This is a genomic window from Rossellomorea sp. H136 (assembly GCF_056838065.1).
Map to the genome: position 1 here is coordinate 3,244,278 of NZ_CM166371.1, position 57,671 is coordinate 3,301,948.

Consider the following 57,671-nt stretch of genomic DNA (forward strand, 5'->3'; position numbering starts at 1 on the left):
ACTTATCATTTCTACTATCTCTCCAACCTATTAAGCTAGCGATAGCTATAAGAATATTAATCATTTCTAAAGATTCAAAATTAATGAAGTGCTCTTTTGAATCTTTAACTCCTGTAATATAATCTGAATGGATAGTTCTATTTTCATTAGCAAGTATTCTATTATCATTTATAAGAGAAAAAAAGATACCATATTTAATTTTTAGATTCTTATCAAGATTAAAATCCAATAGGTTTTTATTAATTTTTTCGATATATAAAGGTGAAACATCCACTAGTAGAGAAACATTAACATTTTTAGCAATTCCATTACCAACGTTGATCAAAGTAAATTCTGGAGAATTTTTCTCCACTAAAACATTCTTTCGAATATCCCTATCTATCCTATATTTAAAATTGGTCCTCTTAACTATGAACTTGGGTTCTGTCTGTAAATCTCTATCCTCTAATAATAAATTAAATTGCTTTTCACTATGTTCAATAGCCTTTTTGGTATATCTTATATTAACAATCGCAATTATTGTCGCAATAACTGTTGCACTTGAAACAATTATAGAGAAAAATTCTTTAATACTAACCAATAAGCTTGCCATAAAAAAAACAAAATACATGAAATATTCCACCTTAAAACTCTTCCCCCTCATTCCACCTAATACGTTTCACTTTCCCCTGATGCGTAACAATATTCGTTTCCCCGTGAGGAGGCAACTCAGCAACCTTCGCCTTCCCATCACAAACCACAACAGCAAAACTTCCTTCTTTATCCATTATATCAATTTCCAGTTTCAAAGTACTAGGGTTAATTTCTATATCTGATAACCTCACCAGAACCCCTCCTATGGTAAAATTAAGTTGGCTGGCCGGGAGAAATCCTGGCTTTTTTATTCTTCTCTAAAATTAATAATTTCGTCTACACCAGAATTCGAAAACGGCATAGGATAATACGGGAAATGTCTTAACCTCTTTTCTAGGAATCGAGCTGGTCACTCGGTTCCTTATTTCATTTCTTTTTCCAAATATAAATTATTCCTAGATGAATACTTAATATTGATTTATTGAGAGTACATACAAAAATGTATTAACCGGTTATTATTCACAGGAATGCTCAAAATTCCGCCTAACTCCCTTCGTGGTATCATGTACCTAGTTTTTTAGCAGAGGAGTTATTAAATGATTTTTAACATTGGTGATAAAGTCTTGTATCAAAGTGAAGAGTACTATGTGTACTGGATATATAATAGTGAATACATAGAGTTATCTAAGGATAATCGTTATCATTGTGAACTAGCTCACGTCTCTGAACTCACACTAGTTAAACCTAAAAAATACCTAGCAAAGTATTGATGTCAGAATTAATAAATTGGTACTGTACCTTTAGTAACTTAAAAATTGGTTTTTTATATGTTAAAATTATCCAAAACATGACAAGTTCTTTCCTTTTTAAAGAAAGGAGGCAGAGAATGTGTCAAAGAATCACGAATTAATAAATATATTAAAGACCTTACAAACATATGCAGAATGTGATATTACTCAGTCTTTTTCTGAAAACGACTCCGAGGTATTATTAGTTTACTATTGTAAGGAAACTGAATCATTTATCATCATCCAAAATGAAAAGATCGAAGCTTATGATGACATAAATTCTGCATTATCAGTATTAGAAAATTTATTACAAACACATTAGAAGCATCACTAATTTTAGTGGTGTTTTTAATTTTCACTCTTCCATTTTTCAGTAAATTACGGTAAAATATCCTAGTTGGTGATTTTGGTAGTCGTAAGAAAGGTGATTTTTTGAACTCATTAATTGTCTTATCAGAAGAAAAGCTCCAGGACATACTGATAGATTCAAAAAGAATCGGTGCTTCCATAGATTTCATAAGAATGGTTGAAGATGCACTCCAACTTAAAAATGATTTAAAAGAAATGAATACATATCTCAACTAATCATTACTTAGAAATCTTAGAACTTCTAAATCTATTATCAGGAGAAACGATGCACATAGTCGTTTCTCCTGATTTTTTTATTGCTCAATGGGTACCACCATAATCTCAATCCGAGGAGTCTCGCTATACCACTTACTGGCCAATAACTCCACCACCTGGCTATCATCCTTCCAGAGGATCTGGTTACAAGCGTCTTTGATTCCTTTCACGTAGTTGTCTACATCAGGTTTCGTCACTGGTCTCAATTCACCACTCTCAGCTGCAACTAACTTCTTTTTGCTGAAGTTCTTTAACGTTGGCTTGTAAACCCTGATAAACAACTGAAGTGGACCTTCAAGCAGTTTCTTAGGGCGGTGCTCGGCAGCAACCAGCTTTACATATTTCTTGAAGTCTTTAGATTTTTTCGGATCATAAGCCCTGGCTATTCCTCCTTGGGAGCTAAACCTTGGTCTCCCCTGAGCTACGGGGGTTCCATAGACCGTAAATTGAATCATCTTCATTGATCAAAACCACCCATTTTCAGAACTCTCAACATTCCTGTTTCTAAATTTAGCAATGGCTAATTCTTGCCTGAGATCATAATAATTCAGGTCATAAATGCTAGTCCCACTCTTCGTTTCAGTTACACCTAAGGTAAGGAGCTCACCAATCATCCCTTGTGACTTCGTTTCCTGAGTAATCTTAATAGAATCAAATAATACACCCATTTCATTACCCCCTTTTAAATGCTAAAAGCTCTGCTTCAAGCTTTGCCTTTTCTTTCTCAAAGTCATAATCACTAGGCTCGCTACATTGATCCTGTGTAGAATTCCTTTTCTCTTCAAACCAATCTGGTAATCTCTCAGTACGAATGGGTCTGACTTTTCCGGAAGACCTCACAGGTGTTCGCTTTGTCCTCTGCTCCTTAAATTGCTGTTGCTCAGCTCGAGACTGCTCAAGAGTTCTAATCCCCTTCTGAAACCAGTTCTTAAGAATGGCTTCAACGTATCCCCACTTTTTCGTTCCTTGCTCTACAGCAATCTTCATGGCCTCCAGTACCAATTCCTCACAGAGATCATCACACCAAGACACAATCTTTTGCGGTATATAACCTCCCAAGATCCCAAAACCCTCTTGCTCGTAAAACTGAAACGGATTGAGCGATGCAGGTGCATCATCTACTACATCTTCTTTTAGTTTCGTTTTGTTTTGTTTATGTTTAGGTATGGTCAACTGTTGGTCATCGGATTGGTATCCATATTGGTATACGGATTGGGTATCGGATTGGTATAGCGATTGGTCAACTGAGTTGACCAATGACTTTACCTTATAGATGGGAGCCTTCCCTTTCTTTCCTTTTTCGTACTCAATCAATTCGTTTTCGATAAGCTTTATTCGAGCATTAACCAACCCTTGTTTAGAAAGGCCCGTTAATTTCTCTACTGTGGAGTTGGGCGCATTGAATCGTTCTTTCCAGCCAGCCATATTGTTTATAGCCATCAGAGTGTGCCATAACGCAATTGCGCTGGTATTAAGATCGTTCAGTAGCAACCAATCCTTAAAAGCTTTGAGTTCTTTTAGATAATTCAAGTCATCACCTCTATGCTTGTCTTACGTATGAAATAGCTGCTGAAATAGATTCCCTATCTTCTTGGTTCGTTGCGTCTGACAAAGCATTTTCAAGCCATGTGAGCGTATTATTTTTTGTAACATCCGTTTGATAAGGTCTGAAGACAATACCTCCATGATCCAGAAACATTTCTAATGGTGTTCCACTATTCAACCCCTGTGTTCTTCTAATCTCCTTTGGAATAACCACTCTACCTAATTCATCAATCTTTCTCACGATTCCAGTTGCCTTCATAATTCCTCTTCCTTCCTTTCACAAATCGCTTTCCCCTCTTTAATACCTTTTACGTGATAATGGGGATATCGCTTCATATAGTCCAATACGAGACATTTCAACTCTTCCTTACTCTGAGCCTTCTCCCAAATCCATCTTGGAAGAAGGACTCTGTAAGGTACTTCATGGTTAATCAAACTTCATGTCCATCGTGTCTTGTGCAGATTCTTTTTGGCTTTTCTTTGATTTAGATTCTTTTGCTGGTTCTTCCGTTTGTTCTTCCTGAACCTCATATTCGATTGTGTTGTCATCCTCTTCGGGTGTGATATCTTTCAATTCACGATCCTCATTATCTTCAATAACAGCCTTTTGCATTTCAACTGAGAGAATGCCCCATTTAGATAAGAGACTCTTCAGTACCGTTTTCATGGCCATTGCATCCCAATCATTCTTCCAACCGAAATCGGATTTACTGAATTTCTTCCGATGCTTCTCTACTTGCTCTCGGGTCCAGTAGACAGTTTTTCTAAATCCATTCAGTAGTTCAAAGTAAGCTGCATATCCAATGACGGCTTCTGATTCTCTTTGATCAAAATCGATATCGATTCCCTCTGTTAGGGGATTCCATTTAATCAATTCCCCTTCATGGATTGGTGTAACGTTTATATACCGGTACTGTCCGGTTCTAAGGGCTAATTGAATATAACCTTTATATCCAAGTTGAAATTGTGCCTTGCCCCCATATGGGACAATCCAGGAATACCCTAAATTCTTATCTACTGGAAGATCTAAAGTGGCTGCAATCATTGCTGAAGAGATAACTGACATTGGTTCAGCTTTCTGTAGCATCTTTTCATTGTTGTAAAGGCTAAGGATAGAGGCGGTAAACTGTGTTGCTCGTTTACCTAATACCTCTTCAAAGCGCTTAATCACACTAGGACTAGCTAGTAACCCTTTCATAGTGGAGCCTTGTGTAGAAGGAGCTTGTCCATTCTTGTTAGCTAATTGAGTTTTAAGAGATTGATTGGTGGCCATTATTTAGCCTCCTTGATATCAAATCGTCTGTAAGCACTCTTTTTGGTTACTTCTTTATATATATTCGGAAACTTCTCTTTTAATAGCTTTGAATCTACTCTATTTGACTCTATCGGCTTCCAGGCGACTTCGTAATTCGAGCAGAAGCCTAATTCCGCTTCTTTTAATTCATGCTGCAGGTCATGCTGAATGTGTTTTTTCTGTTTTTCTAACTCGCTAATGGTTTTCTTCAAATCGAAGTACTCAATGATACGATCTTTATTGGTACTCTGTAGCTCGATATACTTTCCTTTTTCAGCTTTGGCATACTTTTCTTTTAAGTACTTTTCAGCAGCACTAGATCCGTCCAGGGCTGGGGGATTTCCACCCATTACGTGGTACTCCCAGAAATGCTTTTCTGCTTCAAAAATAATACTGATTAATTCTTCGTCTCGGTCCACTTCTTTACATATAAATTTGTTACCGCCTATCAAGACCGCGATGTATGCCTTGGGGTATCCAAGTACTCCTAAGTAATGTTGTACCTGTACCAAATACGATTCAGGTATTTCTTCGCTCTCCCAATCTTTCGCAAGGAACTGATTAGCTGTTTTACATTCAAGTAACGCTGTTTCCCCAACAACTTTACGATCAATATTAGCGATAATGTACTCATGATCAGGGTGTTGAAGGATGGCATTTCTCTTTCTTACCTTCTTCCCCATACGCACTTCAAATTCTTTTGCGACCATATCCTCAAAGAGATTTCCAAAGTAGGCAGCTTCACTGGATGATTCTTCAATAAGTACCTGACCTGTTTTCTCAAGCCATAATTCAAAAGGTGTTTTATATTTATTTAATCCAAGGATGATGGAAGCGTCTGATCCTCCAATTCCTTTTCTTCTCATTTCTAACCATTCATTACGATCCATATCATTTGTAGTTGCTAATATCGCTGGCATAAATTCCCCTCCGATTGATTTATTTTTAAAAGTACTATAGAATGAATGAAACATTTTCTTTGAGGGTTGACCCCTCTTTCCAACGAGACCTGTGTGCCAGCACAGGTCTTTATTCTGCTATTGAGAAATGAAACTTACATTTCTCAATCAAGTAATCCTCTAAGTTTTCTTCCAAGATGACTTCACCATTATCAGGATCCGTTATTATTGAATCTCCAACCAAAATCTCGTTCCCAAAATAATCAATTCCGTTGTGTTCTGGCTGAGATACCATATTGGTGTAGCCATATTTCTCTAACCTTGTGATATCCGGATGTTCAAGCATTTGTTTCACCTCCTAAAATTGGTAATGCATGAAATTTGCTTTCACATTCATTCACGTTATATAATTCTTTTTGCGCATAAAATAGTGAGATGCAGTAAGCTTTGGTGCCAGCCTTAGCTTGCTGCTTTTTTTGTTTTGTTCCTAAGTAAAAGTGTTTTTTCAAATGAAGAAAGCTTTAACCATTCGCCTGCTTTGATTTTCAAGTCCTTCACTCCTTCCTAGCTTCGATTCATCATGACGTTCACGAATGTTTGAGTAATATGATGTAATTCATCCTGCTTTACTTTCTTCTCTGCCAATCTATCAAGCTCTTTAATCGAATTAAGTAAATCAACCGCTGATAACATGGCATCTTTATATTTTCCTTCTTCCCTTCTTTCTTCAATTGACTGAATTGAATTCCATGAGCCCCTTTGATGTTGAACTGCCTTACGTAGATCTTCTTTCTTAAATGTTTGAGTGATCACTTTTGTAACCTCCGTGCTTTTAGGGTTAATCTCCATTGTTTAAAAATCTGTATCATGGAGAATTGATATTCTTTTGATATTAGAGCGACAAGGTTGATCATACTGGCTGCAGCATCTAATACTTCAAAGGCAACCTTTTTCATTTCTTCTCGCTCTGTATCACTTTGAGATCTGACCGGCTTATACCAACATGCTTTTTCAAGATGTTCTAAAGCTTCAAGTGACTCTTTTTTGACCAGGAGCATCATGGATGTTGGATGATGTTCAATGAATTCTCCGTTTAGATATGGTATTGATACATCTCCAGCTGACTCATTCCATCTAACGAAGTAATATTCTTCATCGTCGATTGCTTCAGCTGTTATTGCTCTTAAATCCTTAGGGAAACGCTGTCTCCCTGTTTCGTACTTTGCAATGCTTTCTCTTGAAATAGGAAGCTTTAGTGATAGTTGATGTTGCGTTATTCCCTGACGTCTTCGTGCACTAGCAAGCTCCTCCCCTTCCATAACTCTCATAAGGGTTGCTCCTTCCTTTACCTATATATGGATTTCATTGTTCAGACTTAGTTCATAAAATGAAGTTAACTTGCTTTTTCAGATTTTTGTTTACGTTCCTCGATGATTCTTGGGACAGATGTTTTTAAGAAGTAGCTTAGGATTTTTTTGATTGTTTCATCCGATGGTTGATTCATTTAGATAACCTCCTTGAACTTTATTACCGAATTGGTAATTTTATTTTCAAAATAAAGCTCTTCTAGCGGTACATTTAGAACCTTCGCAATAATTGCTATTTCTTCAGCACTTATTTTTCTTTTTCCGTTTTCTTTATAGTAATAAGCATTGTATCCTTCGTAGCCTAGAGCCCTTGACATATCATCAATAGTAAATTTTTGCTTAATTCTTAGAGTTTTTATCTTTTCAAGATTTAAAAGTTTCCTTTGTACTTTCATTTACTCACCTCCTCACAAAAATTACCGAATCGGTAACTTTAACTATATATTAAATTACCTTTTTGGTAATGTCAATAAAATAATTACCATTTTGTCAATTTTATTTCTTACCGCTTTGGTAAATGATAATCTAAATATATAAATATAACGGTAAAGGGATGAAGCTAATGTCTTCATTAGGAAGTAATATAAAAAAATTAAGAGAACGAGAAAATATTTCACAAAAAGACTTTGCCCAAAAAATAGGAGTTTCCAATGTTGTTCTGTCTCGTTATGAAAAGGATGAAAGAAAACCAGATTACGACATGATAAAGAAGATTGCTGATTACTTTGAGGTTTCCATCGATTTCTTACTTGGCAGAGAGGAAAAGGGGAATCCAAAAGTAGATACCCTTGAAGAAGTGAACAAACTCGTTAAAGAGTACGGCATAGAGCAATTTGGTTTCTTTGATATTGATAAGTGGAAGGATCTTTCACCGGAGGATATTGAGGAGATTAAGAAGCATTTTGAGTATGTGGTGTTCCAGGCTAAGCAGAGGAATAAAGAAGACTAAAACAAAAAGCTCAGAGAATTTTCTCCGAGCTTTTTTGAATTCTATTAAAGCCCCCTGTAATGGGAGAAGGTTTAATGGAAGAAGGTTTGTTATGTCACCTTTAATATATGATTGGTAGACTGAAGGTTGAAATGGACGTAATTTACTCAATCTATAGACAAGTGTAAGAAGTATGCTGCTGAACAGAAAGAATTGAGAATGGAAAATAGAGAATTGATGACTTAACTGTTTAAGAAAATCTAATCAAACAATTTATAGAAAAATCTTACAGTTTACTGTAAGATTATATTATAAAATTTTTTGGAGATGAAATCATGTATGAAACGATATTAGAGCTCTTGGATGCAGGTGGAGAAACAAGAAATATTGAATTTAAAAAGAGTTATGATTGGGGAGATCCTCAACAAAAAGCCAAGATAGTAAAATGTATTCTTGCTATGAGCAACACTAAAGATGGCGGTTATCTGGTATTGGGTGTTGACGATGACAAACAAGGATTAGAAAAACTTTGTGGAATGGATTTAGAGCATTATCAAAAAATAAATTTTGACCATATAGTGGTCGAAGTTAATAAGTTTGCTGATCCTCCTATTTCATTTCAGATGTATATGATTGAAGAGAATGTAAAGAGTTTTGTCTTATTTCGTATACCAGAATTTGAAGAATTGCCTATACTTTGTAAAAAAAGTGGTGAACAAGGATTAAAAGAAGGAGCAGTGTACTCTCGATCTAAGTCAAAGCCAGAATCTGCAATTATTAGATCTCAGTCTGAGATGAGAGAATTGATTGATATGGCTATAAATAAAGGAATCAAAGAATTCTATACTAGAGTCAGAGATTCTGGATTGCAAATAGCAGATGATAATTCTTCAGATAAGTATGCAGTTGAATTAGATGAAATTGAGAACCAACATATATTTGACTCCATCAAACGAGGGGGATACTGGAGAATCGTTGTCAAACCAACACATTACAAAGAAAACAGAATAGAATCTTTATCAAAGTGTAAAGAGAGATTGTACCATAGTAAGTTAAGTCTAAGAGGATGGGATTTCCCACATTTCCGAGATTTAGAGAGTGGAAATGGATTCATACAGTCATCTGAAGATTTTGCTCAATTCAAAGAGTTATTTAGATTCTTTAAGAGTGGTCAATTTATTTATTATAAAGCAATGTATGAAGAGCATATTGATGCCTCTTATAAGCAAAAAGTAAATGGAAAAGGGTTAGAAATATTAAGCACACTTCTATTATTCACTGAGATATTTGAGTTTGCTTCACGACTCTTCCAGCAGGAGGACATGGGAGATAAGGTAACTGTTCTTATTGAAGGCTTTGATCTTAAAGGACGTAAATTATTCTTTTATGAACCAACTAGGACACTTTTCCGAGATTATGTTTCCAACATCGAAGACGAGGCTAAAATAGAGGTAGAAGTAGACATTGAGAGGCTAATTTCAGAAAGTGGGATCTTGGCAATCAAAGCCTCAAACGAGCTATTTGAAAGGTTTGGTTGGGATACTGATGCCGTACAAGGACTTTTCAAAGAACAGCAGCAAAAACTTTTAACAGGAAGAATTTGACCGATTTCAGGTCGAATTCTTGGTTAATATGATAAAGAATGCGCATTGCATATTCATCAATCCTACTCCATTAACCTAATACCAATTATTTCAATAAATTCTGCTTTGCACAAGTGGATTAATACTACACTATTTGTAATACAGGAAATGGCATTTTCTAAAGTGAAAACAAAAACCCCCACTCTAACGGGGGTTTTCTACTTAATGAATAGTCAAAATAACATCCATCTCTCCGATATTTAAAATGCTCGCAGACAATTTAAGAGCAACCTTGTGACCATTGGTTGTGACTTTCCCCTCCACTACCGTTGGTGGGGTAATATCAATTTCAACATTTTCACTATAAATGATTCTACTTATGTTCCCCGAGATCATGTTTCCAAACTCTCCTTGGAAGGACGTGAGCATATCCCCCTCTACACTGACTCCATACATTTTTTCAGCTATGCTGCTGCTTGTATGCTTCTTTGTCATCAGATACATGGTACCTTTTATGTCTCCTGTAATTCCAATTACAACACCTAATTCGGTTTTAATATCCTTATCTCTGAAGAGAGTTGGTTTTTCCATTTGTACTTCAAATGGAACTACTGACTTAATTGCTGTTGTGGTTGAATTTAGTAGATGCGTTACTAGTTGACTGGACATACCAACACTCCTTAGTTTTACTCATTTATATATCGGCTGGCTTATCCAAGGATTTTACTATTCTATACATAATATTTTTATAATGCTCTAGAGGCTTACTCCCCTACCATACCGTCGTTATCATTATCGCGCATATAGGGATATAACCAATGATCACTCATTATTGGCATACTAAAACCTGCTGCTTCTGCTTCTTTAATCGTCACCAGGCCATTACCGTTTGTATCAATACTTGAAATATCACCGCTTGGGGTTGAACTTGTTGAAGTTGAATCGGAAGGCTCACTGTCTGTTAAACCAAGTGATTCATTTACTTCATCAGGGTTCACATTTTCAAAGGTATCAACGATCTCGTTACCCTTTAAAGTATAGGTATACTGATAACTTGAAGGAATCTGCGTTTCCGTATCTGGATATGTAATGATTGCTTCAAAATTAGTGACCCCACCTGCTTTACGGATCACATCTTCCATATAAGCTTGATCACCATGTCGGTTGAGCGTACTATCTTGGGGTGTAATATTATAAGCATTCGATACCCCTCCAAGAGAATCAGCAATGATATGTCCTTCATCTAAAACGTCACTTTCGACACCTGGAACCTTTGCCTCATCAGAGTAATATCTACCAGACGATAATACAGGTTCGTTACTATCATCTTGTATAATGATTTCGTCAGCAATGACACGTACTAGTTGACTGTATTCATTAGTGAAAGCCCAATATTCACGGTCCCCAAAACCGATGTCAACGACGACGTTAGGTTCACGGTATCCAGACAGATCACCACCATCAACTTCAATAAGGTTGTAACCTGGGAACTGTTCATTTGTTGATTGGGTTGATGTTTCCTCTTCTACTTTCTCATCATCAACCGCAGTGTCATTTTCCTCTTTCTCACTACTTTCGTTTGTAGGTGCTGCGGTTACCTCTTGGGAATCTGTTTTTTCCTCTGTAGTGGATACATCTTCTACGCTCGTACAGCCAACTATAAAGGTGGATGTTAAAAGTATTATTAAATAGTTTATTTTCTTTTGCATTTTAGTACTCTCCTAACTAAATTCCGCACTAGTAACTGGCTTAAATATTTCCAAAACATACTCTGCTGGGTCAATCTGGGTTAGTAGTTGAGTCGGCAGACAAACACTACCTGGTAATATTTCACGTTCTCTTAGCCTCGATTTGGGCGTTGAAATGTTTAACTGGCAGCTCCAAAATAATACTTGGTCACTAATATAGTCTGGGCACAGAAACCTTTATGTTAGAAATGTTTATTGGCAAGTGTATAATGAATAAATAAAACCCCCTATTTTAGGAAGTTTTATTAGTAACAGATTTAACTGTTGCGGAGGCTATTTCTTCTTAGACAATAATTTATTTTCTTCTACCAAGGTCTTTCCTTTCCTAAACCCCTCAAAATCCTTTGGATATTTCCCCATACCTGTAGTAAGAATAACTTGGCATTTTTCTAACTCACGATCACTTTTTCCATATGTTATCTTACCAATAATTTTCTTTAAGTGACTTTCGTCAATTCCTAGGTTTTCTGGTGTATCTATCAGTAAAAACCTTGGAAATGGTATTTCATCATCCTTTATAGACAACCTAAGTAAAGTAAGATAATACATAAATCTCATTGCTACATCTGCACTCGCTTGTGTGTATTCTCCCTCATTTATTATAGGCATGTAGTTTTCCTTGTTTGTCTTTGCACTATTTATGTTTTCGATAATATTTTGCATTAAATAATTATATTCTTCATTAAATTTTTTAACTTGCTCGTTTATCTGATCTTTAGCTTCTTTTTCTTTTAAATCTAATTTAGCCTTAATTTTCTTGTATTCATTAGCTTGTGTTTCTTTGTCTTTTTCTAACTTTTCAAAAGTACTCACTACTGCTTCTTTTTGAGAAATTTTCAATAACTGTTGGTTTAAATCAAAAAGTTTATCATTTACAGCATTTAGTTGAGTAGTATTTCTATTTTTTTGTAAATCTTGTTTTCCATCTTGTATTCTAGAATTTACTCGATTGATTTCTATATTTAGAGCTTCTATTTCAGCGTTACACCTTGATAATTGCTCCCGGCAAGATGCTACTGCTATATCTAAAGTTGAGATTGATTTTTGTCTTGATTTCAAAATATCAATATACTCTTCAGAAGAATAAAAGAATCTCTCATATTCACTTTCTTCTACTTCATTTCCACATATGCAGTAATTTTCTTTGCGATCGACCTTACTTAAACAATATGGACATGTATCCGGGGAAAACAAATTCAATTCATCATGAGTTACAATTATTTTCTTTAATTGTGTAACCTCTAAAATCGTACTTTCTTTCAAGGTATGTATATCTCGTATCTCATTATAAAGTTTTTTTCGTTCTTGGCTAATCTCACTTAAATTAAATTCTAAATCTACCAATTCTTTTTTCAGATCTATAAGGGAGTGATTAATTGGCTGATTTATTTCTTCTCTTCTTAAAGCATCTTTATAATTTGTTAATTTTTTTATTTGATAATTTAATTCTTTCTGTTTTTCACTAATGTTAACATTTTCTAAGCTGCTAACATCCACCCCTACCTCCTTAGCCATCTCTATATAATTTTCTAATTTCACTTGTGATTTTAAGCGTTTTTTCTCTTGAGCTTTTAAATTACCTAATAGGTCATAGTACTCTGAGAATTTATATCCCAATAACATTTCAAAGATAACTTTTCTCATAAATTCTGAATCTGATATAAAATTATTTTCTTTTCGTGGAGATTTGTAAATTTTTTCTGGACTTGTTTTTTGATCATAGTGGACCAATCGAAAAATATCAGAAAAGTTGATTTTCCCTTTTTTCGTTCCTTGATAAATCTCGACAATTGGTAACCCTAGCTTTTCTAAAATCCAATCTGAAAAAATTTTATTTTCGTTTCTGTATATAGGATATTCTTCAATATTACCTGCATTATCTTCCACAAAAATATTTGTTGTATGAAAATATCTTTTTAACTTAAAAATCTCTTCATCAATTTTTATTATTAGAACCACATAGTTGTTTGTGTCTCTAACAATCTCATTATGAATTTTATGTTTCTTTTTATCAAATTCTTCCACATATATACCAAATGCATAACAAATCAAATTTGAAAAAGTTGTTTTTCCAGTACCATTTGTACCTTCAATAATATTGACTCCGTTGTTAAATTCCGGAGATTTATAGTAATAATTATCACCGTTATACATTACTTTCTTGATAATTAGACGTCCCAAACTATAATTCCCCTTTCACTAAATATTCTCGAAAGGAATGTACCAGTTTTCATTGTTCTTATCCTAGAATATTTACCTTTAATTTCTTTTATGTTTTTAATTTCCAGTTCAAATAACTCTAAATTTAGAAATGTTGAAGAAATATTTTCTTTTTCCAACCAAACATCAATACTATTTCTTTTACTATTTCTCTCTAAATGAATACACCCATTATTTTCTAGTGCAAATAATATTGATCTTAACAATTTATTTTTCAATACGGAACTTATATACAGAGTTTGTAATACATCATATTCTTCCTCATTCAAACTTGTGTTCTTCAAAGCAATATTTAACTTATTATTGTCAGTAATAATTTCAATTAAGTAGATTAGCTTTTTATAATCCCAAAAACTTTTCTCTTTGCTTGTACAATCTAACTGATTTAAAAGCAACAGAATATTATATGTTAAGAAATAATAATCTTCATCCTTATTAAACATTATTCTTTTCTTAATTTTATTTTTATTTATATCCATCATAAAAACCTTCTTCATCGAATGATAAAAAACAACTATCAAAAAGTTCCAATACTGTATTGTAAATGGTATCTTTGTTGGTTAATGTGTATTTAAAATCTACTGCTTTTTCTAACAAATGCTTTGATGAGGAATCTTTTAGAACATTTAAACAATCATCAACTTCTTTCTCTGTAAAAACATGTTTATCTTGCTCGTTGTTATTTTGAATAAACTCGAATATTTTATCCTGACTTGCTTCAAATATTCTGTATCTATATGTATCCCTTTCTTCTGCACTTAACTTTGATAATTCTTTTTTTACCGTTGCTACCTTTCTTGCTAAAATACCAATCTTCATTTTGCTGAATTCTGGTGAAACATCTAACACTTTATCCTTAATGTTCCTCTTATCAACTGGATCCTCCATCTCTTCCCACATGGTATAAACGTGGTCTTGTTGTTTGGCTATACCCAAAGAAAATTCTAAGAAAATGTTTTTCACTTCTGAACCACTTACTTTTCTCTCTAGCAAATCAGTAAGGTGTTCCTTCTTTTCAAAAAGATTTTCTAGGTGAGATAAGATGTAAGGTTCTTTCCCATCAATATTAATACTTTCATAGAACTTACGACTTTCAATTTGATATAATAATTTTTTCTCTAAACTTTTTTCATCCTCTCCTCCAAAAGTCCAACTAATTCTTTCTAAAAAATCGATCCACACATCATCTTCAAATTTTTCGATGGTTTTTAAATGACCTTTCTCCTTTTTACCACTATATTGTTTAGTATATTCTGATATTATTTTCGTTTTGACACAATGTATTACATTTCCATAATCATATTTTTTATCCATTAGAAGCTTCAAGATTTCTACATCAGGAACTTTAATACCTATTGTAGTAAGTGCACTGGTTTGCTTTTCTTTAGTATAATTCACTGTAGTATAAAAACAAAAAAACAAATTATCTGTTAATTTATGTTCAATCCAACAATCCATAAATATTATTAAACTATTAGTTACTTCATTTGACATAAATGAAAATTTCTTTTTCGGGTCATAGTTCTTGTCCCCTTCAGTTGTAATACTACTTCCAGTCTTAGAGACAGTTTTAATGTAAACATCATCAAGGTATTCAGTTGAAGCATAAACAGAGATAATCTCTCTTTTATCCATATTTTCCAATACATCTAATAACTGCTTAATTGCCCGGAGTCTTTGTAATCTATATCCTTTACCCTTATCTCCGGCTTCTCTATTAATAACAGTACTCATAATTAGCACCAACCTAATTTTTTATTTCCTTTAAGTATATTTTCATAGAATATAGCTATAATAGCATAAAATTACTATAAACCTAAATATCCCCTGTAAAAATATAGGTAAAATTGTAGAAAAATCATAAAAAACCTCCCTCAAGAATGAGAGAGGTTCTATATTATTTAATGACCATACCAAACCTTATTATTCTGAATCTGAGTATTATGAGCTGGATGCCAATAATCTACTGAATAAGAATAATCATAGTTCATTAAAATAATTGGAAACTTATCTTTTTTCCTCATCATGTTTTATTGGTATTATATCAGTCCAATTAATCTCTAAAGCATAAATAATAGGCTCTAGCTTCATGAGAGTGGCATTTGCTTCACCTTTCTCAATCAATGATAAATAGTTAACCGTTAGTCCGGAGGAACTACTCAATTCCTCTAATGTTTTACCCTTACCTTTTCTATACTGTCGTATTTTTCCCCCGACAAATTCTGTGATATTCAATATCTCACAACCTTGTTTAGTAATTTGATAAATCAACTATGTTTTCGGGTTAAACCTTTATACCCAGACTCTTATACTTACTATTCCATAATTCGCTAATGTTCTCCTCTACAGTTACGTAAAAAAATTAAATTTAATAATTCTTCGGAGGTTTTAATTACTTTTCCCCGTAATCGAAGGACCAGTGTCTGATACAAAGCATGCTATAAAAGATTCTAAAATGACGAAGTGCGGTATCCCTTATCCTGAATTTTATGAAGGTGATAAAAAGGCAATGAAGTCAATTTATTTTAGAGAGGTTAAGGATATTTCTTGTCAGAAGTGTAAAGAAAAAATAGATCCACTTTTGGATTATTAATTTTTTCAGGACTAATAATCTAATTCATCCACCCCTACCCCATTGGAAGGGGTTTTAATTTGCCACAAATGAAATGTACATTTTTGCAACATTTCCGAGTTTAGTATAGTGGAACTACTTGTATATAGGACAATTTTAATGCTAATTATTAGATCTAGAATTGATGTTTCATTGTAATAATTCCTCATAGTCTAGTCTTCCTGATGTACCTTGGATATTCATATTGCAGGTGGGAAATCAATTAATAAAACCAGTGCAGTTTCAAGTTCATAGAGAATCTCTCTAATTTCTATATTGAGAAAAACCATTACATTAGACCCATAATCAATCTATATATTTCTATAAAAATCATGAAAATTTTCATTAATTTCTAATATATCTCTTAATATTCTCAAATTACATACTCATTCTTGTGTTTATGCCATTTTACACATTCCTATAAGAATATTTTTTTCGTATAAATAACTATTTTGTAGCATCTCTATTAAATTAGTAAAAAAATGAATAATTACAGCAACTAACCATTTTTTCTATATTTTTCTTATTATGTTAAAAATTAATTAACCAATGAGAAAGGAAGTGAATAAAAATTGAAGTTATTAAAATTATTTTTATCTGTTGCAATGATCTTTAGTATTGTAGCACCTAACTTCAGTAAAACTGCATCAGCAGAACAAGCAAAAACCTTCAAAACAGTTGAGACATTTGAGGTGAAAGAATTATCTCATGAAGTGAATGATGAAGGACTATATGAAGAAATTGGTAGTAAGAAAGTCAATTCAATTACAGAAGTAACAGAAGGAAAAAATTTTATAAAAACAAAAATAACAGCTGTGGAAGATTTCTATAATTTAGATGGAGAATTTGAGAAATCTGTATTTAAAATTGAAGAATTCAATAATAATTACACTACAGGAAAAGCTAAACACAAAGTTAAAGTTAAAGAATACGACACTCCTCAAACAATTGAGAATCTTACAAAGACAGGAATAGTCCAGAAAGCAAATACTAAAACTTTGCATGGTGTAGAGAAAGAAAATGTTAACAATAAAATCAATAAGATAACTAAAGACAATAAAAAATTTAAAACTACAGAGAAAGAAGTAGAAGGTATTACTTCTGAAAAAATGAATGAGCTTAGAAAAATCAGTAAAGAATTACAAGAAAAAGAAGTAATTAAAATGAATAACGGATCTATTACCGTTGATAAAGAGGCATTAGGGGAAGTTGTTAAAGAGAATAATGACTCTGGTGAAAAATCGTTCTCAATCGCTTCAGTTGAAAGAGCCGGTGCTTTCGATAACTATTATAATCATGACATCTCTACAGGTAAATTCACAGCGCAAGCACTAAGTAGTGCAGCCCATCAATATATAAAAATTACTGGGACGACTTATAATAATAGTAAAAATGCGAATACAATGGTACAGTTCAAATCAAATATTGACACCTATGAAAGATACGTAATTGAGAGAATGGAATATGCTACATGGACTGAAGTAGCTGGTTGGTTCGGAGTACTTATGGGGCTTGTTTCAATGGTCGCAGGATATGGTACAGGACCAGCCGGTTGGGTTGGAATTGCACTTTACTATGGAGGAGCACTTTCTACCTTTGCAGGATTAACTTCATCTATCTATGCAACTTATTCAAGACTATCACTTAGTCGATATGCTGCACAATACTGTCAAAATGCTAGAGATCTCTTATATTACACTAATTGGAGTAATATCAATATGTCCGTTGTGTACGGGTTCTAACTATACAGATTAAAATATAAAGGCCTCCATTCCGGTGGCCTTTATATTTTTCCTTCTCTTATCCAAGCAAAAATTTTATAACTTCCAAATAAAGCAACCACAAGTACTAATACTGAAATAATTATCCATATGCCTAGGTTGTTTAACTCTTTTAGTCCTGAATAATTATTAATGATGAAATAAGTTAAAAAGATAAATGCTAAGTATAAAAAAATATTTGGTAAAATCCACGCTACCCTTAACATACTTTTCCCCCCCTCTTACCTCATTTATCCAATTACCTTATTATAACATTTTTTCAAATTACCCTCTTGATTAAATTTGATTGTTTTTAATTCCAGGTATAATTATCTATATAATTTTCCCCTTATGGACATTTTCCAGTTGAATGAGCGAACGTATGTTTGTATAATGTTACCGAGGTGAACAAAATGTACCAATTTGCATACAGGACCACCGGATTAGAAGATTGGGTTTCAAATTTCTATCTTAAGTTAGGAGTTACCCATCCCAACCTAATAAGTGAAGAAGGAATATCAAGATTCCTTGGTATATACGTTAAAAAGAAGCCTATACCTAGTTGTTTCCATGTAATTGGAAGGTACCAAGACATTGTAATCGATAGTAGAGAACCCATTGAAAAACACAGAGAAATCTTTTTTCATGAATTATGCCATATCCTTAGGCATTCAGGAGTCCAAACAATCATGCCTTCTTCTTTTAGAGAACTCCAAGAATGGGATGCACATCATTTCACCCAATATGCAGCTATCCCCTATCACATGATTAAGTATATCCCCCTCAATGATCTAGACGTGATAAAACAAATGTCTGAAATGTTCCTGGTTACTCCCGAACTTTGTGAAGAACGATTGGAACAGATTATTCGAAGAAATCATATTCAGAGGAACTTATACTAAATTACCAATATCTATATTTTTTTGTTCAAAACATTTGAGTATCTTAGTTTTAAAGGAAGTGATTGAATGAAAGCAGCCGTATATGTCCGTGTTAGTACAACTGAACAAGCAGCAGAAGGTTATTCAATCCGAGCACAGACAGACCGTTTAAAAGCATACTGTGTGTCCCAGGGATGGGATATATTCGAAATCTATATTGATGATGGCTATAGCGCAAAAGACACGAACCGGCCTAATCTGGAAAGAATGATGAAACATATTGAGCAAAACTTAATCGATTGTGTCTTAGTTTATCGCTTGGATCGTTTGACTAGATCCGTACGAGACCTATATAACATTTTGGAAACGTTTGATAAATTTGATTGCAAATTCAAATCAGCCACCGAAGTATATGATACGACCACTGCAATGGGTAGAATGTTCATAACCATAGTAGCTGCATTAGCTCAATGGGAAAGAGAAAATACTGGGGAACGCATTCGCATGGGGATGGAACAAAAAGCACGAGAGGGAAACTGGGTAATTAATCAAGCTCCCTATGGATACGAATTAGATAAAGAAAACAAGACGCTTAAAATTAATGAAGAGGAAGCACTCATTGTAAAAAGAATATTTAATTATTACCTTGATGGTCTTGGCATAAATAAAATTGCAATTGAATTAAACCACTTAAATGTAAAATCAAAAAAAGATTTAGGTTGGAATGATTTTAAAGTCCAGTACATCCTTTCTAACCCTCTTTATATAGGAACAATGAGGTACAACTATAGGGTAAATAAAGAAAACTACTTTGAAGTGGATAATTCTCATCCACCAATCGTCTCAAGAGAAACTTTTGGAAATGTACAAAAAATTAGAAAAAGTAGAAGTGTAATTCACCCAAAAGCTGCTACAAGTAAATTTATCTTTTCAGGAACTGCGAGATGTGCACGATGCGGGAGTCCTCTTGCTGGCAAATACGGATATTCTAAAAGAGGAGATAAAGTGTATAAGCCTAGAGCCTATTATTGTTCTAGTAGCAGGTTGGGGCAATGCGATCAGAGAAATATGTCAGAGCGTTATTTAGAAACTCAATTTATTAAGTACTTGGATACATTTAATATTAATCCAGACATCGTTGAAGACATTACTCAAATGGATGAAATTGATGTATCTAAAGATAGACTAGATTTACTAAATAAAGAACTAAAGGAAATAGAGAAGCGTAGGAAAAAGTGGCAGTACGCCTGGGTAAATGAATTAATAAATGATGAAGATTTCTCTGTTCGCATGGAAGAAGAAAATAGTAAAGAAGAGGATGTAAATAAGCAGCTCTCATCTCTTCAGCCTTCCGGGGAAAAAATGAACACGGCAGATCTTTCTGATATTCTCTTGGACATAAAATCCAACTGGAACCAACTTGATGCTTTGGAGAAAAAGATGTTGCTTCAGATGTTCACTAAAAAGGTAGTTGTTGATCGAGTTAGTGATCAGTTAAAACCTGATTGTTTGGAGATTAAAGAGGTTGAGTTTTATTAAATAATAATGCTCAAAACACCTAGAAAATGTCTAGGTGTTTTGTTAGTTTCTTCTTCCATTAAAGCGCCCTATAATTGAACAAAGTAAACTACAAGGATTATTTTAAAAACAAACGATTTTCTTCTATGTTATCAAACGTGAAACGCTAAAAATACAAGAAGCTGTAGAAAAACTTACACCTGTTTTAAAATGATAAACAAATAAAATGGACAATTAAAGTCCCTTTTAGATACCTATGTTATCTTTTTATCAATTGATTTCGATCCTCAACCTGTGGTGGTTTTTCCATCCAACCATTTTTGATCATAATTATTCCACCTTGTTTTGCAAAATCAAAAATATCTTTTGTAAGGAGCGCCATTTTCGCGGGTAAATCAGTTCGTAAACTAAAAGCACCGCCAAGTGCATTACTTCCAAGTCCAAATGTGGTTAACAAACTGGTATTATACATCATCAATTTATCAGAGAATGGAGCGACAGTCGAATTAGTCGCTTTTCCGGCATGAGTAGCCGGTGGTTCAATGTAATCTTGTCGTAAAAATTCACCTAGTGATGTTTCGACTTTCTTAGATAGTTCCATTCCTTTAACAAAATGATTTCGCACCTGTTGATCATGTGCTACTTGTGCAAATCCGATCATTAATTGCATCCCCGTTAGGTTTGTCTCAATCGCATTATGTATAAGAGAAATCTCAATTGTGTTTAAGGATCTTTCATTACTGAACCAATTTAATCCTGTCATATAATTTTTTTCACGTACAAACTCCACTTCTTTTGGCATCGATACATAAGGGGAACGAGAAAGAACTCCTGCTTCTAAAAGAACATTGGTCGCTTGGTCATATGCCTCTTGTGCTTCAGTTGTTAATCGTCTAAAAAATTGTCTTATATCTTGACGGTAAGACATAGTCGAATAGAGCGCGTAAAGAGCAGTTCCTAATTTAGACATCATGTGTAAATACATGACATCATACATATAATCGAATAACTTGGGAGCCCCTTTATTCACGTCGTTTTCAGTAAACCCAGCTGGAATAACTGCACCTTCCTGTTGAAAAATAGATATCACAAACTCTACACTTTCAGCAGCACGTTCATAATAAGACTGCAGAATTTTCCGTGTTTCCTCTTGTTCAACGTGTTCAAGAAAGTATTCTAGAAATCTCATGATCATTGTTTTATCTTGATAAGTCATCCACAAGTTTGCTAATTCTGAAGATGTAATTGGTACTCGATTTGAACTACTCATCCAAAAGCCTCCTAATCCTATTCTTTTATTAACATTACCTAATAGATAAAATTTTATAAATCAATATGTGTTTTTTAGTAAATTAGAAAATCACAAACCTAACGGGTTCTTACAATAGTGGTATGTCTAAGCTATTTGTGTTGGGAACACCGTCTATTTTGGGTAGTAACTGAAAACAAAATAAGGGACCATTGTAATATTATGGATTATTTCCTTTTCATCTAACTTTCTTACTCCATAATCTGGCCTTTTTAATTGAAGACTCTATGAAACCCATTTACACAATATGTATTATATAATTGCATTGTTCTATTATAATGACTGGGTGACCTGTTAAAGCAGCCCTCACCGCTATTTCCGCTGTTTCCCGGTCCCGTATCTCCCCCACCATGATAATATCCGGATCATGCCTCAATATCGCTTTTAAACCAGCGGAATACGTAATTCCCGCTTTTTCATTCACTTGAATTTGCACCATTTCTTCATGCAGCTTCTCTACGGGATCTTCAAGAGTGATCACATTACGGTTCAGGGCAACGGAACAATGGTGGACAAGGGAGTACAAAGTTGTCGTTTTCCCACTGCCAGTTGGTCCTGTAAATATTATGAGACCATGAGAATACATAAGTAGAGCGAGTAATTTTTTTGCAGAAGAAGGATACAGGGACATTTTATCGATTGGTAATTGATACTTTTGGGGGAGTATTCGAATGACGAGACTTTCTTTTAAATGTGTGGTTGGTAAGGTAGAAATTCTGAGTGATAGAGGTGTACTTCGAACGGTAAGACTGAAGGAGCCACTTTGAGGTTTTCGTTTTTCTCCAATGTCCATGGAAGCCATGAACTTCAAATGGGCTATCAATCGTTCAGCCTGATCCGAATCAATGGTCTGGAACGGTACTAATACCCCGAGCTTTCTAAACTGAATCAAGTAATCTTTCGTTCTCGGTATTACATGAACATCTGTCGCATCACTGCTGAAAGCTTCTCCAATCATTACTTCCGATAGGGATTCTACTGAGTGAAATATACTTAGGCACCACCTTTCTGTTTTCCTAACTTAAGATATACGACATTAACTGACAAAATCCTTCTTTTTCTTGAAATTTTTTCATACCAAATACTTATGGGGTAATTGAAATCATTTCTTCCAAATCAAACCAGACCCCAGTCATTCACACATTCATGCCTCGCCCATATACATAAAAAGAGTTAAAATCATAAAAACGAAAGTGGTGACAACATCCCATGAGTAAATACATGGATTACACCTCTCCGGAAGCACAATTTTCTTTTGATGTTAATAAGAGTCCCTTATTTAAAAAAGACAATCAAAATTTAATAAATATCTTGGGTGTAAATCAATTGAATACATTGGATAACTCTTCCCTGCTTGATATTTATTTAAGTAAACATAATTTTGTGGAACCACACTACCATCAGAACGCAGCTGAACTGGTCTATTGCATTTCGGGTGGAGCTACCGTTTCCATGCTCAATCCCTATACGAAACAAATTTTAAATTTCCCCATTTCTCCGGGACAGGTGGCCAATGTCCCACAAGGGTGGTGGCATTATGAGGAAGCAACCCAAGATCAAACTCACCTATTGGCCATTTTTAATGCCCCTACCCCGGAAGTGATATTAGGTTCGGATATCTTAAAGTTCACCCCTTCAAGTGTCATGGCGTACAATTATTGCATGGATGAAAGCACTTGGATCAAAACGACAGAAAAGGTGAAACCAAGTACTTACATTGGTCCGGCTTGCTTAGAACCTCAAAGGCATTCATCTAAACGACAGTCCCAATACACCTATTCCCCATATCACTCTCAATATCAATATCAACCAAACCCTTATTTTTATCGTAAGTGCATTCCAAAAACCTTTTAGAAAGTGGGAAGGAACTTTTTATATAAACAAATGAATAGAATCTCCAAATACAACCATAATATATTTTGTAAAGACGATCCAATGGGCTATAGCCAAGCGGTAAGGCATCGCACTTTGACTGCGACATGCGTTGGTTCGAATCCAGCTAGCCCAGTATTAAAAGCGGAGGCGGCTTGATCAGCCCCGACAAGCATAAGGCGAAGCTGCTTAAATGGCGGCTTTTTGCCTTTTTGGCAGGTTTGACTTATGACCTCCAGGGGCTAGCCGCAGGAGCTGGATATTAGAAAAGCGGAAGGGCTTTGCCCAGAGGCGACAAGCATAAGATGAGGCACGCGGAAAGGCGCTATTTGCCTTTTTGGGTGCCTTATCTTATGACCTCGAGCCTCTAAGCCCTGGAGCTGGACAATCTAAAAGCAGAGGAGGCTTGATCAGCCTCACAATCACATTGAAAACGGCAGGCACTTTTCACAAAGTGCCTGCCGTTTTCAATCCAACCTATTTTTCATTATTACATTCAGCTGCTTTTCTTCAACGATCTGTTCTTGTTCGCAAGGCTTTGTAATCCCTCTGGATTGTATCCTACCACCAGCTTTTTACCGTCTGTTAACAAGGGTCTGCGTAGTAGTTTTGGCTCTTTAATAATTAATTTAATCACTTCTGATAGAGGTAAATCGTTCACATCTTCACCTAATCCTTTGAAGGTTTGGCTTCTTGTAGCCAATATTTCATCGAGTCCATCGGTGGTAAGGGAAAGTAGCGCCATTAGCTCTCTATGGGTAGGTGTCTCTCTGAATAGATGCCTTTCATCTCGACTTTACTTTAGAGGAGTCAATTAGTGATACAGATCCAATCAAGTTCCACTATTATCATTGCCCTTTTAATGAAAATGCTCAGTTGGAACCCTTGTTTATATGCGTTTACACAACGCATTATTAAAAGGAATGTTTGAAACTCTATACTATGTGGAAGAATTTAAACAAGAAGAAAATATGATAAATGACTGTTCCACGTGTAGATATCACGTAATCGTCACAAACTAAAAGCAAACGGATATTTACTTTTATGGTAGTATTCATTTATAATATTGAATGATGGACTTAGGGTGCAAAGGAGGGTTACATATGGATCGTATGTTTAGGGTTCTTGGATTTTGGACTGGTATTTTTGCTGTAATGTTCTATCTTGGTGATATGACCACGACATCATTAATCTTTTTAGGCCAAACAGGATTCTTCATTATGCTTAGCTATTTAAAACTGTCCGAACGTATGTATATTTACATTTTCGGTGCTTACTTAACAGTGTTCTTTGCTGGATTTACTTATTGGACGACCTTTATGATGACTCCGGGTGCAGGAGGACACTAAAAAGATTCCCTTTAGCTTATGGCTAAAGGGAATTTTTTTGTGAATGTTAAAATCCATTTAAAAATGGATTTGAATCCATCTCACCTTCAATCGATGTTTCCGGACCGTGACCAGGTAGAACCGTCGTAGTCTCAGGCAACGTTAACAACTTTTCATGAATGCTTGCCAGGAGCTCTTTATGATTTCCTCCAGGTAAATCGGATCGCCCGATACTGCCCATAAATAACGTATCTCCTGCTAATACGATGCCACTTTCTTGTACATAATAAGAAATACTACCAGGTGAATGACCAGGTGTTTCAAATAACTGTAGCTGAAAATCACCAATGGTCAGGTGTTTTTCATTTGTTAATATGTAATCAGCAGGCTTGAGCCGGATCAGGTCACCCATCATGAACAATTGAGATCCATTTAAAGCAGGATCCAGTAGCCACTTAGCTTCTCTCTCGTGAACATATGCCGGAATGCTATAGTTATCACGTACTTGATCAACTGCTCCAATATGATCAAAATGAGCATGAGTAAGGAGAATGGCTAACGGAGTTAACGAATGATTCTCTAACCACTGAATCAGCTTCTCCCCTTCTCCACCCGGATCCACGACCAGGCATTCATTTTTTGTGTTCCATAGAATATAGCAGTTGGTTTGTAAGGGACCTAACGGAATTTGTTTCCACTGCAACGTTTCCACCTCCAAATGTGATACTATTATTGTAGCAGAACTTATCACATCATTAAAACATGGTGGAAAGCGGCCATAGAAGTGTCAAATTTTTGACCTCGACAAACAGAGGAAAAAAATATAAAATGTTAATGAGTGCATTTATGTACATATGGTTATCAGGTAGTAAAACGCATTTTAATGAAAGGGGTCATATAAATGGGTCTTGTAATTATTACAGCATTGGTTACATTATTAGCTTTGTTTGCGGTAGTAAGCACTTTCAAAAACAAGAACGCTATGGGAATTCTTTTCTCCCTGGCAACATTAGGTGTTTTTGGTTGGTTTACAATTATGACTGTCCTTCACTCTGGTTACCCAGGTGGGCATTAATTAAACAAATGAATCATCATAAAAAAGCCTTCCGTTTCACAACGGAAGGCTTTTTTATTTTCGATTAGGGTACTTTAAAGTTATGTAGGTACTAAAAAGTACCCTATAGACCTTTACAATGGGTACGTTATAATAGAAATATGTTTAAACCGATCAGGATAATAGCCAGTGTAGAAGTCTATCCTATATGGAAAGATATCGTCAGGGAACGGAGGTTTACTAATGAAAAAATATAATATACCTGTGGAGGCTTCCTTAGAAGTCATCGGGGGCAAGTGGAAAGTTGTTATTCTCTGTCATTTGATTAAAAGCAAGCGGAGAACTAGCGAATTGAAGAAACTAATGCCTGGAATCACTCAAAAAATGCTGACGCAACAGCTAAGAGAGCTCGAATCAGATGGAGTCATCAATAGAATTATTTACAATCAAGTTCCCCCAAAAGTAGAATACGAATTAACTGAGTATGGATGGTCGTTAAAAGGACCTTTAGATATGCTGTGTGAATGGGGAGAGCAGCATATTGAGAAAACCTATCCTGACAAAAGCGAAGTGTTGGTGGATAGTGAGGAAGCATAGTTCAGGAAACCAATGGGGTGAGTAACTTTATAATGCTCACCCCTTGTTGGTTGCTTATTGTTCGAGTTGACGCTGTACAGAAGATAGTTTTCCTTCCATTGTCGTCTTCTTATCACGCCGATCATCAATTCGAATATTCGTTGCTACCCGTTTGATTCCTTGTTGGAAAGGCGATTCATGAATGTCTTGTATGACCTGAAACAAAACAGGAAGTTCCCCCTCGATGATGGTATTCATCGGAGTTAATTGAAAACGGATTTTCCCTTTTTCCTCATACTCTTTAAGTATTCTATGTAAGTCCGCTACATAGGAACTTACACTTGGTGATTCCGTCCCGATTGGAATGACTGTAACATCAACGATTGCCATTATAGATCTGCTCCTTCTTCTTTCAGTAGTTGAATGATGGTTGAGTTTGTCAAATCGATTACTTTCTCAAGTTGATTTCCATATAAACAATAATCCCCATTAGGTGAACACTGAATAGGTTCTAATGGAAGATCCTCAAAAAGAACATTGTCTTTTCCAGAAACCGTATCCCATCTTTCTAATGAGAATGTACCAGAGTAAGTATCAAAGGAACCCGGTTCATTTGCCACGAAAGTAATCAACTGACTCTTCCCTTCTATCATATCATAATGAGGAATTAACCAATCAGAATAACGACTCAACAGATCTACTGTAAATTCTGAATGAATCTCACCATTTGAGGTAATGAATTGATACGTAAACGGACCTTCTTCTTCACGAGAAAAGACAGATAAAAGGGAATCGTTAAATTGATTGAAGTGGACGCTTGAATCCACAATCATTTCCTTCGCACCACCCTGAATATTCTGGGATATGAGTGGAGCCGCAACACTGATTTCTTCCGTATTCCAATCTTGAAAAAGAATGGAAGATTTCGATTGCCACTGCACAAATGGCTGCTCTACTTCAATAGGATCCATTGTTCTTTCTTCTATATCAATATGAAAGACTTGAAAGCTCCAATCTTCGCTGAAGCTGGTCATGAGCAAAGCATTGTCATTAAACTTGTTCCAAGAATGTGTCAGTTCGTAGGATGGGATGTCTTCTTGAAATAGCACCTCTCCTGCTCTGTCTATAATCGTCACCCGGGCTGAATACGATGCTGGTGCAGAATGGATGAGTATTTTTTTCATATCGGGTGAAATGCTTGCACTTACAAAAGACGAAGGGATACCATAGATTTTCTTATGGCTTCCATCAGAGAGATTATATATGTATAAAGAAGGTATGCCATCATCATTTTGTACGGATAGAATCTCTGAATCTGAAAGCCAGCCTATGTTTTCTACAAAACTGTCTTGAGCAAGAATGCCTGAAATGACTTCCTTGTTTTCAGTCTTCTCTTTCTCGGGGGGAGAAGTTTGAGTTTGTTCAGATTGACAAGCTGATAGCCACAGTATACATAATAGAAAAAACAGCAAAACACTTATCTTTTTCATATTCAAAATCCTTCTCCCTCCCTCAATTCATTCCATAATAATTAGTACGTTTCAAAGCAGAAAATGTTTCAAAATTATTAAAAAAACATTACAAAAATTCAAAAAAGTGATGACCAAATGTTCACTCACACACACCATTTGGGTCACCACGATCGGTTATTCTTTAAATAGGATGATGATTTATTTTACTCCTGATTTTCACTTTCCACAATAGTTATTTATGGAACCTGTCAAAAGATTTTTCGAGTCATTTTTTGTGATAAGTCGAAATTCATACAGTCTTGTCGGGGCTGTGCAAGCCGCCTCCGCTTTTGTTTCATCCAGCTCTGGCGGCTAGCCCCTCGAGGTCATAAGACGAACCTGCCAAAAAGGCAAAGGACGCCTTTCCGCCAGGTTCGTCTTATGCTTGTCGGGGCTGATCAAGCCGCCTCCGCTTTTGTTTCATCCAGCTCCGGCGGCTAGCCCCTCCGCTTTTGTTAGTACCAGCGATAGATGGATACGAGGAAGATACCGAGCATGTCTTGGTAGATTTCGTTGAATTGAGAGAGAGGCAGAGGATTTATTCCTTTTCCTAACTCTATGGTAAAACCCGCTTTTTTGAAATCTTTAATGAACCAATCCTTGTAACCCGCATAGCTATCTATATATCTGACTGATTCATACCCGCTTACTCTGTTAAAATCTTCTGCCAACTTTGAAGCTTCCGGCGGCTCTAAGCCCTCATAGCCCCAGTAGAATTCCTTCCCTTGAGTGTGGAGGGCAAGCAGCCGGTCGAACTTTTCCTGTCGGGCCAGTTTTGCCATAGCGACTGTTTCAGGTTCTGAAAGAGGCTTATATCCTGGGAAATCTCTCGGAGCTGGTGCTTTTTCTTCCTTTCTTTCTTTTTCCAGCTCCCATTTGGCAGGGAATTGGTTATTCAGGTCTACTCCTCTTATATTTGCTTTCCAACCTGTAAAGTCGGAACTTCCCCGATTGATTTCGATTAATTCTTTTCGTTTGTCCTTCGGTGGACCATTCAAGACGAGATCTACTCCATCCGGATTAACCATAGGTACAAACGATATCGTCACCATTTCATATAAAGGGAGGGTTTGAATTCCTCTCATGAGACTTCCATTCGTTAACGATAATAAATAGTCATTAATGAACGTCATTAAGATGGAAGTGGTTATCCATTCATTTGCATGAAAAGATGCATCTATATGAACCTTTTTCTTTCCAGTTCCAACTCTCATTTCAATGAGATCTTTTCCAAGGACACTTTCGCCGACCAAGTTTAATTTGATGAACGGATAGATATCTTTTAATTTTTTCACATCTTCTTCGAATGTTTCTGAGCAATAGGCTTGTTTCCCATTGATTATCGGATAAACCACTCTTGATGGTAGAAAAATGTTTGACCCTATTTGTAAACGGTTAGGATTAACTCCTTCGTTCAGTAGGATTAAGGCGTCTACTCCAATATTCCTCTGCTCTGCGAGCGTCCAAAAGGAATCTCCTCTTTTAATTGTATGGCTTTCTTTTCTGAATCCAGGGAGTTCTATCTCTGTACCAATCTTCAATCCATTCGGATCAACAGAAGGGTTCGAATCAATGATTAATTGGATTGGAATATAAAACAACTGGCTATAGTACCAAAGAGAATCGCCACTACGAACTTTCACTTTCATGAAGGAACCTCCCTCTACATACGTCCTTACTTACATGTATGAATGGTTCTATAATTCATGACAAAAAAAGCTTGCGAATCTCTTCGCAAGCTCTTTCTTACTTATTCATCATGGTCTTCGTTTTCACCATAAAAGCGAAGGAGGTCTCCATTAATAATCTTATCGGAGTATTCCAGCTCCTCATTTACACGCTCTTTGTATGGCTCACAGTATTTCATATCCGTTGTTTCTTCGGATTCTTTATTCCAGCACTTTTCACCTGCAAAGACATAGTCCTCAGTGATGAATCGACCGTCACGGAGAATGGCCAGATTTTCATGCTGACTGGAGAATATATCAGAACCAAACTGTATATCTTCCTTCGTATCGATTCCTAAAAGATGCATAATCGTTGGTTTTAAGTCAATTTGCCCGGAAACTTTAGAAATGGTCTTCCCTTCCTGCCCAGGAACATGAATGATTAAAGGAACCTCTTGAAGTTGTGTACTTACAACTGGTGTAACTTCTTTGCCAAGATATTGGCTCATGGCCTTATTATGATTTTCGGAAATGCCGTAGTGATCTCCGTACATAACGATAACAGAGTTTTCATATAAACCTGATTCCTTTAAGTCTGTAATGAAGTTCTTTATAGCTTCATCCATGTAACGGACAGTTTGGAAATAACGATTGACCGTACCGTCATTGGATGTATAAGGATCGATAAGCTTATCTTCTTCGTCTAATGTGAATGGATAATGGTTCGTCAGTGTGATCATCTTCGTACTGAACGGTTGAGGCATCTCTTTCATATGCTCAACAGATTGCTCAAAGAAAGGAATATCCTTCATACCCCAGTTAACAGAATTCTCTTCCGTTACCTCATAATCCGGTAAAGAGTAGAAACGTTCGTATCCTAAGGAATCATACATAATGTCACGATTCCAGAAGCTTTTATTGTTTGCATGCATAGCGGTTGTATAGTATCCATTTTCACCAAGCTTTTCCGTCATGGATTCAAACTCATTTCCTGAATGAGTGAAGAAAACAGCCCCACGGTTCAATGGATAAAGAGAATTGTCGAGTAAGAACTCGGAATCAGACGTTTTCCCTTGTTGGGTTTGATGGTAGAAATTATCGAAATAATAGCTTTCCCCAATGAACTCATTAAGGAAAGGTGTAATTTCCTGACCATTCATTTCGCTGTTAATGACAAAGTTCTGTAGTGACTCAAGTGATACCATGATCAAGTTCTTGTCCTTTGCCACACCAAACATTTCTTTATCAGGTTCGATGTAACTTGCACGAACATAGTTATCAATATCCGCTAATTGACTGCCGTCTGCCATTGCTCGTTGAGCAGAAGACTTTGATTGCAAGAAAATATCATACACATGGTAATTATACGTTCCAATATTCTTTACTAACATTTCTCGATCGAACGTTCTTGTCAACAGCTGTGGTCGTTCCGATTCTGCCAAGCCAAGGTTAAAGAAAACAAGGGCCGTGGCAACCAGGAAATACGCACGTCGATTGGCTCTGCTATAGTTTTGCAGAGAGAACCATGTTGGCTTTAACTTGATGATAAGAATTAACACAATGACATCTGTAAAATAGAATAAATCCTTCCAGCTCATTATTGCACTGGCACTCGTACCTAAATCAGAGAAATTGCTCGTTTGAAACAGGACGGGGAGTGTCAAAAAGTCATCAAAGAATCGATAGAAAACAACGTTTCCGTATAGGATAAACGAAAGGACGAAGCTTGCAGCGATAATATAGCGGGTGCGAGACTTATCCTTTTTAAGAAGTAATCCTACTCCGAAAATAAAAAGTAAGAAACTTAGTGGGTTGATGAAGAGTATAAGTTCTTGGAGTGTATTCTCTATCTTTATATCAAAACTAGTTTTATAGACAATGTAAGTTTTAACCCAAAGGAGCAATGCAGCAATGATAATAAGAGAAGCCTTTGGTGTCTTTTTCAAATTCATTTAATCAACCTCCTTGCTACAAACGGTTCATTCGTATGTAACAAATTCATGTAATATTTTTAATGGTAAAATTAGGTAATATCAGACGTGCAACCTTGACCTATCTTAATACTTTTTTTACAAAACGTCAAACTCCAATTCACATCGATGATGTATGATAATTATTTAAGTCTTATTCTCTTACCCATACTATTAGACGATTGAAACAGATGAAAGTTTCAAAATAACTATATTTTTTCAAAACGGTCCCTTTGTCCCTAGGTCATATTAACCAGCGAAGCTATTTAGTAGAATAACAGAAAAAAGAACCCTCCCTTTCAGGAAAGCCCTTTCTTAAAAATAATTATGACTTATTTCATCAGATCTTATTCTTTACTAACCAGGCTGCACCGATCACACCTGCGTCATTTCCAAGTGTAGCAATACTCAAGTTTGTTGAAGTACGGACGGTAGGGAATGAAAATTTCTTAAAATATTTCACGACCGGGGTTAATAAGATTTCACCCGCTTTGGATACTCCTCCACCAACGACGATCTTTTCAGGATTCAGGGCATTCCCTAAATTTGCGAGGGACAACCCTAAATAGAAAGATAATTGATCAATGACTTCAAGGGCAAGTTCATCATGTTCTCTGGCTGCATCAAAAATATCCTTTGCACTGACTGTTCCATGGGACTCTCTTATTCCTCTCAGGACAGACGTTTTTGTTGTCGCATCCAGTTTTTCATTTGCGAGACGAACGACTCCAGTCGCAGAAGCAACCGTTTCCAAACAACCTGTCTTCCCACAGTTACATTGGAATCCACCTTCAGGAACAACGGTAATATGCCCGATTTCACCACCTGCACCTTTCACCCCGTGCACAATATCTCCATTTGTTATGACTCCCCCGCCAACACCTGTTCCAAGTGTCACACAGACGATATCCTTTGCTCCGTCTCCTGCACCTTTCCACATTTCACCCAGTGCCGCGCAGTTTGCATCATTATCAATAACGGCTGTTAAACCTGTTTCCATTTCAAGTAAATCTTTTAATGGCGTATTCTTGTCCCAGCCTAAATTAACGGCTTCGTATATAATCCCTTTCGCCATATCGACAGGTCCCGGCGCACCCATTCCGATTCCGACTAGTTTATCTTTTGATTGATCTAAGCTTTCAAGCTTCTTATCAATCGCTTTAGCAATATCTACAATAATATTTTTGCCATTCTCTGATTTATCAGTAGGGATTTCCCATTTATGTAAGAGCTCACCATACTTATTCAAGAACGCGATTTTTGTCGTCGTGCCTCCTAAATCTACACCGACCAACCATTTTTCTGTCATCTTTATCACCTGTCCTGTTTTTCTTTTTCAATTTCTATTTCATGTCGCAACAAAAACAAAGCTGTTTGAAAATCCCGCGTTTCGATCAGCTGGGATTGATAAAGTTCTATTAGTTCGCCTTCCATTAGTTGCAGGTCGGAAAGACGATGCCCAACATAGATAATGGTCCCATAACTTTTTAATAACTGTTGGATATCATAAATCGTTTTCATAACATACACCCTGCTTTCTATCATTCACATTAAAGTATAAGTGAAAATCCCTATCTTCTCAATACGCAGCTATTAAATATCCTATCTAAATTAACAAACAAAAAAAGACCTCCTTAATGGAAATATCCAATAAGAAAATCTCTTCAACTTCTATTAACGATCGGGATCTTTCGGATGGAGAAATCGTGGTCGTCTGTTTTTTAAGGGCATAGGTGAACGCAGGAAGACGTCTCGGAATGCTCTCAGGTTAAACGGAATAAATGGCCACATATATGGAATATCAAAGGAGTTCATTCTTGACAACATGATAATCCATAGCAGTATACCCACAACAAATCCATACACTCCAAATAATGCAGTGCAGATCAATAAGAAAATCCTGACTAACCGGTTGGCTAAGCTCATCTCATAGCTTGGCGTTGCAAAGGTACCGATTGCTGCAATGGCCAGGTAAAGAATGACTTCGTTAATAAAGAGACCAACTTCCACCGCCACTTGTCCAATCATTAACGCAGCAACGAGACCAAGGGCCGTAGCTAAGGAAGATGGGGTATGAATGGCAGCCATCCTGAGAATATCGATTCCGACTTCAATGATTAAAAATTGAAGGAATAAAGGTACTTCCCCTACATCATTTGGACCTACATAACTCAATGCTTCGGGCAATAGTTCAGGATGAATCGCAAATAAATAATAAAACGGCAGTAAGAAAATCGAACTCCACACAGCAATAAACCTGACAAAGCGCAAGTAGGCGCCAACTGAAGGCTTGTTCCTATATTCTTCTGCATGCTGGAGGTGATGCCAAAAAGTCGTCGGTGTAATCAAGACACTCGGTGAGCCGTCCACCATAATAATGACGTGTCCTTCATATAAGTGTGCTGCAGCTGTATCCGGCCTTTCCGTATAGCGTACCATTGGATATGGATTCCAGTGACGCCCGGCAATAAACTCTTCCAATGTCTTCTCTCCCATAGGAAGACCATCTGTATCGATCTTCGATAGGGCATCTTTGATTTTGTGGACCAAATTTGGATCGGCAATGTCTTCAATATAACTGACGACTATATCCGTTTTGGATCTTCTCCCAATTTGCATATATTCCATTCGAAGCGAAGGATCACGAACTCTCCTTCTTGTCAAAGCTGTATTAAACACTATCGTCTCGACATACCCGTCCCTTGAACCTCTCACCACCCGTTCGATATCAGGTTCCTGTGGTCCTCTGACTGGATACGTTCTTGCATCAATCATAATGACCTTGTCAATACCATCTACCACAAGTGCTGTGGGACCTGCCAATACTAAATCAATCACTTGGTTCAAATCATCTACTTGCTCGATCTCTATGTATGGGATGTACGTCTTCAATAATTTTTCTAACGTGTCTTCTTCTAATTGTTCAGGACTAAGTCCTGACAAAAGCTTCATTAGATAATGCATAATATCATCTTTAACAAAGCCATCAACTAAAAACATCGCCATTTTTCTCTCAGCATACTCCAAATCCAGTTGAATGACATCAAAGCTTTTGTCTACTGCTAAGGTATCCCTTAGATAATTGGTGTTTTCTTCAATCTGAGTAGAGACAGGCTTTTTCTTTTGATTTGTCATTAGCCTTCACTCCTAATAACTTTACATGAATTTCCATCTTTACCATCCTAGACAAAGCAGCTAGAAAACATACATCCTATCATATTGATATCATGCACTTCATACTATTTACTAAATGGACATACTACTGGAGTGAACGAAATGAAACAAAGACTAAAAGAAGCCATGCCCTTTCTTGTCATCATGTGCATTGTTGCTCTTGGGATTCAATTTGTTTACAAGCCCCAAACGGAGGAAAGCATTATTTTTTTCCCAATAAATGAACATGTTTCCTATGAATCTGCCACTACAATTCTGATGCTTCAACCAGAGAAGAAAAATGATCATTATGAGGTAAATTGGAAGGTATCTTCAAAGCTTGATACACCTGCCTATTTACGTCAGGATGTCGGCTTTATATTTATGAACGGGAGACTAAAAGGGCTCATGAACGAATGGGAACAGGACACCGATCAAATTGTTGAGGAATCAATCATAAAGGGAAAAGAAAGTAGTCTCCTTCAAGCTGTGTCTTTCCACTATTCTGAAATTCATGAAACGGAAACAGATTTTACGAGTGCTCAGAAAATGTCTGAAGATACATTGTATGTGATTGATTCAAATTTCAGCCCTTTAAATGCCTTCCGACAACCCGGTACAGATGCAGAAAAAGAATGGAAGAACATACTGGACAAAGTGACCTCTCAACAACTTGACTATCTATGGGAAAAGGCAATCACATCCATGCAAATCCCTATGGAAGAATATACATCCTTTCCATTAACTCATCTCCCTAAATTAGAAAATCAACCTTTGGAAGGATTCACCGAGCAAGAATGGGAACGTGTAATAGGAAACCTTTGGGAAGGACTTTATAAAAACTATTATTTAGGAATTAAAAAAGAGGACGGCTCTGTCATTGAGTCAATAGACAGTGCTATCCCGCTTATATTAGTGAAAAAAGATCGAAAGGAAGTTCTCGTGTTACTGATAGATAAAAACGGAGAAGCTTCTTTACTTAAACAACAGATTTCCATTTAAGTGTTCTCCTGTAACTCTTTATAAAGTTTTTCATAATTTTCATCCTGCCTATTTAATTCATAGGCTTTTTTTGCATGAACAAGAGCCTCCTCTCTGTCACCCGAGTCGATCAGAATCAACGCAAGATTGTAGTGAGCTTCATGAAACTCACCATCTTCTTGGATCGCAGCTCTCAAATGATCTTTTGCTTGTGCTAATTTGTTCATCTTGATTTCAGCGTATGATAAGTAGAAATATGTCTGTGCATTTGGCGAGCCTTCTTCAACTACCGGGACAAGAATATTTTCCGCTTCCTCCCACTGTTGATTGGAAATTTTTTCTTGAGCCACGCCATTCACAGTGTTAACATCCCAAGATGTTGGATCTGAACCAATCCCCCTCGACACAAGAACTCCAACAAGTAGGATACTTCCCGTCAGAAAAAGCAATTGACGCAATGGGCGGTGACCATTCGGCAAGCTGACAATTCCTGCTGCAAGAAAACCACCCACCAATCCACCGATATGACCTGCATTATCAATTCCAGGGATCGTAAACCCCAGGACTAAATTCAACAGGATCACCGCAATAATATTGGTACCGATCGTTCTAAAGAAAATCTTCGGGTATAGTACGCCGAAATACAGCAATGCACCGAAACAGCCGAAGATTGCGCCACTGGCTCCTGCAGATAGATTGGATGTAAAAAGGAAGCTTGCCAGAGATCCCGTGATTCCCGATATCATATAAATGAAGATGAATCTGAGACGTCCGAACATTTTTTCCACTGCCATTCCAAGATAAAATAGGGCCAGTGTGTTCATAAGTAAATGCAGTATTCCTATATGCAGAAAGATCGGGGTTACAAGGCGCCACCACTCTCCTTCAATCATGAGGGGATTGTACTTAGCACCGAACTCAATCAGTGTTTGTGGGTCCTTGCTCCCACCATTTAGTTCAAGAATTAAGAACATGACCAATTGGAGAGCAATGAAGAAATAGGTAAAGAACGGCTTTCCTTTTTCAAACAACTGCCTTTCCTTTTGTATCTGTTTGGAAGAAGACGACATGGTCAAGCTTTTAATCCACTCTACATTGGCATCTAATACTTCAGAAGGAAGGTCCCAATCCCCTTCATTGAAAAAAGGGTCATTCCTAAGCGTTTCGACACTCTGATCGCCATGAAGAAGAAGTGGCTGAACGGATGTCTTTTGATAGTTCAGGGATTCCTGAACTAAATCTGGATCTGCATCTACAGGTGGATAAGTAGAGACATAGATATTCTTCATTTGAAGCTGCCTTTTCCCAAGGGATTTTCTGATTTTCTCCCCATTCACCGAGGTCAATTCCATATCCCGTTTGACCCAGTTTCCCCAATCCAGATCTTTCCGTACCATTCGAATGACGTTCGCATCTTTCTTCCCGGTATTCTCAAGCCATATTTCATCCTGATTGGGTGAGAGATTAAGAATTCTATATTGTTTATCCTCAACCAAATGGTAAGCTATTTTCCAAAACAAATAATGATAACGTAAATCCACATCATCCACTACTTTCTTTTTGGCTCTTTTCTTAAAGATTGTTGTTTTATAACATAGGGTCTGCTTGGGCTCTGTCAATTAGTTTATGCTGGATGGTGAGGGGAACTGCTTCGCTTGCAGCTAGCGTTCAGCCGAGCCTCCTCAGCTTAGCCGAACGGGGTCTCGGCACGACCGAAATCCGCCGAAGTCTACGCAGTTCCCTCACCATCTTTAAGAGAAATTTCGTGACAGAGCTTTAAGGTGTGCAAAAAAGACAATGTAACTAGAAACCAGAATTCTTCTTCCTTAATAAGAAATCAATTTCTACTTAACTTAAAAGAGGTTGTTTGCTAAAAGATTTTGTTTTTATTTACTTTTTTAAAATAAACATGCTCAGAAAGTTGATTCTCGCTGCAGGATGCTCGACTCCTGCGGGAATAGCTGGACAGGTGAGACCCCGGAGGCTTGCCGCCAGCCCCGCGGAAAGCGAGCATCCTGTAGCGGAAATCAACTACTACTTTCTTCTTTAAGCTTGCCACAAACTTTTCTCTATTTAAGAAATCCTATTCTCCCCCTACTATACCGAACCTTTTCTTAAACTGTAAAACAAAAAGACTGTAAGAGAGATTTTCCCCCTTACAGTCTTTTTGACTTTTATCCTCTGAATGCACCTTGAATGAATTTAGAGCGGATACCAGGTATCCCCATCGCTGCTTTCACAGCAAATTTTCTAATGAGAAAGTTCCCTAGAAGTACATTTAACAGTCGATACCGATTCGGAACCAGAAAAAGAATCAAACCGCCAAGCACTAACCATTTTGTCCATCCGTTCATGATGATCCCTCCTACTAGTAGTTTGGATCATTATAGAGAAGCTTATCCCACTAAATTGCAAGGAAACGATACTTTCTTTCGTTACCGTCAATAGAATATGAGCATAAGTACTCCTGCAAAAAGACTAGACAGAGCATTCACTGTCTCATTGTTCATGAGAGGAAGCCCTTTCGTTTTTTCTGTGTGGTGTTCACAATGAATTGATGACTCTGTTCGAAGATCGCAGACCGGACACCGGTACTCCAACTGTATGAACGCGCCAAGCACTGTATCCAGGATGTTTCCTAAAAACCCGGAAAGGAGAAGGAGTAATAAGAGATATACATCTATGACATTCAACAAAATCAATGAGGCTAGTGAGATAAGGGCAGATCCCAAGAAAGCCGCTACCGTTCCGATGATGGAAACAGCACCTGACGTGCCTTTTGGAACTCTCCTGAACGTTCTTATGGAAAACGGCATTTTATGACTGAGAGGACCGATTTCTGATGCCCATGTATCAGCGTTTGCCCCTGCGATTGACGCAATGAAGGCTAGTGTCCAGACTTCGTTTCCCGTCACACTGAATAATAAGGCAAAGAGGGCTGCAGGACCTCCGTTCGCCAACACTTGCTGCCAGTCCCTGATGGACGTTTTCGCTAAGCGCTCCTCGATCCCTATCTTGCTTTTCTTAAAAAGGCGTGACCATATGCTTGATGACAAGAAGAACACGCCTAATATTAACAGCCCCTCAAACCCATAGGAGCAGCCAATAGCCAGGCCTATCATTATGGCCATTATTGCGCCTGAGAGACTTAAATTACTGGTTTTCCATCCTGCTATGGCGATAGAGAAAATAAAAAGGAGAAGAAAGAAATACTCATTAATCACAATCGATTCGTCCCTTTTCCGTCAAGATCGTTCCAACGGGTATGTCGAAAGATTCGATTGGCAATGTATCGACCATTTGCTCCACAAAGGCAAGGGACATCGTCAGCCCCGAATAGGTTGAGAGTAACCTGTCATAATAACCCCCGCCAAACCCCAGACGATAGCCCTTTTCAGTAAAAGCTAAACCTGGAACGATCATCAATTCAATAGCGTTAATATGTACAACGGTCGACTTGTCGGGGTCTGGTTCATACAAATCAAAATAGGATTGTTCGAGCTGTTGGAAATCCTGAAGTTCAAAGAAGACCAATTCATGGTTTTTCGGAAAACATTTCGGGACTACTACCGTTTTCCCTTCCTCCCAGCCCCGTTTGATGATATTCCACGTATTGACTTCCGGAGACTTTGAAATGGTCACCGCAACAGTATTGCTCTTCATCCACTCAGGAGATTCAAAGAGTAATTGTTCTATTCTAAAACACTTTTGTTGAAAAGCTGTATAATCGATTAATTTTAATGATTGAAGCTGAAGATCCCGTAGTTCTTTTTTAGACATAATATCCCTCCATACTTACTATACAGATATTATTTTAATGGATTCTCTATGTAAATGCGATGTTGTAACAGAATGAGCATAAAAAAAAGCAGCGGATAAAATCCGGCTGCTTATTTCGTTTCGCGGTGAAGAGTCACACGCTTTAATTTCGGGCAATATTTTTTTAGCTCAAGACGGTCTGGGTTGTTACGCTTGTTCTTGGTTGTAATATAGTTACGCTCACCAGTTTCTGTGCAAGCTAAAGTAATGTTTACACGCATTATTATTTCCCTCCAAACATTTACATCATCTACTATTCATACGACTTTTCTATAATATCACTTTTCTTTCGGAAATGCTAGTCCGTTTTTTATTCTATCGCTTAAATTTGAAACCTCCTCTTCCAAAGCTCCTTCAATGGCATACACTTTGCCTTGTTTCACTTCAAATGGCTTGAATGAGAAGTCTAACATATAGACCATCATATTAAGGCCATTGGTGATTGGATAGTAGTAAAGGCTTCCGTTACTCAGGGATTTCTTCCATAGTTGCAGGCCTTTCAAATTAAGGGGATAGATGGATTTCTTAACAGAGCCCGCACAGGAAACAATGTTCGTGATGGCAACAAGTTTACCACTGTAATTCCAGAACGTATCCTTGGATAGTGATAATACCCCAACTCCATCTTCTTTACAAGCGAGCCATTCAATGAGAAAGAAAACCTTAAGATCTCTGCTTTCCTTTGTGGTATTTTCCATTTCAAAGGCAAAGGCTTCTCCCCAGCCTTCAATATGTTCGTTAATTTTCACACTTATGCCGGTAAGAGAGGTTAGTTTCTCTGAGTAAAGGGGTACGTATTCATTTTTCTTGTTCCAGGCTATTCCTTGGATATGGAACTTTTCATTCGGATTCTCCTTCATTAGCCTCTACACCTTTTGCCAGATTTTTATTTTCTTTCCATAATATCTGGCAAGCTCCCTTGCCAGATTTCGTCTGTCAGCTTTGGAATAAATGATGAATCCTCTTTTTGGATCACTGATGATTTTCGTTCGGCCACCATCTCTATGATCAAAAACGATCTCTTTCTGACTGGAGGAAGACGGAACGCTTTCCAGTAATTTAGCAAGGACGATGGGTTTCTTACCATTTGGACACGCTACTTGAAGTCTGGTGATAAAAGGCTCAATAAAGCCTTTAGAGTGGTGGAAGCCTTTTTTTAAGGAGGGGGGAGAATATTGCCCCTTCATGAGATCATCACGTGCGCATTTATATTCTTCCGGGTTTCCGATATCTCTCCAATAAGCACTTGTTTTAAAAACATAGACTTCCTCATTGTTCGTAAGCAGCTGAGGAATGAAATCCTGACCGAAATCCCTCGCTCCTAAGTGAGCATAGCGATCAAGCAGTCGTGGATCTAACATGTATACCCCGGTGTTCACCTCATTTCCTATCCACTCTTCCGGCTTTTCGATAAAATTAACCAATTTACGATTTTCGTTTGTATGACAAATCCCATATTCTTTTGGATTCTCTACTTCTTTTGAGACGACGGTCATTGCCGCTCTTTTCTCATAATGGAATTCAATGACTTTATCTATTGGAATATTCGTGAATGCATCTCCACTTAACACCAGGAACGGTTCACGAAGTCGGTGCCTGGCGAGGAAGATCCCTCCTGCTGTTCCAAGGGGAGATTTTTCCTCCAGATAGGTAATGTTTACATCGAAACGTTTCCCATCACCAAAGTAGTCTTTAATCGTTTCGCTTTTGTAACAGGTAGTGATGAGAATATCTTTAATTCCATATGACCTGAGGAGGTTGATGCTGTATTCCAGAATTGGCTTATTCAGAATCGGAACCATTGGCTTTGCAATCGACATTGTATAGGGTCTTAACCGCTTGCCTTCTCCACCTGCCAATATTACAGCCTTCATCTTTTTATGCCTTCTACTTTTGATTGAAGAAGCACATCATCGTATACGTGGATGGTTTGTTCAGCGATCCGATCCCAACTAAACATGGATTGAGCCATTTTGAAACCGAAATTCCCTAATTGCTCCGATTTTGAAGGATTTTCAATTAATGAGACCAATTGTCCATAAAGGCTTTGTTCATGATTGGGCTCAAATAATAAGCCAGTTTGTTCATGTTTCACGATTGATTTAAGTCCTCCTGTATTGGAGGCGACCACCCCTTTACGGAAAGCCATTGCCTCCAGGGCAACAATGCCGAATGGCTCATAAAGACTTGGGAAAATTACCGCTAAACAATTTTTCAAATAGTCATTCCGCTCCCTATCAGAAATGTATCCGATGAAGGACACACAATCACTCAGGTCTTCATGGGCTACCATTTGACGATAATGCTCTAACATCGGGCCTTTTCCAGCTATGATAAAAGAGATGTCGAATCCTTCTCTCTTTAACTGTGAGGCTACCCTTATAATCGTGTCGAACCCTTTCTCGTGAACCATCCGTCCGATTGAAAAGAAATACGGAGTGGAAGGCTGTTCAAAGCTATAAGGAGAAGATTGATCGAGCTTCTCTAATTCTACGCCATTTGGTATCACAGCGACTGGTGCTTCGATAGTAAATAAGCTCTTGATTTCCTCTTTCATATGCTCACTGCACACAATAAGGTGGTCAGATGCACTAATGAGAAGCTGCTCTTCCCGGTGAATCTTGTGTTGCAAATCGGTATATATTCCTTGATTGCGTCCATGTTCAGTTGCGTGAATGGTTGTGATGAGAGGAATTGAATAGTACTCTTTCAGTTTCATCGCTGAAGTGGACACAATCCAATCATGGGCATGAATATGAGTGATTCTTTCATCTCTTATCAGATCATGAGCGTAATGAATGAACGCCTGATTTAAATCAAATACCCATTTAAAGAAGTCTTCTTCATATGGATGCAGGGGATGTACACGGTGAATCGTAACCCCTTCCATTTTCTCAAGTGACAGGGCATCATTTGCTCTGGTCGTAAGAACTTGCACCTGCTTCCCTTTTTTCACAAGATTATTAGCCAGGTCATACACATGCCTTGAGAGTCCCCCCACGATATTCGGCGGGTATTCCCATGAGAGGATCAGAACGGAATCCTGTTTCACTGCTTTTTCTTCTAAATTGCCTGCGAAAAGCTTTTCTAGGATTTCATCAGATGGAAATGGAACGACCCTTTTACGATGAAGGAATAAATGTTCATCAACCTGACCTTCCGTTACCATATTAAATAAGCTGTCAAAGTGAATAGTCCCTAAGTCTGACTCAATATTCGTCCCTTCCAGGCTCGCGATCCATTCCCGCATTAGTTGATGTGCGACCTCTGTCTGCCCTGCAGATGAATACAGATCATCAAGTTTCTCTTCCATACGATGAATGATTCGAATATTCTTCATGGCCGCGTCAGAAAGAATAGGGGTTTGCTTCTCCATCCCAAGAAAACCAAAACCTACTCTGGAAAGAGCAGTAGAAGATTCCATCTTTTCCTTTAATGAGTGTGTGAACTCCCCATTTATCCATTCATCGTAGCTTAAATGATCCTCGATGAAAACAATGGAAAGTGAATGAACGTCCTCTTCTAATGCCCCGATCCCTCCTTCTGAAACCGGTATTAACCTTAACCCCCTAGGTGTTCTAATGACACCGCTATCCTTCTCTTTTTCACTATGTTCATACGAGTGGGAGGATATAAATGTGAATTCGATTCCTTGCTTAGTAAGGTATAAGTCAATTCCAGGAACATACGCTGCCCGAGGTAACCAAAAAAACTTCGGAATCATTTGGAAATACTGCTTGTACAACAACGTACCCATACGCACTTGAGACTCAATCGCCCTTGGAGTCCTGTAATGTGTCAGTGGGAATGAGCTTACAGTCGTAGGAATCACGGTAGCTTTACCTTCTATCACCAAACTCTTATAGGCTTGTACGAAATTCATGTCATGGGTCGACCACTGAGAATAGACCAGCTGCCATTTACTCTTTTCATGCGGGTCTGCTTGTAGAAGGTTGGATTGAATGATTGAGTGAGCTTTCTCCTTAAACTCTTCACTCATAAAAAGCGAGAAGAGGGTAGGGTTTATCACGACAGGTATAGAGGTTGCTCCGTTACGCTCTAGAAGATCTAACAATGCACTATTTTCGAGAAGGATAGAAGTAAGTAGATCTTCCCGTTCGTTACATTGTGAAAAAGCCAGTTCGTTAAATTGTGGATATATCATCACTGCCGAAAGTCCTTTCATGCCTTTTCCTCCTGATTCATTACATAATACGAATAGGTGCTCACATGCTCCACCCATTTCGGTTCTTTAATTAATCCTTGCTCATATTCAAATAACTCTTTCATACTATGATACTCCTGATGATGGGACGTTCTTGGGGTGTGGATTACATTGGAACGGGTGAATGCAACAAAGTCACCTGACGGTAAGCGTAATCCAATTTCCATACAGTAGCTTCTGTTTTCCTTTAGACCATTTACAAACCAATCACTCTCCGTATGGGGAACATATGAATCTGAGTATGTGTGATGATTATGTCCGTTAAAGGAAATCGATGTAATATCATATAAACGAAGGACAAAAGGTTGAGGGTCATCATTCATTTTAAAATGGCTTTTCACATGGCGAATCCATTCTTGAGAAATGTTCCAATAGCAATAGATTCTGGATGACGTAGAGAACATGATTGATAATTCAGTGGCACGCGGGTTTTTCGCACGGGGCTTAGGCATCTTTCTCCCAAAGGAAGCTCTTCCTACCCGTTTTTTCGGTATTTTCGGCTCAATCACTTTAACAGGGGTACCCTCATTTACAGTAGAGTTTCCCTGAGCCTTCTGATACTTCACCCATTGATATTGAACTTTCCCAACGGTAGTATTCAGCTCTTTGGCAATTTTCCTGAATGACACTCCTTGTTCTTTTAACCGAATGATATCTGTGATCAAAGCAATTCCTCCTAAAGAGTAACTAAATATTATATAATTTCAATCTAAAAATTATGACAATTATCTATAAATTCATCGTAACACCCTATTCAAAAACCTACAATAAACGCATTTTGTCGTATCTTGTTAAACGTGGTGATAATGGGGTTTATCATGCATTTTTTTTGCAAATTATTATGCTGAAATGATATTTAAGCGTTTACATTATCGGAACGACAAGATTCTTTCATAACTGCCCAGTGACATTCGACAAAATATTGGTTCTTTCCACAAATTTATCCTTCCATCTTATAGAGATAAGCCATTATCTATGCTATAACTAAAGGAGAATAATACTGTATGAGGTGATATAGTGGATTTACTATTCATTGGATTAGTAAGCTTCTCTATCCTATTACTAGTCATTTCGTTTTTCCAACGGGATCGGTATCGTGATATTGAAAAAGACATAGAAGAATTGTCAATGAATGTTCTTCAGGAGCATTATCAGTTAAAGAAGAGAATACGGGTACTGGAAGAAGAGTTGATGGTGAATGGCGATGCTCCTTTACAAAAAACAGCTTCTGTCAGAAAACCCATTCATGAAGTTGTGAAAAATCAAGTCATTGCGTTATATCAACAAGGGATACCTGTCGAACAAATCGCAAAGCAATCTGCACTTTCTAAATCAGAAGTCCAGCAGCTTATTTCAAAGCTATAAAAAGAGGGTCATGAATTAACATTAAATTTATTGACTGCAATATACTCAATAGAATGCATAGAAAAAGCTGTCCTTGTGGGGACAGCTTTTTTTCTGGTAGTGTCTATTCATTCAAATCGTAACGACGACCTTTCACTAGATAGAATACACCTTCTGCAATGTTTGTTGAATGATCTGCAGCTCGTTCAAGATATCGGCAGATGAATGAAAGCTGAGTAATCTGAGCCGTGAATTCAGGCTTTTCTTTATTGAGAGTCAGAAGCTCTACAATCGTTTCACCATATAAGTCATCTACCTTATCATCCATATCAGCGATTCTCTTTGCTTTCGCCACATCTTCTTCGACAAATGACTCTAAAGTTAGCTGAATCATTTCAGATGTTATGGCATGCATTTCTTTAATATGATGAATCGGTTTAATTAGTGGTTCATTACCAATACGGATCGTTGATTTCGCTACGTTCACAGCGAAATCTGCGATTCTTTCCAAGTCCGAAGCAATTTTGATAGCAACGATGATTCTTCTTAAGTCAGTTGCCACTGGTTGTTGCTTAGCTATAGTCAGAATGGCTAAATCATTGATTTCCTCTTCCAGATCATCGGCTTTTTGATCGCCTTCGATAATAGCTAGCGCAGTATCAACATCCTTCTCTTCTAACGCTACAATACTTCTCTCAAGTGCAACCTTTGCAATGTTACCCAAATCCATTAGTTTGGTTTGCAACTCTTTCAAATTCGCATCAAATTGTCCTCTAACTGCCATGAAATATACCCCTTCCTCTTTCAACACTTAAGCTTCTCAATTGTAGGAATTAAACACCCGGTGATATTTATCCTTCTTTGAATGTTAATTAACCGAAACGGCCGGAGATATAGTCTTCTGTACGCTTATCAGATGGAGTAGAGAAGATTTTATCTGTTTTGTCAAATTCAATGACTTCCCCGTTCAGGAAGAAGGCTGTGCGGTCAGAAATACGTGCAGCCTGTTGCATATTATGAGTAACAATAATAATACTGTATTCTGTTTTTAACTCTTGAACCAGCTCTTCAATCTTTAATGTCGAAATCGGATCCAGAGCAGACGTAGGTTCATCCATCAGAATGACATCGGGTTCAATAGCAAGACATCTTGCTATACAGATACGCTGCTGTTGTCCACCCGATAAACCATATGCATTTTGATTCAGACGATCTTTCACTTCATCCCAAATCGCTGCTCCCCTTAAGCTTTTTTCAACAATTTCATCCAGCATTTTTTTGTTTTTAATTCCGTGGATTCGAGGACCATATGCAATGTTGTCATAAATCGACTTAGGGAACGGATTAGGCTTTTGGAAGACCATCCCCACCTTCGTTCTTAATTCCTCGACACGATAATTACGATCAAAAATATTACGCTCACGATAATAGATATCACCTGATGTTTTTACGCTTGGAATCAGCTCGATCATACGATTTAATGTTTTAATATAAGTGGATTTCCCACATCCGGATGGACCGATGATGGCCGTCACTTCATTTTCCATAATATCTAAATCAATATTTTTCAACGCATGATTTGTACCGTACCATAAGTTTAGCTGCTTTGTCTGATAAACAGGCTCTTTTCTCACTGAACTATTGATTATACCTTTATTATTGTTGTTCACCATTGTTGTTTCCATATTTGAAAGCCTCCTTCATCCATTTAAAACCAATAAAAATGCGATATTAATATCTTTTTTGAAACTTATTACGAATCAGCACCGCGATCGAGTTCATGAGTAACAGTAAGCCTAACAGGATAATAATCCCTGCAGCTGCTACATCATGGAAATCTGCTTGTGGTCGTTTTGTCCAATCGTAAATTTGCATTGGAAGAGCTGTAAATGTATCCAAGATGGAACCTGGTGTAAATAGTAATATCGTTGGTACACCGATAACGACGAGTGGTGCTGTTTCTCCGATTGCACGGGAAAACGCTAAAATGCTTCCTGTCAATATCCCGGGTATTGCAGCTGGTAATACAACTCTAGTAATCGTCTGCCACTTTGTAGCACCCATACCATAAGATGCGTCCCTTAACTCTCTCGGTACAGAACGAATCGCTTCTTGTGCTGCCACAATAATCACAGGCAGAATGAGCAAACTCATCGTCAAACCGGCGGCCAGTACACTTTGACCAAGGGCAAAGGCCCGGGCAAAGATCGTTAAACCTAAAAGACCAAATACAACGGAAGGAACACCTGCAAGATTTGAAATATTCACTTTGATAAATTTATTGATTTTGTTTTGTTTAGCATACTCTTCTAAATAAATGGCCGTCCCCACTGCTAATATGAACGAAACGATAACAACAACGAACATCAGCCAAATCGTCCCCATAAAGGCGGCATAAATCCCTGCTTTTTCAGGGAACCTCGATCCCACATTTTGTAAAAATTGCAGATCCAAGTATCCAATTCCTTGAGTGAATACCCGATATAATAATACACACAACACGACTAAGCCAAATAAAGTCGCCAGGAAGAAAAGCCCTTTAAAAACGCTATTCACCATTAATCTGGAAGACATCTTTTTTAAGACATTTTCATGATTGATATACTTCATGATTAATACTCCTCTCTGAATCGCTTAGAGATGTATTGGGCTAGCAGGTTCATACCAAGTGTGAATAAGAATAAAGTGAAACCTACTGCATAAATACTATAGTAAATCGTCGTTCCATACCCTGCATCTCCTGTACTTACCTGAACGATGTACGCTGTCATCGTTTGAATGGAATCAGTAACATTCCAAGACAGGTTTGGAGAAGCTCCTGCAGCAACCGTTACAATCATGGTCTCTCCAATTGCACGGGAGATGGCAAGTACAATCGATGCAACAATGCCTGATACAGCTGCGGGTAAAACAACTTTAAGTGCGACTTCTAATTTAGTTGCCCCTAATGCTTGTGCACCTTCACGTATGGAATTCGGAACAGACGACATCGCGTCTTCAGATAGAGAAGCAATCATGGGAATAATCATGATCCCAACTACAATTCCAGGACTTAATGCATTAAATATACTTAATTCAGGTATGAATGACTCCAATAAAGGAGTAACAAATGTTAGAGCAAAGAACCCAAACACGATCGTTGGAATCCCCGCTAATACCTCTAATATCGGTTTGATGAACCTTCTTGAACGATCTGTGGCATACTCACTCAAATAAATGGCGGAGGCAAGTCCTATTGGTACTGCTACCACTACAGCTATTCCGGTAATCTTCAATGTACCCGAGATTAAAGGAATGATTCCGTAACTTGGATTCTGATTAGAAAAAGGAAACCATTCTGTTCCTGTTATGAATTCAAATACGGATACTCTCGAAAAGAATGTAAATGTTTCAAAGATAAGAGTAAATACGATACCTATGGTTGTTAATACTGAAACCCCGGCTATTGCAAACAAGATCCATGGTATAGACTTTTCAACAGAACGATTCAAGCCTTTACCACTTTTTTGTGAAATCATCTCCGCAACAGAGTATGATGATCCTTTTGAATTTGTAGCCATATAATGCAAACCCCTTTCATCCACATGACAAGATGAGAAGCAAGTAATCGCTTCTCACCTGTTCATTTTGACTTTAACAACGATTAATCTTATTTAAGACCTTCTAATTTTTCAGTAGCTTCCTTGATTTTATCTTCAGGAAGACTTACATAGCCAACTGCTTCTGCCATTTCAGCAGAGTTATCAAGAGTGAATTTCATGAAATCATATACAGCTTCATTATCTTTAACAGAAGCGTTTTTAGCATACACGAACAATGGTCGTGATAGTGGAGTGTATTCTCCACTCTCGATTGTTTCGTTATTCGGCTCTACTCCGCCGATTTTCACCGCTTTAAGCTCTTCTTTATTTGCAAGGTAATAAGCATAACCGAAGAATCCGATGGCGTTTTTATCACCTGTTACACCTTGTACAAGAACGTTATCATCTTCAGAAAGCTGAATGTTTTGTTTAGTCATATCTTTTTCTTCTAAAATGACTTCGTTGAAATAATCATATGTTCCTGAGTCAGTACCAGGAGAATAGAATTTCACTTCTTCATCCGGCCATTCCGGGTTGATATCAGACCATTTCTTTGTCTTTCCATCTTCAACCCAAAGCTTTTGAAGATCTTCAACTGTCATGTCTTCTGCCCAGTCATTTTCTTTATTAACAACGATTGTAAGACCGTCTTTAGCAACTTCGAATTCAGTGAAATCAATACCAGCTTCTTCCAGCTTTTGCTTTTCTTCGTCTTTGATAGGACGGGAAGCGTTTGAAAGATCCGTTTCACCTGCGATGAACTTTTCAAATCCACCACCAGAACCTGATACACCGATAGATACCTTTACATCAGGTTGTGCAGCTGCATACTCTTCGTTAACTGCTTCCATGATCGGAGCTACAGTTGATGATCCATCCATTTTCACGCTTCCGGACAGCTGTTCTCCTGAGCCACTTTCAGCCCCACCTTGAGCACCACATGCTCCTAATACAAGAGCTGATCCGATCATTGCTGACATTGCTAGATACTTAAAGCTTTTCATTCCTAAATTCCCCCTAAGAAACTTGGTTGTTTTGTCCTACGAGTAATAGATTAATAGATGAGTGTTAATGAGGTTTTAACCGTTTGTAAAGGTTTTGTAAATTCGACATGTTTCTTCATCTTCAGACCCTTCCCAGAACCTGAAAAACCTCGTCGAACCCTTACTAAACAAAGTATTGGACAATGATTTGTAAATTAAGTAGTTTCCTAATAAAAATCAAATATTTATTTCGATTTGATCCTGATTCTCGATTTCATTATAAAAATGTTCCTTTGATTTTGAGTAAAATGACTTAATATACATAAGAAAAAAGCTGATTCCCAGAAAGTTATTTCGTGGAAATCAGCTATAGTTTGCTTAGTTATTCTGTTCTCTTTCCTCTTGCATTTGTTCTTCTGCCTCTTCAGCGTTTTCTACTTTCTTGTTAACTGAAGTGGGGTCCTTCCCTTCTTCTGCACGTTTCTTCTTCAGTTCAAAGTACTTATCCATCACTCGTTTAGAGATGTATTTATTAACATAAGGATCGGCTACTCCGCTTGCTTGTATATGAGAAGCGGGAACCATTGTGGCATAAGCCACTTCAGGGTTATCAAATGGGGCGTATCCGATAAGAGTCGTGTTATAGTTCAGCTCTCCATCTACATACGTCTCAGCGGTACCTGATTTACCTGCCGCATTATATGGTGCATCCTTGAATTGATCATACGCCGTACCATCCGGATAGTGGTACACACGATAGAACCCTTGTTGGACATGCTCGATCTGGGCTTGTGTCGCATCGATTCGATTCAGCACATTCGTCTCTTTTTCAAACAGAATCGGGCCCAGGCTTTCCTGATCGTTTGTTGGCTCTCTGATTTCTTTCATGATATGTGGTTCCACACGATAACCATCATTGGCAATCGTTGAGATATACTGAGCTAATTGCATCGTTGTATACGTATCGAACTGCCCAATCACTAAATCCAGTAAGAAACCAGGAGTGGTGTCTGTACCTGTAAGTCCGGCAGACTCACCGGGTAAGTCGATTCCAGTCGGCACACCCAATCCGAATTGAGCGTAGTGGTTCCGAAAGATATCAAAAGCTTCCGGATTATTCACAATCGGCTCATTTGGTACATACTGACCTCCTGCTACTTTAAGGGCAACCTTCCACATGTATGAATTAGAAGACTTCTCCAGAGCAAACAAGTCTGACATTGGAATTCGTTGGTATCTATTGAACCATGAAGATTTTGGCTTTGTCCCTTTGATTTTTAGTGGTTCATCGATCAACACTTCTCCCGGTTGTAAATTTCCCGTCATATAACCGGTTAATACTGTGGCGCCCTTAACCACCGATCCAACTTCATAAGAAGACGTAAAGGTTCCTAACGCAGCATCTCTCATCTCGTACTTGCCTGTTTCAGTGTTCTTCACATATTGTTTTCCTGCCATAGCTAATATTTCCCCTGTATTAGGGTCAATCATGACCACGTAAGCCCGATCCAGGTTAGGAGACTCACCGCGGTTCACAATCTGTTTTCGTAATTCTTCTTCTATAATTTTTTCGACTTCACGTTGAAGCTCCATATCGATTGTCAGAACAATATCTTTTCCCCGTTGACCTTCTTGAACGAGTACAGATTCCAACACGCTACCACCTTTGGTGACGTTTTTGATTTGTTCCTTTTGACCTTGCAGGACATCTTCATACTCTAATTCAACGTAACTCTTCCCTACACGATCATTCCGGTTATAGTCTTTCGCTAAATAGGAATCTACCAGGTTCTTCGGCAAACCTTCTCTTGAGGAAGAAACGTTCCCGAGAATCGTCCTCAACGTATCATCAAAAACGTAGGATCGCTTCCAGTCTGTAGTGGTATTGATGCCGGGAAGTTCGCTGAGATGTTCACTGACGACGGCGAATTCTTCCGGTGTGACCCCTTCGTTCTTCACAACTTGCGGATTTAATGCATACCCGCTGGAGAACTCACGATAAATCGCAATGATTTCTAAATCTTTTTCAGTCAGTGACGCTAACTCGTCTTTTGTGATCCGGTCTAATCTCATTTGGTACACTTTCGCGTTTACATCTTCTTCAGAGAAATCTTCATTGTTTTGAAGCTTTTTTATTTCCTCTTCTGAAACCTTTTTGTCTGCTTGTTCTTTATTATTTAATAACCAATAATCTTTCTTGTCTCTTTCTGTCACTTCTTTGGTATCTTTTTCAATGTACTCAGAAAGCTTGGCAGCAACCTCCATCATCTCTTCGATCTTGGTGTTGTTTGCACGTGTATACGTAATCGCATTCAACGGAACATTATCGACGATCACATTACCATAACGGTCATACATTTTCCCTCGTGGCACACCTGTATTGACGACAACATCCTCTGTTCTTTCTACTTCCTTCTTGTAGCTTTCTCCGTTCACTATTTGAACGAGTCCCAGTCTAAGAACCAGAAGAGAGAATAATAAGAACACGGCAAAAAACAGCAGATTCATCCGAACAGGAACATGCGTCTTTCTTTTTCTCTTATTTCTTTTCAATCTTTCCAACCCTTCCTCTATGTAAAAATATCTTTATATCGTTACCATACCTTCTTATTTTATAGAAAAATACAAGGATAATCTAGACATAAGCAAAGAGAGGAAATCTTTCCCTCTCTTTGCTTGAATATCCTAAATGGGTAAGTCCACTTTTCGCACGAAGAAATATATGAGGGTATGACCCGCTCCAAGCATTAATAGGAGGATGGGGATACTCTCTTCGTGGTTAAAAAATGTGACGGCAATGATGAAAGCCAGGACTGACACAATTCTTCCCGAATTCAAGAAAATCTCCCTCACGACAATATACTCGATTCTCATTTCAGCGGCGTTCCATCCCGTTCCGATTACATCATATGTCATTGAAATATAAGGTACCAGAAGTATGGGGTATGCAATGGCAATCATCCCGGCATAGAGCAATAACTTCGTGTAAGTGACATCAAACACAATTAAGAATATTGCCAGGTAGAGGAGGATTCCGCCTAATAGAATAGCCTTTTTTCGAAACTTTTTTTTAATCACCCGCGATGCAATGTAATAGCCTACGAATGCGATCCCTGAGTTTATGAGTCCGAATGTACCGATGGCAAACTCACTTCCTGTACTGATGAACACAAACACAGAAATAATGAAGATAAACGTTCCTTCTCTCAACCCCTGGAAGAAGTGGGCGTTCGTAATGAAGCGCCAGTTAGCATTGTTTTTCCTTTCTTCCAGTATTCTGAGGAATAGATATCGCCCCGATGCAGGTCTTCTTTTTAGAAAGAAGCTCAAAAGAACGGCTATGGCAAATAGCAGGAGAGATAAACCGAATACAATGGTATAGCCTTTATACGAAGCAAATCTGGAGATGATAAAACCTGCGAGGATCGGACCGATCATTCCTCCAGCTGATGTTAACGTACCGAGGAAACCATTGAAGAAATCTCTCGTTTCAGGTTCCGTAATTTCAAAGGTCAGTACATTAAACGCTAACCAATAGAAGCCGTAGCCGATACCGAGCAACGCTCCTAACACAACCAGGTAATTTTCGGCCGACTCCCCGAACGAGAGTACAGATATGTAAAAAAGAGCCAAAAAAATAACCCCGAAGCGTAAAACAATCACCCGGTCTACTTTCTTTGCCAACCTTCCAGCTAAAATAAATGTTATTGGTTGAAAGATCACCACGGTTAAATTATAAATGCCTAGGTCAATAAATTCACCTGATTGCTTCCACAAGTAGATGTTTACAAATGTGTTTGAGAGCGCAATACTCAAGGAATATAATCCGCCAATCAACAGCAGCAGAGTAAGGTCTCTCGTTAAATCAATATCGCCTAATAACTTTTTATAGCTACTCATTTGAAAAACTCCCCTTTAACGTACCCCTATCTTGTGAAAAAGGGAGGGAAGTTATACAAAAAAAAGAGAGGTTCTTGAAAGAACCTCTCTCCTCGTACGATTTAATTATTTAGCAGCTGAATAACGCTTCGCTACTTCATCCCAGTTTACAACGTTCCAGAACGCACCGATGTAGTCAGGGCGACGGTTTTGATAATTCAGGTAGTAAGCATGCTCCCAAACGTCAAGACCTAAAACAGGAGTTTTACCTTCCATTAGAGGGCTATCCTGGTTTGGTGTGCTTGTTACTTCTAATTCACCGTTGTTTACCACAAGCCAAGCCCAACCTGAGCCAAAGCGGGTAGCAGCAGCGTTAGCGAACTCTTCTTTAAATGAATCGAAGCTTCCGAATTTGGAAGAAATGGCATCTGCCAGCTCTCCAGATGGAGTGCCTCCACCATTCGGAGATAACACTGTCCAGAATAGAGAGTGATTAGCGTGGCCGCCACCATTGTTGCGTACTGCAGTACGAGCACCTTCAGGAACAGCGTCTAAGTTAGAAACAAGATCTTCAATGGATTTGCTTAGTAAATCATCGTGACCTTGAAGTGCATCATTTACTTTCGTAACATATGCGTTATGGTGTTTCGTGTGGTGAATGTTCATTGTTTCCTTGTCGATATGAGGTTCTAATGCATCATATGCGTAAGGTAATTGCGGTAATTCGTAAGCCATTATAAATTCCTCCCTATGTATAGTTTCCTGAACAATGAATTCAGGCCGTTTCAGTATAAGATTACCAAAACTACTATATCTGTTCAAATATTTTGCCTTCATTTCTTCACTTTTTCGTACAAGTTTAAAATCCCCTATATTTTTTTCTCTAGTCATAAGAAAAATCATTCCGGTCAAATGACAATGAAGAAATAGATAGCCATGACAATCTGGATGATTCCTTTTGTCACGACACTGGAGATGAATCCAACGACGGATCCTACGCCTACTTTTACGGCGGTCTTTAGATTGGATCTATGAACTACCCATTCACCGATGATTGCCCCTAAAAAAGGACCAATCAGGATTCCGATGACAGGAATGACGAAAGGTCCGATGAGCAGACCGATTGTACTTCCCCAAATTCCTGCTTTCGTACCACCAAATTTCTTTACCCCAATAAGGTTCGCCATGTAATCAGCACCGAAAAGAAGAATCACAAACAGAACCTGCACAGTCCAGAATAACCAGCTAAAGGGTTCGAAACTGAAAAACACTCCGTACAAAATAAAGCTTCCAATCAGAAAGACAACACTAGGCAAGATAGGATATATCAATCCAACAAAGGCTAAAATCATTAATACGATAATAATGGTCCAATAAATAAATTCCATCTTTTAACACCTCCCATAAAGTATAAAAAAAACTGACCCATTTGACAAATTTCAAATGAGTCAGCACTTGTATTATTCTACACCCAATACGGCCTCTGCGATATTAACAGCATGATCACCGATACGTTCTAAGTTACTGACGATATCAACAAACACGATACCTGCTTGTCCCGAACATTTCCCTTCGTTCATACGCAGTATGTGTTGTTTACGAAGTTTTCTTTCCATCTTATCGATCTGATCTTCTTTTTCAGCTACTTCCCTTGCAATATCAGTGTCGTTCAAGTCTAAAGATTTTAACGCTTTTTCCACTGTTTCAATTGTTAGATTGAACATTACTTCAAGGTCATTCATTGCATCATCTGTAATTTTAACCTTGTTGGTTTGCTGGTATTCAATCAGTTCAACAATATTCTCAAAATGATCTCCTACACGTTCGATGTCGCGTACGGTGTCCATTAAGATGGAATGACGCTCTGATTCATTTTCAGATAATGAAGCAGAAGATAAATCGACCAGGTAATTCGTGATTTTCTTATCAAGATTATTAATGGCACCTTCAATTTGATAAGCTGCCTCTGCATTCTTAGAGCTCTTTGACTTCAAGAACTCATTGGTTTCTTCTAATCCCTTAACAGCGAATTTACCCATGCGAAGTACTTCTTCCTTAGCTTGACCTAAAGCGATGGAAGGTGATTGTTCAATAAACATTGGATCTAAATGTTTAGAGTTATAATCAACAAGGGAATCCTGCCCTGGGATCAATTTCGTGACGATCACTGCTAATATGGCGATGAACGGGAATTGAATAATGGTATTCGTTATATTAAATGAGCCGTGAGCAAAAGCGATTGTCATCGGTTCATTCAGGTTAAATGAAGATTGTAAAAACAGAACAAACTTAGTGAAAAATGGCAATATGATTAAAAAGATTGTTGAGCCAATCAGATTAAAGAGCACATGGACTGCTGCAGCTCGTCTTGCAGCAACTGAAGCACCCAAAGCTGCCAGAACTGCCGTAATGGTCGTTCCGATATTATCCCCGAATAAAATAGGAAGTGCTGCCTGGATGTCCACTAAATCTGAACTGTAAAGCTCTTGTAAAATACCGATAGTTGCAGATGAACTTTGTACAATTACAGTAAATAGAGTTCCAATTACTACTCCAAGAATTGGATTTGTACTCATACTTACAGTTAAGTCATGAAAGGCTTCAAGTGAACGCAGGGGCTTCATTCCTCCACCCATTAATTCCAATCCATAAAATAATGCACCGAAACCAAAAATCATTTGTCCAAAATTGTGTACTTTTTTATTCTTAAAGAAGAATAACATAATTGTTCCTACTGCAATGATCGGTAATGCATATGCTCCAATATCGATCCCAATGATAAACGCTGTTACCGTTGTACCGATATTCGCACCCATGATGACACCGATCGCTTGTCTGAGTGTCATGAAGCCTGCACTTACCAATCCGACTACGATAACCGTTGTTCCACTACTTGACTGTATTAAGACTGTAACAAAAATACCTGCCAATACGCCCATAAATGGGTTGGTCGTGAACTTATCAAGAATTTCTTTCAAGCGTTCACCGGCAGACTTTTGAAGTCCGTCCCCCATGTACTTTATCCCGAAGAGGAAAATCCCTAATCCTCCAAAGAACTGAAACAACATCTCTTGCCAATTTAATTCCATTTTTTCAACCCCTACTTAAATTTTCGACATTAAACAACAAAAACCCCATATCATTTTTAATATATTCTATAGAAAAGGTAAATACTTTTTGCTCTAAATTTACAATAGGTTAATAAAACTCGACTTTTATTACAAATATGTTACAGAATAAAATCATTCCAAATTGTTCAAATTCTCTACACTTGATGAAGAAGAAAGACAAGCATAAAATAGTAAGGGTATGCACGAAAGGAGAAAAAGTATAAATGAATGTTTTTCAACAATTGTATAAAAGTATCTATTCCCCAAAAGACATCGCAACATTCCGCTTTCAGGGAATTGGCAAGACGATCCGTTACATATTCTTACTGGCACTAATATCTATTTTACCAGTGGCTGTACAGTTTATATCGTTTGCAACCAGTGCCATCGACAATGTAAGAGAATCAGTTGAAGCTGAATTTCCACCCTTTACAATCGATAATGGCTCGTTATCTTCCGATCAATCAGAACCGATCACACTCGAAAAGGACGGTATCACCATCATCTTTGACAGTACAGGCGAACTTAAGGAAGAAAAACTTGATGCAAACGATGATACGATAGCCTTTTTGGAAAAGAGTTTTGTAGTCATCAATCAAGGGAATGTTCAATCTTCTTCCTACAGTTTATTTGGGGATACATCGCTTACAAAGGATGGCTTAATTGATCTATTGGATTCGTTAATAGATATGAAATGGATCCTCCTTCCCGTAGCGTTATTCTTTCTTTACTTATTCACTTCCGGAATGACGTTCTTGAAGATCACGTTATTCGCCATAATCGGTGTTACCTTTGCCAATGTCCTTAAACGAAATGTTAACTACCGGCAAAGTTTTCGAATGACCGCCTATTCCGCGACGGTTTCCACCATATTTTTTACCCTAATGGAAATGCTGCAAACCTATATTCCTGCAGCCCCTATTCTGGATTGGTTTGTGATCACCGTCATTCTGTACTTAGTCGTAAAAGA

General features: G+C 37.5%; 60 protein-coding genes, 1 tRNA gene and 2 pseudogenes (2 of these 63 cut by a window edge). 14 read left to right on the forward strand and 49 right to left on the reverse strand.

All coding sequences use genetic code 11. The annotated features are described in order from the left end of the window. Both ACYH0O_RS16650 and ACYH0O_RS16655 read right to left on the reverse strand, forming a co-directional pair. Nucleotides 1-610, reverse strand: the 5' portion of a protein-coding gene (locus ACYH0O_RS16650; RefSeq protein ID WP_482629591.1) for a hypothetical protein. It extends 218 nt beyond the left edge of the window; only the first 610 of its 828 coding nucleotides appear in the window; the start codon lies at nucleotides 608-610; its stop codon lies off the left edge, out of view. A gap of 13 nt (nucleotides 611-623) precedes the next feature. Continuing rightward, entirely contained in the window at nucleotides 624-824 is a 201-nt protein-coding gene (locus ACYH0O_RS16655; RefSeq protein WP_482629592.1) for an XtrA/YqaO family protein, read from the reverse strand. 637 nt (nucleotides 825-1,461) lie between these two features. Between ACYH0O_RS16655 and ACYH0O_RS16660 the strand changes: the two genes are divergently transcribed. Next, a complete protein-coding gene (locus ACYH0O_RS16660; RefSeq protein WP_482629593.1) occupies nucleotides 1,462-1,683 on the forward strand; it encodes a hypothetical protein in 222 nt (73 codons plus the stop codon). A gap of 340 nt (nucleotides 1,684-2,023) precedes the next feature. On the opposite strand, the gene ACYH0O_RS16665 is transcribed toward ACYH0O_RS16660, so the two are convergent. The 10 genes from ACYH0O_RS16665 to ACYH0O_RS16710 all read right to left on the reverse strand — a co-directional run bounded on the left by ACYH0O_RS16665 (nucleotide 2,024) and on the right by ACYH0O_RS16710 (nucleotide 7,485). Next, complete coding sequence (locus ACYH0O_RS16665) at nucleotides 2,024-2,440, reverse strand: RusA family crossover junction endodeoxyribonuclease (protein WP_482632593.1); 417 nt, start codon at nucleotides 2,438-2,440, stop codon at nucleotides 2,024-2,026. 9 nt (nucleotides 2,441-2,449) lie between these two features. Next, nucleotides 2,450-2,653: a hypothetical protein gene (locus ACYH0O_RS16670; protein WP_482629594.1), complete on the reverse strand. Its 204-nt coding sequence runs from the start codon at nucleotides 2,651-2,653 to the stop codon at nucleotides 2,450-2,452. Between the two features lie 4 nt (nucleotides 2,654-2,657). Beyond that, a complete protein-coding gene (locus tag ACYH0O_RS16675; RefSeq protein ID WP_482629595.1) occupies nucleotides 2,658-3,515 on the reverse strand; it encodes a DnaD domain-containing protein in 858 nt (285 codons plus the stop codon). Nucleotides 3,516-3,525: 10 nt separating this feature from the next. After that, nucleotides 3,526-3,789, reverse strand: a complete 264-nt coding sequence (locus ACYH0O_RS16680; RefSeq protein WP_482629596.1) for an AbrB/MazE/SpoVT family DNA-binding domain-containing protein — start codon at nucleotides 3,787-3,789, stop codon at nucleotides 3,526-3,528. 168 nt (nucleotides 3,790-3,957) lie between these two features. After that, entirely contained in the window at nucleotides 3,958-4,803 is an 846-nt protein-coding gene (locus tag ACYH0O_RS16685; protein ID WP_482629597.1) for a recombinase RecT, read from the reverse strand. Next, on the reverse strand, nucleotides 4,803-5,744 hold the full coding sequence (locus ACYH0O_RS16690; protein ID WP_482629598.1) for a YqaJ viral recombinase family nuclease: 942 nt from the start codon (nucleotides 5,742-5,744) through the stop codon (nucleotides 4,803-4,805). Before ACYH0O_RS16690 ends, ACYH0O_RS16685 begins: the two co-directional genes overlap by 1 nt. 109 nt (nucleotides 5,745-5,853) lie before the next feature. After that, on the reverse strand, nucleotides 5,854-6,069 hold the full coding sequence (locus ACYH0O_RS16695; RefSeq protein ID WP_148995699.1) for a YqaI family protein: 216 nt from the start codon (nucleotides 6,067-6,069) through the stop codon (nucleotides 5,854-5,856). 218 nt (nucleotides 6,070-6,287) lie between these two features. Continuing rightward, entirely contained in the window at nucleotides 6,288-6,536 is a 249-nt protein-coding gene (locus ACYH0O_RS16700; RefSeq protein WP_482629599.1) for a hypothetical protein, read from the reverse strand. After that, nucleotides 6,533-7,051 (reverse strand): helix-turn-helix domain-containing protein, encoded by a 519-nt coding sequence (locus tag ACYH0O_RS16705; protein WP_482629600.1) that lies wholly within the window; start codon nucleotides 7,049-7,051, stop codon nucleotides 6,533-6,535. The genes ACYH0O_RS16700 and ACYH0O_RS16705 overlap by 4 nt, the downstream gene beginning before the upstream one ends. Nucleotides 7,052-7,227: 176 nt before the next feature. Then, entirely contained in the window at nucleotides 7,228-7,485 is a 258-nt protein-coding gene (locus tag ACYH0O_RS16710; RefSeq protein WP_482629601.1) for a helix-turn-helix domain-containing protein, read from the reverse strand. Nucleotides 7,486-7,652: 167 nt separating this feature from the next. Here ACYH0O_RS16710 and ACYH0O_RS16715 point away from each other — a divergent pair, with 167 nt between their 5' ends. Continuing rightward, a complete protein-coding gene (locus tag ACYH0O_RS16715; protein WP_482629602.1) occupies nucleotides 7,653-8,039 on the forward strand; it encodes a helix-turn-helix domain-containing protein in 387 nt (128 codons plus the stop codon). A gap of 314 nt (nucleotides 8,040-8,353) precedes the next feature. Continuing rightward, nucleotides 8,354-9,622, forward strand: coding sequence for an AlbA family DNA-binding domain-containing protein (locus ACYH0O_RS16720; RefSeq protein WP_482629603.1), 1,269 nt, complete (start codon nucleotides 8,354-8,356; stop codon nucleotides 9,620-9,622). Nucleotides 9,623-9,823: 201 nt separating this feature from the next. Here ACYH0O_RS16720 and ACYH0O_RS16725 read toward each other — a convergent pair whose 3' ends face one another. From ACYH0O_RS16725 to ACYH0O_RS16750, 6 genes are all read right to left on the reverse strand, one after another. Continuing rightward, on the reverse strand, nucleotides 9,824-10,270 hold the full coding sequence (locus ACYH0O_RS16725; RefSeq protein ID WP_482629604.1) for a chemotaxis protein CheX: 447 nt from the start codon (nucleotides 10,268-10,270) through the stop codon (nucleotides 9,824-9,826). 95 nt (nucleotides 10,271-10,365) lie between these two features. Beyond that, complete coding sequence (locus tag ACYH0O_RS16730; RefSeq protein WP_482629605.1) at nucleotides 10,366-11,310, reverse strand: DNA/RNA non-specific endonuclease; 945 nt, start codon at nucleotides 11,308-11,310, stop codon at nucleotides 10,366-10,368. A 312-nt stretch (nucleotides 11,311-11,622) separates the two neighbouring features. Next, entirely contained in the window at nucleotides 11,623-13,530 is a 1,908-nt protein-coding gene (locus ACYH0O_RS16735; protein ID WP_482629606.1) for a hypothetical protein, read from the reverse strand. Beyond that, nucleotides 13,518-14,051: a hypothetical protein gene (locus ACYH0O_RS16740; RefSeq protein WP_482629607.1), complete on the reverse strand. Its 534-nt coding sequence runs from the start codon at nucleotides 14,049-14,051 to the stop codon at nucleotides 13,518-13,520. The genes ACYH0O_RS16735 and ACYH0O_RS16740 overlap by 13 nt, the downstream gene beginning before the upstream one ends. Further along, on the reverse strand, nucleotides 14,035-15,303 hold the full coding sequence (locus ACYH0O_RS16745; RefSeq protein WP_482629608.1) for a hypothetical protein: 1,269 nt from the start codon (nucleotides 15,301-15,303) through the stop codon (nucleotides 14,035-14,037). The genes ACYH0O_RS16740 and ACYH0O_RS16745 overlap by 17 nt, the downstream gene beginning before the upstream one ends. A 273-nt stretch (nucleotides 15,304-15,576) precedes the next feature. Further along, nucleotides 15,577-15,804, reverse strand: a complete 228-nt coding sequence (locus ACYH0O_RS16750; RefSeq protein ID WP_482629609.1) for a helix-turn-helix domain-containing protein — start codon at nucleotides 15,802-15,804, stop codon at nucleotides 15,577-15,579. 948 nt (nucleotides 15,805-16,752) lie between these two features. Between ACYH0O_RS16750 and ACYH0O_RS16755 the strand changes: the two genes are divergently transcribed. Next, nucleotides 16,753-17,922 (forward strand): hypothetical protein, encoded by a 1,170-nt coding sequence (locus ACYH0O_RS16755; RefSeq protein ID WP_482629610.1) that lies wholly within the window; start codon nucleotides 16,753-16,755, stop codon nucleotides 17,920-17,922. Nucleotides 17,923-17,963: 41 nt separating this feature from the next. On the opposite strand, the gene ACYH0O_RS16760 is transcribed toward ACYH0O_RS16755, so the two are convergent. Continuing rightward, the gene (locus ACYH0O_RS16760) at nucleotides 17,964-18,167 is read right to left on the reverse strand and encodes a hypothetical protein (RefSeq protein ID WP_482629611.1); all 204 of its coding nucleotides are present in this window, start codon (nucleotides 18,165-18,167) and stop codon (nucleotides 17,964-17,966) included. Nucleotides 18,168-18,353: 186 nt separating this feature from the next. Between ACYH0O_RS16760 and ACYH0O_RS16765 the strand changes: the two genes are divergently transcribed. After that, nucleotides 18,354-18,842: an ImmA/IrrE family metallo-endopeptidase gene (locus tag ACYH0O_RS16765; RefSeq protein ID WP_482629612.1), complete on the forward strand. Its 489-nt coding sequence runs from the start codon at nucleotides 18,354-18,356 to the stop codon at nucleotides 18,840-18,842. Nucleotides 18,843-18,908: 66 nt separating this feature from the next. Further along, on the forward strand, nucleotides 18,909-20,360 hold the full coding sequence (locus ACYH0O_RS16770) for a recombinase family protein (protein WP_482629613.1): 1,452 nt from the start codon (nucleotides 18,909-18,911) through the stop codon (nucleotides 20,358-20,360). Between the two features lie 238 nt (nucleotides 20,361-20,598). On the opposite strand, the gene ACYH0O_RS16775 is transcribed toward ACYH0O_RS16770, so the two are convergent. Both ACYH0O_RS16775 and ACYH0O_RS16780 read right to left on the reverse strand, forming a co-directional pair. Then, nucleotides 20,599-21,609: a DUF3231 family protein gene (locus tag ACYH0O_RS16775; protein WP_148969658.1), complete on the reverse strand. Its 1,011-nt coding sequence runs from the start codon at nucleotides 21,607-21,609 to the stop codon at nucleotides 20,599-20,601. A gap of 316 nt (nucleotides 21,610-21,925) precedes the next feature. Further along, a pseudogene (locus ACYH0O_RS16780) lies at nucleotides 21,926-22,639 on the reverse strand (ATPase, T2SS/T4P/T4SS family); the annotation flags it as partial. A 218-nt stretch (nucleotides 22,640-22,857) separates the two neighbouring features. Here ACYH0O_RS16780 and ACYH0O_RS16785 point away from each other — a divergent pair. Together ACYH0O_RS16785 and ACYH0O_RS16790 are read left to right on the forward strand one after the other, a co-directional pair. Beyond that, nucleotides 22,858-23,502, forward strand: coding sequence for a cupin domain-containing protein (locus ACYH0O_RS16785; RefSeq protein ID WP_482629614.1), 645 nt, complete (start codon nucleotides 22,858-22,860; stop codon nucleotides 23,500-23,502). A gap of 82 nt (nucleotides 23,503-23,584) precedes the next feature. Next, nucleotides 23,585-23,656, forward strand: a tRNA-Gln gene (locus tag ACYH0O_RS16790). Between the two features lie 360 nt (nucleotides 23,657-24,016). Here the strand turns inward: ACYH0O_RS16790 and ACYH0O_RS16795 are convergent. After that, a pseudogene (locus ACYH0O_RS16795) lies at nucleotides 24,017-24,307 on the reverse strand (ArsC/Spx/MgsR family protein); the annotation flags it as partial. Between the two features lie 316 nt (nucleotides 24,308-24,623). Here ACYH0O_RS16795 and ACYH0O_RS16800 point away from each other — a divergent pair. Further along, a complete protein-coding gene (locus ACYH0O_RS16800; protein WP_113970494.1) occupies nucleotides 24,624-24,869 on the forward strand; it encodes a DUF2626 domain-containing protein in 246 nt (81 codons plus the stop codon). A gap of 46 nt (nucleotides 24,870-24,915) precedes the next feature. Here ACYH0O_RS16800 and ACYH0O_RS16805 read toward each other — a convergent pair whose 3' ends face one another. Next, nucleotides 24,916-25,551 (reverse strand): MBL fold metallo-hydrolase, encoded by a 636-nt coding sequence (locus tag ACYH0O_RS16805; protein WP_482629615.1) that lies wholly within the window; start codon nucleotides 25,549-25,551, stop codon nucleotides 24,916-24,918. A gap of 198 nt (nucleotides 25,552-25,749) precedes the next feature. Between ACYH0O_RS16805 and ACYH0O_RS16810 the strand changes: the two genes are divergently transcribed. Both ACYH0O_RS16810 and ACYH0O_RS16815 read left to right on the forward strand, forming a co-directional pair. Further along, nucleotides 25,750-25,923, forward strand: a complete 174-nt coding sequence (locus ACYH0O_RS16810; RefSeq protein WP_148969664.1) for a DUF2759 domain-containing protein — start codon at nucleotides 25,750-25,752, stop codon at nucleotides 25,921-25,923. A gap of 222 nt (nucleotides 25,924-26,145) precedes the next feature. Next, nucleotides 26,146-26,499, forward strand: a complete 354-nt coding sequence (locus ACYH0O_RS16815) for a winged helix-turn-helix transcriptional regulator (RefSeq protein ID WP_149157865.1) — start codon at nucleotides 26,146-26,148, stop codon at nucleotides 26,497-26,499. A 54-nt stretch (nucleotides 26,500-26,553) separates the two neighbouring features. On the opposite strand, the gene ACYH0O_RS16820 is transcribed toward ACYH0O_RS16815, so the two are convergent. The 7 genes from ACYH0O_RS16820 to ACYH0O_RS16850 form a co-directional block, all read right to left on the reverse strand. Further along, on the reverse strand, nucleotides 26,554-26,868 hold the full coding sequence (locus tag ACYH0O_RS16820; protein ID WP_482629616.1) for an MTH1187 family thiamine-binding protein: 315 nt from the start codon (nucleotides 26,866-26,868) through the stop codon (nucleotides 26,554-26,556). Continuing rightward, the gene (locus ACYH0O_RS16825; RefSeq protein ID WP_482629617.1) at nucleotides 26,868-27,968 is read right to left on the reverse strand and encodes a YqgU-like beta propeller domain-containing protein; all 1,101 of its coding nucleotides are present in this window, start codon (nucleotides 27,966-27,968) and stop codon (nucleotides 26,868-26,870) included. Before ACYH0O_RS16825 ends, ACYH0O_RS16820 begins: the two co-directional genes overlap by 1 nt. Before the next feature lie 476 nt (nucleotides 27,969-28,444). Further along, a complete protein-coding gene (locus tag ACYH0O_RS16830) occupies nucleotides 28,445-29,638 on the reverse strand; it encodes a M14 family metallopeptidase (RefSeq protein ID WP_482629618.1) in 1,194 nt (397 codons plus the stop codon). A gap of 101 nt (nucleotides 29,639-29,739) precedes the next feature. Beyond that, nucleotides 29,740-31,608, reverse strand: coding sequence for an LTA synthase family protein (locus tag ACYH0O_RS16835; RefSeq protein ID WP_482629619.1), 1,869 nt, complete (start codon nucleotides 31,606-31,608; stop codon nucleotides 29,740-29,742). A gap of 358 nt (nucleotides 31,609-31,966) precedes the next feature. Next, the gene (locus tag ACYH0O_RS16840) at nucleotides 31,967-32,935 is read right to left on the reverse strand and encodes an ROK family glucokinase (RefSeq protein ID WP_482629620.1); all 969 of its coding nucleotides are present in this window, start codon (nucleotides 32,933-32,935) and stop codon (nucleotides 31,967-31,969) included. A gap of 5 nt (nucleotides 32,936-32,940) precedes the next feature. Further along, the gene (locus tag ACYH0O_RS16845) at nucleotides 32,941-33,147 is read right to left on the reverse strand and encodes a YqgQ family protein (RefSeq protein ID WP_113970503.1); all 207 of its coding nucleotides are present in this window, start codon (nucleotides 33,145-33,147) and stop codon (nucleotides 32,941-32,943) included. A 153-nt stretch (nucleotides 33,148-33,300) separates the two neighbouring features. Next, complete coding sequence (locus ACYH0O_RS16850) at nucleotides 33,301-34,761, reverse strand: spore germination protein (RefSeq protein ID WP_482629621.1); 1,461 nt, start codon at nucleotides 34,759-34,761, stop codon at nucleotides 33,301-33,303. A 141-nt stretch (nucleotides 34,762-34,902) separates the two neighbouring features. On the opposite strand from ACYH0O_RS16850, the gene ACYH0O_RS16855 reads away from it, so the two are divergent. Beyond that, complete coding sequence (locus ACYH0O_RS16855; protein WP_482629622.1) at nucleotides 34,903-35,781, forward strand: hypothetical protein; 879 nt, start codon at nucleotides 34,903-34,905, stop codon at nucleotides 35,779-35,781. Here ACYH0O_RS16855 and ACYH0O_RS16860 read toward each other — a convergent pair. The 9 genes from ACYH0O_RS16860 to ACYH0O_RS16900 form a co-directional block, all read right to left on the reverse strand. After that, nucleotides 35,778-37,379 carry a rhomboid family intramembrane serine protease gene (locus ACYH0O_RS16860; protein ID WP_482629623.1) on the reverse strand — a complete coding sequence of 534 codons (1,602 nt, stop codon included), beginning with the start codon at nucleotides 37,377-37,379 and terminating at the stop codon, nucleotides 35,778-35,780. The genes ACYH0O_RS16855 and ACYH0O_RS16860 overlap by 4 nt on opposite strands. Before the next feature lie 555 nt (nucleotides 37,380-37,934). Continuing rightward, on the reverse strand, nucleotides 37,935-38,114 hold the full coding sequence (locus ACYH0O_RS16865) for a hypothetical protein (RefSeq protein ID WP_482629624.1): 180 nt from the start codon (nucleotides 38,112-38,114) through the stop codon (nucleotides 37,935-37,937). Between the two features lie 87 nt (nucleotides 38,115-38,201). Continuing rightward, nucleotides 38,202-38,984: a DUF92 domain-containing protein gene (locus tag ACYH0O_RS16870; protein WP_482629625.1), complete on the reverse strand. Its 783-nt coding sequence runs from the start codon at nucleotides 38,982-38,984 to the stop codon at nucleotides 38,202-38,204. Then, nucleotides 38,977-39,540: a 5-formyltetrahydrofolate cyclo-ligase gene (locus ACYH0O_RS16875; protein ID WP_482629626.1), complete on the reverse strand. Its 564-nt coding sequence runs from the start codon at nucleotides 39,538-39,540 to the stop codon at nucleotides 38,977-38,979. The genes ACYH0O_RS16870 and ACYH0O_RS16875 overlap by 8 nt, the downstream gene beginning before the upstream one ends. A 110-nt stretch (nucleotides 39,541-39,650) precedes the next feature. Then, a complete protein-coding gene (gene rpmG, locus ACYH0O_RS16880; RefSeq protein WP_064091498.1) occupies nucleotides 39,651-39,800 on the reverse strand; it encodes a 50S ribosomal protein L33 in 150 nt (49 codons plus the stop codon). A gap of 57 nt (nucleotides 39,801-39,857) precedes the next feature. Continuing rightward, entirely contained in the window at nucleotides 39,858-40,439 is a 582-nt protein-coding gene (locus tag ACYH0O_RS16885) for a hypothetical protein (RefSeq protein ID WP_482629627.1), read from the reverse strand. Nucleotides 40,440-40,445: 6 nt separating this feature from the next. Further along, nucleotides 40,446-41,453, reverse strand: a complete 1,008-nt coding sequence (locus ACYH0O_RS16890; protein WP_426890859.1) for a nucleotidyltransferase family protein — start codon at nucleotides 41,451-41,453, stop codon at nucleotides 40,446-40,448. Continuing rightward, nucleotides 41,450-43,765: a glycosyltransferase family 4 protein gene (locus ACYH0O_RS16895; protein WP_482629628.1), complete on the reverse strand. Its 2,316-nt coding sequence runs from the start codon at nucleotides 43,763-43,765 to the stop codon at nucleotides 41,450-41,452. The genes ACYH0O_RS16890 and ACYH0O_RS16895 overlap by 4 nt, the downstream gene beginning before the upstream one ends. Beyond that, a complete protein-coding gene (locus ACYH0O_RS16900) occupies nucleotides 43,762-44,469 on the reverse strand; it encodes a DUF4912 domain-containing protein (protein WP_482629629.1) in 708 nt (235 codons plus the stop codon). The genes ACYH0O_RS16895 and ACYH0O_RS16900 overlap by 4 nt, the downstream gene beginning before the upstream one ends. A gap of 352 nt (nucleotides 44,470-44,821) precedes the next feature. On the opposite strand from ACYH0O_RS16900, the gene ACYH0O_RS16905 reads away from it, so the two are divergent. Beyond that, on the forward strand, nucleotides 44,822-45,169 hold the full coding sequence (locus ACYH0O_RS16905; RefSeq protein ID WP_482629630.1) for a helix-turn-helix domain-containing protein: 348 nt from the start codon (nucleotides 44,822-44,824) through the stop codon (nucleotides 45,167-45,169). Between the two features lie 103 nt (nucleotides 45,170-45,272). Here ACYH0O_RS16905 and phoU read toward each other — a convergent pair whose 3' ends face one another. From phoU to ACYH0O_RS16955, 10 genes are all read right to left on the reverse strand, one after another. Continuing rightward, entirely contained in the window at nucleotides 45,273-45,932 is a 660-nt protein-coding gene (phoU, locus tag ACYH0O_RS16910; protein WP_188048648.1) for a phosphate signaling complex protein PhoU, read from the reverse strand. A gap of 88 nt (nucleotides 45,933-46,020) precedes the next feature. Beyond that, nucleotides 46,021-46,821 (reverse strand): phosphate ABC transporter ATP-binding protein PstB, encoded by an 801-nt coding sequence (gene pstB / locus ACYH0O_RS16915; protein ID WP_482632594.1) that lies wholly within the window; start codon nucleotides 46,819-46,821, stop codon nucleotides 46,021-46,023. 58 nt (nucleotides 46,822-46,879) lie between these two features. Beyond that, nucleotides 46,880-47,758 (reverse strand): phosphate ABC transporter permease PstA, encoded by an 879-nt coding sequence (gene pstA, locus ACYH0O_RS16920; protein WP_149157849.1) that lies wholly within the window; start codon nucleotides 47,756-47,758, stop codon nucleotides 46,880-46,882. A 2-nt stretch (nucleotides 47,759-47,760) separates the two neighbouring features. Next, complete coding sequence (pstC, locus tag ACYH0O_RS16925; protein WP_482632595.1) at nucleotides 47,761-48,666, reverse strand: phosphate ABC transporter permease subunit PstC; 906 nt, start codon at nucleotides 48,664-48,666, stop codon at nucleotides 47,761-47,763. 131 nt (nucleotides 48,667-48,797) lie between these two features. After that, entirely contained in the window at nucleotides 48,798-49,733 is a 936-nt protein-coding gene (locus ACYH0O_RS16930) for a PstS family phosphate ABC transporter substrate-binding protein (RefSeq protein ID WP_482629631.1), read from the reverse strand. Nucleotides 49,734-50,090: 357 nt separating this feature from the next. Then, on the reverse strand, nucleotides 50,091-52,220 hold the full coding sequence (locus tag ACYH0O_RS16935) for a peptidoglycan D,D-transpeptidase FtsI family protein (protein ID WP_482632596.1): 2,130 nt from the start codon (nucleotides 52,218-52,220) through the stop codon (nucleotides 50,091-50,093). Between the two features lie 177 nt (nucleotides 52,221-52,397). After that, nucleotides 52,398-53,612, reverse strand: a complete 1,215-nt coding sequence (locus ACYH0O_RS16940) for an MFS transporter (RefSeq protein WP_149157846.1) — start codon at nucleotides 53,610-53,612, stop codon at nucleotides 52,398-52,400. Nucleotides 53,613-53,717: 105 nt separating this feature from the next. Beyond that, nucleotides 53,718-54,326, reverse strand: coding sequence for a superoxide dismutase (locus ACYH0O_RS16945; RefSeq protein WP_482629632.1), 609 nt, complete (start codon nucleotides 54,324-54,326; stop codon nucleotides 53,718-53,720). A gap of 173 nt (nucleotides 54,327-54,499) precedes the next feature. After that, nucleotides 54,500-54,979: a DUF456 domain-containing protein gene (locus ACYH0O_RS16950; RefSeq protein ID WP_149157999.1), complete on the reverse strand. Its 480-nt coding sequence runs from the start codon at nucleotides 54,977-54,979 to the stop codon at nucleotides 54,500-54,502. 72 nt (nucleotides 54,980-55,051) lie between these two features. Next, entirely contained in the window at nucleotides 55,052-56,680 is a 1,629-nt protein-coding gene (locus ACYH0O_RS16955; RefSeq protein WP_482629633.1) for a Na/Pi cotransporter family protein, read from the reverse strand. 245 nt (nucleotides 56,681-56,925) lie between these two features. Here ACYH0O_RS16955 and ACYH0O_RS16960 point away from each other — a divergent pair, with 245 nt between their 5' ends. Beyond that, nucleotides 56,926-57,671: the 5' portion of a DUF1189 domain-containing protein gene (locus ACYH0O_RS16960; protein ID WP_482629634.1), read on the forward strand. Its footprint extends 28 nt past the window's final position; only the first 746 of its 774 coding nucleotides appear in the window; its start codon is at nucleotides 56,926-56,928; its stop codon lies off the right edge, out of view.

Coding starts and splice junctions, on each gene's coding strand:
- ACYH0O_RS16765 (WP_482629612.1), top strand. CDS start 18,354: ATGTACCAATTTGCATACAGGACCACCGGATTAGAAGATTGGGTTTCA.
- ACYH0O_RS16835 (WP_482629619.1), bottom strand. CDS start 31,608: ATGAATTTGAAAAAGACACCAAAGGCTTCTCTTATTATCATTGCTGCA.
- ACYH0O_RS16725 (WP_482629604.1), bottom strand. CDS start 10,270: ATGTCCAGTCAACTAGTAACGCATCTACTAAATTCAACCACAACAGCA.
- ACYH0O_RS16885 (WP_482629627.1), bottom strand. CDS start 40,439: ATGAAGGAGAATCCGAATGAAAAGTTCCATATCCAAGGAATAGCCTGG.
- ACYH0O_RS16845 (WP_113970503.1), bottom strand. CDS start 33,147: ATGAAAACGATTTATGATATCCAACAGTTATTAAAAAGTTATGGGACC.
- ACYH0O_RS16930 (WP_482629631.1), bottom strand. CDS start 49,733: ATGAAAAGCTTTAAGTATCTAGCAATGTCAGCAATGATCGGATCAGCT.
- pstC (WP_482632595.1), bottom strand. CDS start 48,666: ATGATTTCACAAAAAAGTGGTAAAGGCTTGAATCGTTCTGTTGAAAAG.
- pstA (WP_149157849.1), bottom strand. CDS start 47,758: ATGAAGTATATCAATCATGAAAATGTCTTAAAAAAGATGTCTTCCAGA.
- ACYH0O_RS16740 (WP_482629607.1), bottom strand. CDS start 14,051: ATGATGGATATAAATAAAAATAAAATTAAGAAAAGAATAATGTTTAAT.
- ACYH0O_RS16840 (WP_482629620.1), bottom strand. CDS start 32,935: ATGACAGAAAAATGGTTGGTCGGTGTAGATTTAGGAGGCACGACGACA.
- ACYH0O_RS16895 (WP_482629628.1), bottom strand. CDS start 43,765: ATGAAAGGACTTTCGGCAGTGATGATATATCCACAATTTAACGAACTG.
- ACYH0O_RS16855 (WP_482629622.1), top strand. CDS start 34,903: ATGAAACAAAGACTAAAAGAAGCCATGCCCTTTCTTGTCATCATGTGC.
- ACYH0O_RS16690 (WP_482629598.1), bottom strand. CDS start 5,744: ATGCCAGCGATATTAGCAACTACAAATGATATGGATCGTAATGAATGG.
- ACYH0O_RS16875 (WP_482629626.1), bottom strand. CDS start 39,540: ATGTCTAAAAAAGAACTACGGGATCTTCAGCTTCAATCATTAAAATTA.
- ACYH0O_RS16695 (WP_148995699.1), bottom strand. CDS start 6,069: ATGCTTGAACATCCGGATATCACAAGGTTAGAGAAATATGGCTACACC.
- pstB (WP_482632594.1), bottom strand. CDS start 46,821: ATGGTGAACAACAATAATAAAGGTATAATCAATAGTTCAGTGAGAAAA.
- ACYH0O_RS16935 (WP_482632596.1), bottom strand. CDS start 52,220: ATGAATCTGCTGTTTTTTGCCGTGTTCTTATTATTCTCTCTTCTGGTT.
- ACYH0O_RS16680 (WP_482629596.1), bottom strand. CDS start 3,789: ATGAAGGCAACTGGAATCGTGAGAAAGATTGATGAATTAGGTAGAGTG.
- ACYH0O_RS16685 (WP_482629597.1), bottom strand. CDS start 4,803: ATGGCCACCAATCAATCTCTTAAAACTCAATTAGCTAACAAGAATGGA.
- ACYH0O_RS16890 (WP_426890859.1), bottom strand. CDS start 41,453: ATGAAGGCTGTAATATTGGCAGGTGGAGAAGGCAAGCGGTTAAGACCC.
- ACYH0O_RS16760 (WP_482629611.1), bottom strand. CDS start 18,167: ATGTTAAGGGTAGCGTGGATTTTACCAAATATTTTTTTATACTTAGCA.
- ACYH0O_RS16815 (WP_149157865.1), top strand. CDS start 26,146: ATGAAAAAATATAATATACCTGTGGAGGCTTCCTTAGAAGTCATCGGG.
- ACYH0O_RS16800 (WP_113970494.1), top strand. CDS start 24,624: ATGGATCGTATGTTTAGGGTTCTTGGATTTTGGACTGGTATTTTTGCT.
- ACYH0O_RS16745 (WP_482629608.1), bottom strand. CDS start 15,303: ATGAGTACTGTTATTAATAGAGAAGCCGGAGATAAGGGTAAAGGATAT.
- ACYH0O_RS16940 (WP_149157846.1), bottom strand. CDS start 53,612: ATGAGTAGCTATAAAAAGTTATTAGGCGATATTGATTTAACGAGAGAC.
- ACYH0O_RS16820 (WP_482629616.1), bottom strand. CDS start 26,868: ATGGCAATCGTTGATGTTACAGTCATTCCAATCGGGACGGAATCACCA.
- ACYH0O_RS16945 (WP_482629632.1), bottom strand. CDS start 54,326: ATGGCTTACGAATTACCGCAATTACCTTACGCATATGATGCATTAGAA.
- ACYH0O_RS16950 (WP_149157999.1), bottom strand. CDS start 54,979: ATGGAATTTATTTATTGGACCATTATTATCGTATTAATGATTTTAGCC.
- phoU (WP_188048648.1), bottom strand. CDS start 45,932: ATGGCAGTTAGAGGACAATTTGATGCGAATTTGAAAGAGTTGCAAACC.
- ACYH0O_RS16730 (WP_482629605.1), bottom strand. CDS start 11,310: ATGCAAAAGAAAATAAACTATTTAATAATACTTTTAACATCCACCTTT.
- ACYH0O_RS16825 (WP_482629617.1), bottom strand. CDS start 27,968: ATGAAAAAGATAAGTGTTTTGCTGTTTTTTCTATTATGTATACTGTGG.
- ACYH0O_RS16830 (WP_482629618.1), bottom strand. CDS start 29,638: ATGAAAGTGAAAGTTCGTAGTGGCGATTCTCTTTGGTACTATAGCCAG.
- ACYH0O_RS16665 (WP_482632593.1), bottom strand. CDS start 2,440: ATGATTCAATTTACGGTCTATGGAACCCCCGTAGCTCAGGGGAGACCA.
- ACYH0O_RS16850 (WP_482629621.1), bottom strand. CDS start 34,761: ATGACAAATCAAAAGAAAAAGCCTGTCTCTACTCAGATTGAAGAAAAC.
- ACYH0O_RS16715 (WP_482629602.1), top strand. CDS start 7,653: ATGTCTTCATTAGGAAGTAATATAAAAAAATTAAGAGAACGAGAAAAT.
- ACYH0O_RS16775 (WP_148969658.1), bottom strand. CDS start 21,609: ATGAGTAGTTCAAATCGAGTACCAATTACATCTTCAGAATTAGCAAAC.
- ACYH0O_RS16865 (WP_482629624.1), bottom strand. CDS start 38,114: ATGAACGGATGGACAAAATGGTTAGTGCTTGGCGGTTTGATTCTTTTT.
- ACYH0O_RS16810 (WP_148969664.1), top strand. CDS start 25,750: ATGGGTCTTGTAATTATTACAGCATTGGTTACATTATTAGCTTTGTTT.
- ACYH0O_RS16955 (WP_482629633.1), bottom strand. CDS start 56,680: ATGGAATTAAATTGGCAAGAGATGTTGTTTCAGTTCTTTGGAGGATTA.
- ACYH0O_RS16705 (WP_482629600.1), bottom strand. CDS start 7,051: ATGAGAGTTATGGAAGGGGAGGAGCTTGCTAGTGCACGAAGACGTCAG.
- rpmG (WP_064091498.1), bottom strand. CDS start 39,800: ATGCGTGTAAACATTACTTTAGCTTGCACAGAAACTGGTGAGCGTAAC.
- ACYH0O_RS16770 (WP_482629613.1), top strand. CDS start 18,909: ATGAAAGCAGCCGTATATGTCCGTGTTAGTACAACTGAACAAGCAGCA.
- ACYH0O_RS16720 (WP_482629603.1), top strand. CDS start 8,354: ATGTATGAAACGATATTAGAGCTCTTGGATGCAGGTGGAGAAACAAGA.
- ACYH0O_RS16670 (WP_482629594.1), bottom strand. CDS start 2,653: ATGGGTGTATTATTTGATTCTATTAAGATTACTCAGGAAACGAAGTCA.
- ACYH0O_RS16710 (WP_482629601.1), bottom strand. CDS start 7,485: ATGAAAGTACAAAGGAAACTTTTAAATCTTGAAAAGATAAAAACTCTA.
- ACYH0O_RS16785 (WP_482629614.1), top strand. CDS start 22,858: ATGAGTAAATACATGGATTACACCTCTCCGGAAGCACAATTTTCTTTT.